Annotated in this window: 51 protein-coding genes and 1 pseudogene (2 of these 52 running past the window's edge); 25 read left to right on the top strand and 27 right to left on the bottom strand. The window is 68.2% G+C overall.

Translation table 11 applies throughout. From position 1 onward, the window contains the following. From rpoD to U4Z64_RS25270, 3 genes are all read right to left on the bottom strand, one after another. Positions 1–645, bottom strand: partial view of an RNA polymerase sigma factor RpoD gene (gene rpoD / locus U4Z64_RS25280; protein ID WP_321821415.1) — the start only. Its footprint begins 1383 nt before the window's first position; the window shows 645 of its 2028 coding nt (coding positions 1–645); it begins with the start codon at positions 643–645; its stop codon lies off the left edge, out of view. Positions 646–1200: 555 nt separating this feature from the next. Further along, positions 1201–1674 (bottom strand): RES family NAD+ phosphorylase, encoded by a 474-nt coding sequence (locus tag U4Z64_RS25275; protein ID WP_124487253.1) that lies wholly within the window; start codon positions 1672–1674, stop codon positions 1201–1203. Next, complete coding sequence (locus tag U4Z64_RS25270; RefSeq protein WP_124487254.1) at positions 1671–2099, bottom strand: antitoxin Xre/MbcA/ParS toxin-binding domain-containing protein; 429 nt, start codon at positions 2097–2099, stop codon at positions 1671–1673. Before U4Z64_RS25270 ends, U4Z64_RS25275 begins: the two co-directional genes overlap by 4 nt. 179 nt (positions 2100–2278) lie before the next feature. Between U4Z64_RS25270 and U4Z64_RS25265 the strand changes: the two genes are divergently transcribed. Together U4Z64_RS25265 and U4Z64_RS25260 are read left to right on the top strand one after the other, a co-directional pair. After that, positions 2279–2593, top strand: a complete 315-nt coding sequence (locus U4Z64_RS25265; protein WP_124487255.1) for a helicase — start codon at positions 2279–2281, stop codon at positions 2591–2593. Positions 2594–2611: 18 nt separating this feature from the next. Then, positions 2612–2821: pseudogene (locus tag U4Z64_RS25260) on the top strand (ISNCY family transposase); the annotation flags it as partial. A gap of 232 nt (positions 2822–3053) precedes the next feature. On the opposite strand, the gene U4Z64_RS25255 reads toward U4Z64_RS25260, so the two are convergent. Continuing rightward, positions 3054–3359, bottom strand: coding sequence for a DUF4148 domain-containing protein (locus U4Z64_RS25255; RefSeq protein WP_321821414.1), 306 nt, complete (start codon positions 3357–3359; stop codon positions 3054–3056). A 322-nt stretch (positions 3360–3681) separates the two neighbouring features. On the opposite strand from U4Z64_RS25255, the gene U4Z64_RS25250 reads away from it, so the two are divergent. Genes U4Z64_RS25250 through U4Z64_RS25240 form a run of 3 tightly spaced genes read left to right on the top strand, consistent with a single transcriptional unit; the run spans position 3682 to position 9969 of the window. Continuing rightward, complete coding sequence (locus U4Z64_RS25250) at positions 3682–6930, top strand: efflux RND transporter permease subunit (RefSeq protein WP_321821413.1); 3249 nt, start codon at positions 3682–3684, stop codon at positions 6928–6930. Between the two features lie 56 nt (positions 6931–6986). Then, positions 6987–8396, top strand: coding sequence for an efflux RND transporter periplasmic adaptor subunit (locus U4Z64_RS25245; protein WP_321821412.1), 1410 nt, complete (start codon positions 6987–6989; stop codon positions 8394–8396). A 31-nt stretch (positions 8397–8427) separates the two neighbouring features. Beyond that, entirely contained in the window at positions 8428–9969 is a 1542-nt protein-coding gene (locus U4Z64_RS25240) for an efflux transporter outer membrane subunit (protein WP_321821411.1), read from the top strand. Here the strand turns inward: U4Z64_RS25240 and U4Z64_RS25235 are convergent. After that, a complete protein-coding gene (locus U4Z64_RS25235; RefSeq protein ID WP_321821410.1) occupies positions 9947–11407 on the bottom strand; it encodes a heavy metal sensor histidine kinase in 1461 nt (486 codons plus the stop codon). The genes U4Z64_RS25240 and U4Z64_RS25235 overlap by 23 nt on opposite strands. Then, complete coding sequence (locus U4Z64_RS25230) at positions 11404–12081, bottom strand: heavy metal response regulator transcription factor (protein ID WP_027786146.1); 678 nt, start codon at positions 12079–12081, stop codon at positions 11404–11406. The genes U4Z64_RS25235 and U4Z64_RS25230 overlap by 4 nt, the downstream gene beginning before the upstream one ends. 354 nt (positions 12082–12435) lie before the next feature. On the opposite strand from U4Z64_RS25230, the gene U4Z64_RS25225 reads away from it, so the two are divergent. The 4 genes from U4Z64_RS25225 to U4Z64_RS25210 are packed head-to-tail and all read left to right on the top strand — an operon-like array spanning position 12436 to position 15610. Next, a complete protein-coding gene (locus U4Z64_RS25225; protein WP_415750594.1) occupies positions 12436–13278 on the top strand; it encodes a transporter substrate-binding domain-containing protein in 843 nt (280 codons plus the stop codon). Next, positions 13275–14009, top strand: a complete 735-nt coding sequence (locus tag U4Z64_RS25220) for an amino acid ABC transporter permease (protein WP_321821408.1) — start codon at positions 13275–13277, stop codon at positions 14007–14009. Before U4Z64_RS25225 ends, U4Z64_RS25220 begins: the two co-directional genes overlap by 4 nt. Next, complete coding sequence (locus U4Z64_RS25215) at positions 13999–14784, top strand: amino acid ABC transporter permease (RefSeq protein ID WP_124487261.1); 786 nt, start codon at positions 13999–14001, stop codon at positions 14782–14784. The genes U4Z64_RS25220 and U4Z64_RS25215 overlap by 11 nt, the downstream gene beginning before the upstream one ends. Next, entirely contained in the window at positions 14771–15610 is an 840-nt protein-coding gene (locus U4Z64_RS25210; RefSeq protein ID WP_321821407.1) for an amino acid ABC transporter ATP-binding protein, read from the top strand. The genes U4Z64_RS25215 and U4Z64_RS25210 overlap by 14 nt, the downstream gene beginning before the upstream one ends. 1 nt (position 15611) lies before the next feature. Here U4Z64_RS25210 and U4Z64_RS25205 read toward each other — a convergent pair whose 3' ends face one another. Both U4Z64_RS25205 and U4Z64_RS25200 read right to left on the bottom strand, forming a co-directional pair. Continuing rightward, a complete protein-coding gene (locus U4Z64_RS25205; protein WP_321821406.1) occupies positions 15612–16943 on the bottom strand; it encodes an LLM class flavin-dependent oxidoreductase in 1332 nt (443 codons plus the stop codon). After that, the gene (locus U4Z64_RS25200) at positions 16940–18595 is read right to left on the bottom strand and encodes an MmgE/PrpD family protein (protein ID WP_321821405.1); all 1656 of its coding nucleotides are present in this window, start codon (positions 18593–18595) and stop codon (positions 16940–16942) included. The genes U4Z64_RS25205 and U4Z64_RS25200 overlap by 4 nt, the downstream gene beginning before the upstream one ends. A 75-nt stretch (positions 18596–18670) precedes the next feature. Between U4Z64_RS25200 and U4Z64_RS25195 the strand changes: the two genes are divergently transcribed. Both U4Z64_RS25195 and U4Z64_RS25190 read left to right on the top strand, forming a co-directional pair. Then, on the top strand, positions 18671–18877 hold the full coding sequence (locus tag U4Z64_RS25195) for a type II toxin-antitoxin system VapB family antitoxin (protein ID WP_321821404.1): 207 nt from the start codon (positions 18671–18673) through the stop codon (positions 18875–18877). After that, on the top strand, positions 18874–19257 hold the full coding sequence (locus tag U4Z64_RS25190; protein WP_321821403.1) for a type II toxin-antitoxin system VapC family toxin: 384 nt from the start codon (positions 18874–18876) through the stop codon (positions 19255–19257). Before U4Z64_RS25195 ends, U4Z64_RS25190 begins: the two co-directional genes overlap by 4 nt. 49 nt (positions 19258–19306) lie before the next feature. Here the strand turns inward: U4Z64_RS25190 and U4Z64_RS25185 are convergent, their stop codons facing one another. After that, positions 19307–19483, bottom strand: coding sequence for a CsbD family protein (locus tag U4Z64_RS25185; RefSeq protein WP_044844262.1), 177 nt, complete (start codon positions 19481–19483; stop codon positions 19307–19309). 235 nt (positions 19484–19718) lie between these two features. Between U4Z64_RS25185 and U4Z64_RS25180 the strand changes: the two genes are divergently transcribed. Beyond that, complete coding sequence (locus tag U4Z64_RS25180; protein WP_082088472.1) at positions 19719–19865, top strand: DUF3096 domain-containing protein; 147 nt, start codon at positions 19719–19721, stop codon at positions 19863–19865. Positions 19866–20503: 638 nt separating this feature from the next. Beyond that, on the top strand, positions 20504–20803 hold the full coding sequence (locus tag U4Z64_RS25175) for a hypothetical protein (protein ID WP_044844263.1): 300 nt from the start codon (positions 20504–20506) through the stop codon (positions 20801–20803). Between the two features lie 317 nt (positions 20804–21120). On the opposite strand, the gene U4Z64_RS25165 is transcribed toward U4Z64_RS25175, so the two are convergent. The 13 genes from U4Z64_RS25165 to U4Z64_RS25105 all read right to left on the bottom strand — a co-directional run bounded on the left by U4Z64_RS25165 (position 21121) and on the right by U4Z64_RS25105 (position 36968). Continuing rightward, positions 21121–22341 carry a M20 aminoacylase family protein gene (locus U4Z64_RS25165; RefSeq protein WP_415750593.1) on the bottom strand — a complete coding sequence of 407 codons (1221 nt, stop codon included), beginning with the start codon at positions 22339–22341 and terminating at the stop codon, positions 21121–21123. A gap of 36 nt (positions 22342–22377) precedes the next feature. Further along, positions 22378–23847 (bottom strand): aldehyde dehydrogenase family protein, encoded by a 1470-nt coding sequence (locus tag U4Z64_RS25160; protein WP_321821402.1) that lies wholly within the window; start codon positions 23845–23847, stop codon positions 22378–22380. An 86-nt stretch (positions 23848–23933) separates the two neighbouring features. Next, on the bottom strand, positions 23934–25259 hold the full coding sequence (locus U4Z64_RS25155; RefSeq protein WP_321801973.1) for an FAD-binding oxidoreductase: 1326 nt from the start codon (positions 25257–25259) through the stop codon (positions 23934–23936). A gap of 2 nt (positions 25260–25261) precedes the next feature. Then, positions 25262–25996 carry a cupin domain-containing protein gene (locus U4Z64_RS25150; RefSeq protein ID WP_321821401.1) on the bottom strand — a complete coding sequence of 245 codons (735 nt, stop codon included), beginning with the start codon at positions 25994–25996 and terminating at the stop codon, positions 25262–25264. Between the two features lie 116 nt (positions 25997–26112). Then, positions 26113–26565 (bottom strand): helix-turn-helix domain-containing protein, encoded by a 453-nt coding sequence (locus U4Z64_RS25145; protein WP_044844267.1) that lies wholly within the window; start codon positions 26563–26565, stop codon positions 26113–26115. 11 nt (positions 26566–26576) lie between these two features. Beyond that, positions 26577–26705, bottom strand: a complete 129-nt coding sequence (locus tag U4Z64_RS25140; RefSeq protein ID WP_260444565.1) for a hypothetical protein — start codon at positions 26703–26705, stop codon at positions 26577–26579. 25 nt (positions 26706–26730) lie between these two features. Further along, the gene (locus U4Z64_RS25135; RefSeq protein WP_321821400.1) at positions 26731–28065 is read right to left on the bottom strand and encodes an FAD-binding oxidoreductase; all 1335 of its coding nucleotides are present in this window, start codon (positions 28063–28065) and stop codon (positions 26731–26733) included. Positions 28066–28218: 153 nt separating this feature from the next. After that, on the bottom strand, positions 28219–30093 hold the full coding sequence (locus U4Z64_RS25130) for an ABC transporter ATP-binding protein (RefSeq protein ID WP_321821399.1): 1875 nt from the start codon (positions 30091–30093) through the stop codon (positions 28219–28221). Further along, positions 30093–31052: an ABC transporter permease gene (locus tag U4Z64_RS25125; RefSeq protein WP_321821398.1), complete on the bottom strand. Its 960-nt coding sequence runs from the start codon at positions 31050–31052 to the stop codon at positions 30093–30095. Before U4Z64_RS25125 ends, U4Z64_RS25130 begins: the two co-directional genes overlap by 1 nt. Positions 31053–31082: 30 nt before the next feature. Next, positions 31083–32036 (bottom strand): ABC transporter permease, encoded by a 954-nt coding sequence (locus tag U4Z64_RS25120; RefSeq protein WP_044844269.1) that lies wholly within the window; start codon positions 32034–32036, stop codon positions 31083–31085. Positions 32037–32115: 79 nt separating this feature from the next. Then, positions 32116–33699, bottom strand: coding sequence for an ABC transporter substrate-binding protein (locus U4Z64_RS25115; RefSeq protein WP_044844270.1), 1584 nt, complete (start codon positions 33697–33699; stop codon positions 32116–32118). A gap of 848 nt (positions 33700–34547) precedes the next feature. Then, on the bottom strand, positions 34548–36086 hold the full coding sequence (locus U4Z64_RS25110) for a methyl-accepting chemotaxis protein (protein WP_321821397.1): 1539 nt from the start codon (positions 36084–36086) through the stop codon (positions 34548–34550). Between the two features lie 213 nt (positions 36087–36299). Next, positions 36300–36968: a haloacid dehalogenase type II gene (locus tag U4Z64_RS25105; protein WP_044844272.1), complete on the bottom strand. Its 669-nt coding sequence runs from the start codon at positions 36966–36968 to the stop codon at positions 36300–36302. Between the two features lie 470 nt (positions 36969–37438). On the opposite strand from U4Z64_RS25105, the gene U4Z64_RS25100 reads away from it, so the two are divergent. The 11 genes from U4Z64_RS25100 (at position 37439) to U4Z64_RS25050 (ending at position 49062) form a co-directional block, all read left to right on the top strand. Next, positions 37439–38299: a GNAT family N-acetyltransferase gene (locus U4Z64_RS25100; protein WP_044844273.1), complete on the top strand. Its 861-nt coding sequence runs from the start codon at positions 37439–37441 to the stop codon at positions 38297–38299. Positions 38300–38311: 12 nt separating this feature from the next. Next, a complete protein-coding gene (locus tag U4Z64_RS25095) occupies positions 38312–39238 on the top strand; it encodes a glyoxylate/hydroxypyruvate reductase A (protein WP_321821396.1) in 927 nt (308 codons plus the stop codon). A gap of 160 nt (positions 39239–39398) precedes the next feature. Next, positions 39399–40799 (top strand): aspartate aminotransferase family protein, encoded by a 1401-nt coding sequence (locus U4Z64_RS25090; protein ID WP_321821395.1) that lies wholly within the window; start codon positions 39399–39401, stop codon positions 40797–40799. Positions 40800–40885: 86 nt separating this feature from the next. Further along, positions 40886–41377, top strand: a complete 492-nt coding sequence (locus U4Z64_RS25085; RefSeq protein ID WP_006749694.1) for an Lrp/AsnC family transcriptional regulator — start codon at positions 40886–40888, stop codon at positions 41375–41377. Between the two features lie 98 nt (positions 41378–41475). Beyond that, on the top strand, positions 41476–42948 hold the full coding sequence (locus tag U4Z64_RS25080; protein ID WP_321821394.1) for an NAD-dependent succinate-semialdehyde dehydrogenase: 1473 nt from the start codon (positions 41476–41478) through the stop codon (positions 42946–42948). 201 nt (positions 42949–43149) lie between these two features. Then, positions 43150–44670, top strand: coding sequence for a GGDEF domain-containing protein (locus U4Z64_RS25075; protein ID WP_321821393.1), 1521 nt, complete (start codon positions 43150–43152; stop codon positions 44668–44670). A 239-nt stretch (positions 44671–44909) separates the two neighbouring features. Further along, positions 44910–46868 carry a phosphatase PAP2 family protein gene (locus U4Z64_RS25070; RefSeq protein WP_321821392.1) on the top strand — a complete coding sequence of 653 codons (1959 nt, stop codon included), beginning with the start codon at positions 44910–44912 and terminating at the stop codon, positions 46866–46868. A gap of 37 nt (positions 46869–46905) precedes the next feature. Next, entirely contained in the window at positions 46906–47064 is a 159-nt protein-coding gene (locus tag U4Z64_RS25065; RefSeq protein ID WP_321821391.1) for a hypothetical protein, read from the top strand. 318 nt (positions 47065–47382) lie between these two features. Further along, positions 47383–47673 carry a hypothetical protein gene (locus U4Z64_RS25060; protein WP_321821390.1) on the top strand — a complete coding sequence of 97 codons (291 nt, stop codon included), beginning with the start codon at positions 47383–47385 and terminating at the stop codon, positions 47671–47673. 193 nt (positions 47674–47866) lie between these two features. Then, positions 47867–48724 (top strand): alpha/beta fold hydrolase, encoded by an 858-nt coding sequence (locus tag U4Z64_RS25055; RefSeq protein ID WP_321821389.1) that lies wholly within the window; start codon positions 47867–47869, stop codon positions 48722–48724. Next, on the top strand, positions 48724–49062 hold the full coding sequence (locus tag U4Z64_RS25050) for a hypothetical protein (RefSeq protein WP_321821425.1): 339 nt from the start codon (positions 48724–48726) through the stop codon (positions 49060–49062). Before U4Z64_RS25055 ends, U4Z64_RS25050 begins: the two co-directional genes overlap by 1 nt. A gap of 167 nt (positions 49063–49229) precedes the next feature. Here the strand turns inward: U4Z64_RS25050 and U4Z64_RS25045 are convergent, their stop codons facing one another. From U4Z64_RS25045 to xylA, 5 genes are all read right to left on the bottom strand, one after another. Next, complete coding sequence (locus U4Z64_RS25045) at positions 49230–50429, bottom strand: sugar ABC transporter permease (protein ID WP_044844279.1); 1200 nt, start codon at positions 50427–50429, stop codon at positions 49230–49232. After that, positions 50426–51985, bottom strand: coding sequence for a D-xylose ABC transporter ATP-binding protein (xylG, locus tag U4Z64_RS25040; RefSeq protein WP_321811507.1), 1560 nt, complete (start codon positions 51983–51985; stop codon positions 50426–50428). Before xylG ends, U4Z64_RS25045 begins: the two co-directional genes overlap by 4 nt. Before the next feature lie 83 nt (positions 51986–52068). Then, positions 52069–53097 (bottom strand): D-xylose ABC transporter substrate-binding protein, encoded by a 1029-nt coding sequence (gene xylF / locus U4Z64_RS25035; protein ID WP_044844281.1) that lies wholly within the window; start codon positions 53095–53097, stop codon positions 52069–52071. A 133-nt stretch (positions 53098–53230) separates the two neighbouring features. After that, positions 53231–54709 (bottom strand): xylulokinase, encoded by a 1479-nt coding sequence (gene xylB / locus U4Z64_RS25030; RefSeq protein WP_321821388.1) that lies wholly within the window; start codon positions 54707–54709, stop codon positions 53231–53233. Positions 54710–54713: 4 nt separating this feature from the next. Continuing rightward, the gene (gene xylA / locus U4Z64_RS25025; RefSeq protein ID WP_321821387.1) at positions 54714–56036 is read right to left on the bottom strand and encodes a xylose isomerase; all 1323 of its coding nucleotides are present in this window, start codon (positions 56034–56036) and stop codon (positions 54714–54716) included. Positions 56037–56302: 266 nt separating this feature from the next. On the opposite strand from xylA, the gene U4Z64_RS25020 reads away from it, so the two are divergent. Further along, positions 56303–56898, top strand: partial view of a DNA-binding transcriptional regulator gene (locus U4Z64_RS25020; protein WP_321821386.1) — the beginning only. The gene runs 598 nt beyond the window's last position; only the first 596 of its 1194 coding nucleotides appear in the window; it begins with the start codon at positions 56303–56305; its stop codon lies off the right edge, out of view.

The following is a 56898-nucleotide window of genomic DNA, read 5'->3' as shown; positions in this document are numbered from 1 at the left end:
TTCGCCTGCCACGATGCGGTCGACATCGGCAAGAATCGTGGACACGATCGACGGACACGCGGCAATCGCTTGAATCATGTCCTGTAGACCATCTTCGATCCGTTTCGCGACCTCGATTTCACCGGCGCGGGTCAGCAGTTCGCTGGCCCCCATCTCACGCATGTACATCCGAACCGGATCCGTGGTGCGGCCGAATTCGGAATCGACGGTCGATAGCGCAGCTTCCGCCTCCTCGTCCGCCTGATCGTCGGATGCCACGGCCGGCGCAGCGTCGTTGAGCAGGAGCGCTTCGGCGTCCGGCGCTTGTTCGTACACGGCCACGCCCATGTCGCTGAACGTGCTGACGATGGTGTCCATCGCCGCCGTTTGAGCAAAGTTGTCGGGCAGGTGATCGTTGATGTCCGCGTGGGTGAGATAGCCGCGCTCGCGACCGAGCGCGATCAACGCGCGCATCTGGTGCTGGCGCTCCTCATTCTGGCGTGCCAGTGACGCGATGTCCGTCGGCGTCAGGGCCTGGGGCTTTCCCTTTGACACACGGCGGCCGGCTTTTGCCGTGGCTGTGATTTCAGGGGATGTGGAATCGTTCCGATCAGAAATTGCCAATACATGCTCCTCGACAGATGAGCCGACGATCGTCGCGAGCATGACGCCAGAACGGGTTGCCTGCCGGGATGCGAACGGAATCGTGATACGCAAAGATGGTCGAGGCCGGGACGCCTCGCTCGAAATCCGTATGCGCAGCTTGTGGGGGGCGTGAATGATACCGGAAAGTATTGTGCGGCACAACACGGGGCCCTTGGATTTCCATGCACTTTACCGGTGTAGCCCGCTCTAGCTGCGATTAAGGGGGTAGCAGTCGCCCCCCAACCGCCCCTGCACAGGAACGAGTTCGGCCACCTTGCCCCTGCAAGGATAAGCGGCCATACGTCGACGGCGAGGTTGAAATTGACGTTTAGAGAAAACTCATCTGCCGAGGATCCCGCTCCGGCATCTTGACCGACAGCACATCTTTCGCGGCTCTACGCATTCGTGCAATAAGCGGTACGCCGACACCGTCAATCGTGAGCCCGAAGCCATACGCTTCGATGTCGACTCGCTTAAGCTTCGGAATGGGTTCCCACATCGGCTTCCAACCGTGCGTCGCGGTACGAGCGAGCAACCGACGCTTCGAAGGTTGGTTAGCAGACCACCATCAAGCATTTATGATCGGCCAACTGGCGGTATGGCAAAAAGTCGCTCGTCCCACACGACCGGTTGTGGATCCGTCACGATGATCCGCGCGGTGTCAGGATGCGCCAGATTCACGAGCACGTTGAACTCTGCACGGACGACGACGGAAGGGACGATCAGGAGTGCTGTACGCGATTCTGCCATCCATTCGTCGCCGAACTGCCGTGCTGCCTGCAGTGCCGCCGCACCCCATCCTCTCGGCAACGTTTCTGCCGTATGGCGTTCGACGCTGACGTCGTCGGGAACGGTTGCTTCGACCCATCCGTGGGTTTTCGGCACCTTGCCGATGCGTGCATGCACGAGCACCTCGAGCATCGCACCCGCGAAGGTCGACGCCGCGTAGATGACAGGCCGGCCCGGACTATTAAAGCGGCCACCGACCAGCATCGCGCCGGTGCCGCTCCAGATCGTGTGTCGCGTGTCACCGATGCGAAACAACTTCATGCCGGTAGCCCGTAGAACAGTTTCCAGAGCAACTCTTCAACCCTGCGCGCACCGAGCTCGGTCAGCGCGACGTCGAGCGGCGCCCGTCCCTCAAGTTCAGGATGTGGCGTCGACAAAAATTCCCGCGCGTCCTCTTCGTCGTTCCAGACGTAGGTGGTCGTTGCAACGATCCGGGCCAGACGCTCCGTCTTCTCCGATTCGTCTTGCGTTAGTCGATCGCGGCGGCGCTTGTAGGTCGCTTCGGGGATGATGCGGGCGAGGAGCGCGCGCCGAGCATCGGCGCCTTGCGTCGCGTGTTCGACGCCCGCGCGCAGCGCGGACTTCGGCAGACCGCCGCGCACAAGCGCTTCCAGCTCCGCCAGCGTATGCGGGAGCGGCCGCAGCCCCATGACCGCAGCCACGGCTTCAGGGGTAACGAGTGACATGGCGACTCCCGTTCAGTATCATTTGATACCTCATTTTAGCGCAAATGATACCGCCCGCAAGGCGTTCTTGAAAGTTGAGACGCGGAGACGCCTCGCAAGCCGACTGTCGCACAACGTGGCCGATTTTGGTGGATCCTTGCGCAGCGTTAGAATAGCGCCCCTTCTCATGGGAGACGACAATGTCCTGGTTCGTTTATGAAGTGCCCGAATACCACGAAGACGCTGCGCGCATCGAACCCTTCAGCGAGCTGCGTAGCCGTGTGCTGAAAGCCGGTGGCCCGGCCATGGCTGACGACCTGGAAAGCGTTCGCGAGAACGCCGCAGCGACAGCGGACACGCCAGAGCGGCCCCTGCGGACGCCGGAGAATCCGCAGGTCTTTCCGATTCCCTACGCCGACTCCATGATCCTGGTCGGGTTCATCTTCGATCTGAAGCGAGAATTCCGGCAACTGGTCGTGTCGCCCGTGGAAATGCCCTGGTTGAACGACGCGTAAACGGTGGTGCGACCGGAAGCGCCCTCCTTCACCGCTGCTTACCACACAGGCTTCGCGAAGCCACCGAAAAGCGATTTCAATGCGCATCGGCCGCTGCGGGATGACCAGCATCTGGACACAGTGTTGACCTGGCGTGAAACACGTCGGGTATCGAAATCGCCGGCAGTGCTCCACGAGCGAGTGCTTTACTTGCTGGATGACACACCGGTAAACCGGAAGCTGATTCACCCCACCGGCTGCCGTCGCTCTTCCTTGCGCGCGTCGGATGCATGATGAAACTCCCGGGAAAGACTCGATGAGGGCGCACCGAAGATGCGCCGCCGGCACGACCGGGCGTGCGACGTGCTGCCCGACACGTTCATTCTCACGATTGCGGCGCGCACGGCGCTGACCGGTAGACGACGCATTCGAAATCCGCGGCCGCTTCCTTCGGGCCGCGGATGGCAGTTGAAAATCGGGCTCAGTGATGCTCGTACGGCTGCTCCGTATCGAGCGACGCGAGCGATTGCGCGGTCGTCTCTGCGGCGCCGCTCGGCCGTGCAGCCACCGATTGCGATGGCTGCGCGGCGATCTTCGCTTCCGCGGCCTGGATGTCGGCGGGATAGTAAGGATCGCTACCGACCGGCTTATAGCCGGCCTTCTCGACCCGCACGAGATCGGCGCGCACGTCGGCCCGCGTGACCGCATGGTCGGTGGTTTGCGCAAATGCGAAGATCGGTGCGCTCAGCGCACAGGACAGCAGGACCGCACGAATCGGGTTGTTCATGATGTTCACCTCTCAAGATGGCATGTTCGCGTCCGCAGATCAGGCCGGACATCCGCTCCGCATCGATGTGATGAAGAGTTGTGTCCATTCTGCGATTCGCGCGCTTTCCGGAAGGTGAGGCTTCGATTACGGTCTTGTCATCTGATCGCGGCCGCATGTCGGTCACGGGCCGGCCCGTCCGGTCGGACACTGCGCACCTGCGCGCCAGCACAGATAACGGTTTCGTAATCCTCGGGTCAGGGTCGGGTCAACGCCGCGCCGGCAGACTGCACGCTCGCCGCATCGCACGCGGCATCCATGCCCTGCTTCGAGGAGCACCATCATGTGGATCGTCCGGCTGGCGTTACGCAGGCCCTACACGTTCGTCGTACTCGCACTGCTGATCTTCATCGCGGGACCGCTTGCGCTGCTGCGCACGCCGACCGACATCTTCCCGAGCATCGACATTCCGGTCGTCAGCATCGTCTGGTCATACAACGGCTTCTCCGCGGAGGACATGGCCAAGCGGATCACGTCGAACTACGAGCGCGCGCTCACGTCCGACGTCGACGACATCGAGCACATCGAGTCGCAGTCGCTGAACGGCGTGTCGGTCGTGAAGATCTTCTTCCACCCGGGCGCCGACATCAATCGCGCGATCGCGGAAGCCGCGAGCAATGCCGCGTCGATCCTGCGCATCCTGCCGCCCGGCACGTTGCCGCCGAACATCATCACGTACAACGCGTCGACGGTGCCGATCCTGCAGCTCGGGCTGTCGAGCGACACGCTCGCCGAGCAGCAGCTGTACGACCTCGGCAACAGTTTCATCCGCACGCAGCTCGCGACCGTCCAGGGCGCGGCGGTGCCGCTGCCGTTCGGCGGCAAGATCCGCCAGATCGTCGTCGACCTCGATACGCGCGCGCTGCAGGCGAAGGGGCTCGCGCCGATCGACGTCGTGAACGCGATCAACGCACAGAACCTGATCCTGCCCGGCGGCACCGCGAAGATCGGCACGCACGAATACAACGTGCAGATGAACGGCAGCACGCAGACGGTCGCCGCGCTGAACGATCTGCCGGTGAAGACGATCGGCGGCAATGTCGTGTACGTGCGCGACGTCGCGCACGTTCGCGACGGCTACGCACCGCAGACCAACATCGTGCGGGTGGACGGCAAGCGCGCGGCGCTGCTGACGGTCGAGAAGACCGGCAGCGCGTCGACGCTGACGATCATCGATCAGGTGAAGGCGATGCTGCCGAAGATCGCGGCCGGGCTGCCGAAGGCGCTGCACATTTCGCCGCTCGACGATCAGTCGGTGTTCGTGAAGGCGGCGGTCCAGGGCGTCGTGCGCGAGGCGCTGATCGCCGCGTGCCTGACCGCGCTGATGATCCTGCTGTTCCTCGGCAGCTGGCGCGCGACGCTGATCATCGCGATCACGATCCCGCTCGCGGTGCTCACGTCGCTGCTCGCGTTGTCCGCGCTCGGCCAGACCATCAACATCATGACGCTCGGCGGACTCGCGCTCGCGGTCGGGATCCTCGTCGACGACGCGACCGTCGCGATCGAGAACATCACGCATCATCTCGAGCTCGGCGCGCCGCTCGAGGACGCGATCCTGACCGGCTCGGGAGAAATCGCGGTGCCGACCTTCGTGTCGACGCTGTCGATCTGCATCGTGTTCGTGCCGATGTTCCTGCTCACGGGCGTCGCGCGCTATCTGTTCGTGCCGCTGGCCGAGGCCGTGATCTTCGCGATGATCGCGTCGTACTTCTTCTCGCGCACGCTGGTGCCGACTCTCGCGATGGCGCTGATGCGCGCAAAAGGAAACGGCCGGCCGCCGCGCGGCGTATTCGCGCCGCTCGTGCATTTGGCGCGTTTCCAGGCTGCGTTCGAGCATCGCTTCGAGGCCGTGCGGCTGCGCTATCGCGCGCTGCTCTCGGCGGCGATCGCGCGGCGTCGCCGCTTCGCGGCCGCGTTCCTGCTCGCATGCGTCGCGTCGACGGGCCTCTACGCGTTCGCCGGGCAGGACTTCTTCCCGTCGGTCGACACCGGCGAGATCCGCCTGCATCTGCGCGCACCGACCGGCACGCGGATCGAGGAAACCGCGCAGCTGACCGACGAGGTCGAAGCGAAGATCCGCAGCGTGATTCCGGCGGGCGAACTCGCTGGCGTGCTCGACAACATCGGCGTGCCGGTGAGCGGGATCAACCTCACGTACGATTCATCGGATCCGATCGGCACCGAGGACGCCGACGTGCTGGTGACGCTGAAGCCGAACCACGCGTCGACCGCCGCATACGTCGCCAGGCTGCGCAACGTGCTCGCGCAGTCGTTCCCCGGCGTGACGTTCGCGTTCCTGCCGGCCGACATCGTCAGCCAGATCCTCAATTTCGGGCTGCCCGCGCCGATCGACATCCAGATCGTCGGCAACAAGCTCGACCAGAACCGCGCAGTCGCGAATACGCTGCTCGCGAAGCTGCGCGGCGTGCGCGGGCTCGTCGACGCGCGCATCCAGCAACCCGGCGACGAACCGGCAATCGACGTGAACGTCGACCGCACGAAGGCGATCCAGGCCGGCCTCGAACAGCGCGACGTCGCGCAAAATCTGCTGATCGCGCTGTCCGGCAGTTCGCAGACGACGCCGAACTTTTGGCTCGATCCGCGCAACGGCGTCAGCTACCCGGTGCTCGTGCAGACGCCGCAATACACGGTGAATTCGCTGCAGTCGCTCGCGAACGTGCCGCTGCCGGCCGGCACCGCGCGCCCGCCGCAGACGCCGGCTGGCGGCCCGGCCGCGGGTGCGCCCGCGCAGAACCTGCTCGGCGCGCTCGGCACGTTCTCGCGCTCGACGCAGCAGGCCGTGGTGTCGCACTACAACGTGCAGCCGGTGCTCGATATCTTCGCGTCGGTGCAGGGGCGCGATCTCGGCGGCGTCACGGCCGACGTGACGAAGCTCGTCGACGCCGCGCGCGCGCAGCTGCCGCCCGGCTCGTCGATCGTGCTGCGCGGCCAGGTGCAGGCGATGCACGAGTCGTTTGCGGGCCTGCTCGGCGGCCTCGCACTCGCGATCTCGCTGGTCTACCTGCTGATGGTCGTGAACTTCCAGTCGTGGCTCGATCCGCTCGTGATCGTAGGCGGCCTGCCGGCATCGCTCGCCGGGATCGCGTGGATGCTGTTCGTCACGCGCACCACGCTGTCGGTGCCCGCGCTGACCGGCACGATCCTGTGCATCGGCATCGCGACCGCGAACAGCATTCTCGTCGTGAACGCGGCGCGCGAGCTGCTCGCGGGCGGCGCGTCGCCGTGGCAGGCGGCGCTCGACGCCGGCTTCAGCCGCTTCCGGCCCGTCGTGATGACCGCGCTCGCGATGCTGATCGGCATGTTGCCGATGGCGCTCGGCCTCGGCGACGGCGGCGAGCAGAACGCGCCGCTCGGCCGCGCGGTGATCGGCGGCCTCGCGTTCGGCACGTTCTCGACGCTGCTGTTCGTCCCGGTGCTGTTCGGCTTCGTCCACGCATGGCTCGCGCGGCGCCGCGACGCCTCGGCCGCGCGGCGCACGCAGCACGCGCCCGACACGCCGGCGCTGCGCTGAGCTCGGACGGCCGCCCCTTCTCATCATCCTTCGATTCGCCCGACCCCGGACCCATCATGAACGACTCGATCGAACCCGTCGCCCCGCCGCCCGCCGCCGAAGCGGCCACCGCGGCCACCGCCGTGCCGTCCGCCGCGCGCGGCGCCGCGCCCGACACCCCGCCGGCCCGTCACGGCCGCAAGCTGGCCGTGCCGCTCGCGGCCGTCGCGCTCGCCGCCGCCCTGCTCGCGCTCGGCATCGTGCCGCGTATCGACGCACGCGCCGCACAGCGTGCACAGGTGGCCGAGCAACAGGCGCTACCGGTGTCGGTCATCGTGCCCGGCGCGGCGCCGGCCGACCAGACGCTGACGTTGCCCGGTTCGGTGGCGCCCTATGCAGACGCGTCGATCTACGCGCGCACGAGCGGCTACATCGCGCACTGGAGCGTCGATCTCGGCACGCACGTGAAGGCCGGCCAGACGCTCGCGCAGATCTCGGCGCCCGATCTCGACGCGCAGTTGCGCCAGGCGCGCGCCGACGAAGCGAGCGCGCAGGCGAACTACGACTATGCGAAATCGACCGCGCAGCGCTGGCAGGACATGCTGAAAACGCAATCGGTGTCGCAGCAGGACACCGACACGAAGGTCGCCGACATGAACGCGAAACGCGCGATGCTCGCGTCCGCGCAGGCGAACGTCGCGCACCTTGCCGAACTCGTGTCGTACGAGTCCGTCACCGCGCCGTTCGACGGCGTGATCACCGCGCGCAGCGTCGACGTCGGCACGCTGGTCACCGCGGGCGGCACGCCGGGCAGCCCGGGCCTGTCCGGGGAACTGTTCCATCTCGAACAGACGGACACGCTGCGCGTGTTCGTCGACGTGCCGCAGGACAGCGCGACCGGCGTATCGACCGGCACGCCGGTCTACCTGACGACACCGCAGTATCCGGGGCGGCGCTTTGCCGCGCGTGTCGCGCGCAGCGCGGGCGCGATCGATCCCGTCACGCGCACGCTGCGCGTCGAGATCGACGTCGACAACCGCGACGGCGCGCTGATGCCCGGTGCGTACGCGCAGGCGCATCTCGTCGTGGCGAGCGCGGCGCCGGCGCTCGACCTGCCGGTCAGTGCGCTGTTGTTCCGCCCGAACGGCGTGACGGTCGCCACCGTCGGTACGAACGGGCGAACCGCGCTGAAGACCGTGCAGATCGGGCGCGATTTCGGCACGCGCGTGGAGATCGTCGCGGGGCTCGCGGCGACCGATCGCGTGATCGACAACCCGGGCGATGCGATCACGGCCGGCGAAGCCGTGAAGATCGTGTCGACCGTGCGCGCCGCGGCTCCGGTGGCCGCTTCGTCCGCGCAGGCCGCGCAGGCCGCGCAGGCCGCGCAAACAGGGGCGGCGGCCATTGCCAGCGACGTGCCGCCGCTGCGCGCGGCCGGCACCGCGCCGGCCGCGTCGACGCCCGCTCCTGCGCCCGCCCGCGGCTGACCCATCGACGACGACTCACGAGATACCTGCCATGCGCCTTCCTCACCCGCTCCCGTTCGCCCGCCACGCCGTCGCGCTCGGCGCCGCCGCGGCATTGGCCACGTTGACCGCGTGCTCGACGTTGCCACCCTATTCACCGCCCGCCGTCGCGGTACCCGCGCACTACGCGGGCGCACCGGCCGCGCAGGCCGGCTGGCACGTCGCGATGCCGGCCGATGCGGCCGCGCGCGGTGCATGGTGGACCGTGTTCGGCGACGCCGACCTGAACGCGCTCGAAGCGCGCGTCGACGTGTCGAACCAGACGGTGAAAAAAGCCGTCGCCGATCTGCAACAGGCACGCGCGATGGTCGACTACCAGCACGCCGGGTTCCTGCCGACGATCACGGCGGGTGTCGCGCAGAGCCGCGCGCGCGTGTCGCAGAACCGGCTCGGCTCGTCGCTCGCCGGCAAGACGACGCCCGACTACCAGGCCGGCGTCGCCGCGAGCTGGGAACCCGACGTGTTCGGCCGCGTGCGCGACGCGGTGACGGGCGCGCAGGCGAACGCCGCGGCGAGCACGGCCGACCTGCAGGCCGTGAAGCTGTCGGTCACGGCGGAACTCGCGACCGATTATTTCGCGCTACGCTCGCTCGACACGCAAAAGCAGTTGCTCGATGACACGGTGCGTGCATACGCGGACGCGCTGACGCTGCTCAAGCAGCAGCTCGCGGCCGGTGCGATCGATGCGTCGGCGGTCGCGCAAGCCGAGACGCAACTCGAATCGACGCGCACGCAGGACACCGACATCGACGCGTCGCGTGCGCAGTTGCAGCACGCGATCGCGACGCTCGTCGGCGAAAGCGCGTCGACGTTCGCGCTGCCGCCGCGCGTGCAGGCGTTCCACGTGCCGGCCATTCCGGCCGGCGTGCCGTCGGAACTGCTCGAACGGCGGCCCGACATCGCGGCCGCCGAGCGCCGTGTGGCGGCCGCGAACGCACAGATCGGCGAGGCGCGCGCCGCGTTCTTTCCCGATCTCGTGCTGTCGGCAAGCGCCGGCCTCGAGAGTTCGTTCTTCGCGCCGTGGCTTGCCGCGCCGAGCCTGTTCTGGTCGCTCGGCCCGCAACTGGCCGGCACGCTGTTCGACGGCGGTCGCCGCAGCGCATCGCTGCGCGGCGCGCATGCGCAGTACGACGGCGCGGTCGCAGATTACCGGCAGACCGTACTCGTCGCGTTCCAGCAGGTCGAGGATCAGTTGTCGACGATCGATGCGCTCGCGTCCGAAGCCGGCAGCCAGCAGCGCGCGACCGACGCGGCCGACCTGTCGCTGCGGCTGACGACGAATCGCTTCAACGCGGGCGCCGTCAGCTATCTGGACGTGGTGACCGCGCAGACGATCGCGCTGACGAACCAGCGCACGGCCGATCAGATCGACGCGCGCCGGATGGAGGCCGCGGTCGGGTTGTTGAAGGCGCTGGGCGGCGGCTGGCAGGCGAGCCCGGGCGCGGACGCGGACGCGGAATCGAAAACCGGCACGCACGAACGCCCGGTCGCCGCGTTACCCGATCCCGTCGTCACGCAGCCGACGGCCGGTTGAACGTGAGCACGAAGCGCGTGCCGCGCGCGTCGCTTTCGACCTGCGCGGTGCCGCCGTGCAGTTCCATCACCGAGCGCACGATCGCCAGGCCCAGCCCGGCCGTGCCGCCCGGCACCCCGCCGCTGCGGGCGGGATCGCCGCGCACGAACCGGTCGAAGATCCGCGGCAGCAGCGCGGAATCGATCGGCTCGCCCGGATTCGCGACGACGACGCGCACCGCGTCGGCGGCGTCATCGACACTCAGCGTAATGACGCCGCCGGCGGGCGTGTAACGCAGCGCGTTCGCGAGCAGGTTGCCGACGGCGCGACGAAACAGCTCGACGTCGGCGGTCAGTTGCCCCCGCCCTTCGACGCGCAACGTCGAGCCCGCTTCGTCCGCGAGCCCCTCGAAATACTCCGCGATGCGCTCGAGTTCGTCGTGCACGTCGAACGCGCGCTGCCGCGTGACGAAGCTCGGATGCTCGGCGCGCGCGAGAAACAGCACGTTCTCGATCATCCGCGCGAGACGATCGTATTCCTCGAGATTCGATTCGAGCAGCGCCTGGTACTCGTCGGCCGCACGCGGCCGCGCGAGCGCGACTTCAGTGGCGCCGCGCATGTTGTTCAATGGCGTGCGCAGGTCGTGCGCGAGATCGGCGCTGAATTGCGACAGATGCGCGAACGCCTGCTGCAGGCGGCCGAGCATCGCATTCTGGGCATCGACGAGCGCGCGCAGCTCGCTCGGTGCACGCGACGCGTCGAGCCGTGTATCGAGCTTGTCGACGGTGATCCGGCCGGTGTTGTCGACGATCTCGCGCAGCGGCGCGAGCGCCGTGCGGATCAGCCAGTAACCGAGCAGCAGCGCGAACAGCGCGCCGAGCCCGCCGGCGATCTCGAGCCGGTCGCGGTAGCCGTCGAGCAGGTCGGCGCGGTCGTGCATGTTGCGCGCGATCGCGATGCGGATCGGCGTGCGGTCGCCGAGCGCGGCCTCGATCACGACGCCACGCATCGGCGTGCCGTTGTCGGCCGTCCGCGTGACCAGCCGGTCGGCCGTGATCCGCTCGTCCGCCGGAACCGGCGCCGCATGCGGCACGAACAACTGCGCGTCGGCCAGCGGAATCGACGCGGCGGCAGGCGCATCGTCGAGCGCGGCGAGCCGCACGTTGTGGCGCGCGAGCACGTCGCCGCGCGCATCGACGGCGGCCATCGACAGCGCCTCGTTGCCGAGCACCTGGCTCGTCAACCGCTCGGCATGCGTGCGGACTGCATCGAGCGACTCGAGCTCGCCCGCGAGCCGGCGCGTGTGGCGCGCAGCCAGCACGATGTCGAGGTCGTCCTGCGTGTTCACCTGCCGTTCGAGTCCCGCATATACGTATGCGCCGACCAGCGCGAACGCGGCGAGCGTGGTCGCGGCGAACGCGAGCGCGAGCGTCGCGGCGAGCGAGCGCGGCCGCGTCATGCGTCGTCCTTCGGTTCGAGCACATAGCCGACGCCGCGCACGGTATGGATCAGCTTGACCGGAAACGCGTCGTCGATCTTCGCGCGCAGGCGCCGGATCGCGACCTCGACGACGTTGGTGTCGCTGTCGAAATTCATGTCCCATACGTACGATGCGATCTGCGTGCGGCTCAGCACCTCGCCCTGCCGGCGCGCGAGCAGCTGCAGCAGCGAGAATTCGCGCGGCGTGAGGTCGATGCGCGTGGCGCCGCGCTTCACGCGGCGGCGCACCACGTCGATTTCCAGATCGCCGACCGCCAGGTGTTCGGTCTCGCGCGGCGGCCCGCGACGCGCGAGCGTGCGGATGCGGGCAAGCAGCTCGACGAACGCGAACGGCTTCACGAGGTAGTCGTCGGCGCCGAGTTCGAGGCCGTGCACACGATCCTGCACGTCGTCGCGCGCGGTCAGGAACAGCACCGGCGTCGTATGCGTGTCGCGCAGCCGCTTGAGCACGCCCCAGCCGTCGAGCACGGGCAGCATCACGTCGAGCACGATCACGTCGTAACGCTCTTCCTGCGCGAGCGTCAGCCCTTCGCCGCCGTCCTTCGCGAGATCGACGCTGAAGCCCGATTCCTCGAGCCCCTTCTTCAGGTATGCGCCGGTCTTCGGTTCGTCTTCGACTATCAGGATACGCATGGCCGGCTCCGTCGCTTTCGTGATGACATCCGGCGATGTTACCGGCAAACGGCGACAAGGGATCGCTGCGTGCGGGCGCAAACGCCTTTGATTACAAAACGGTAATCGGGCGGTCAGCGTAGCGTGCGGTTGCGAAGCCGTGCACGGCGGAGTGGGTAACCTGCATAAACCCTCCGCCACATCGCCATTCCAGCCGCTAGAGCGTCGCCTTCCTCTGCGTAAATCCAAGGACCAGATAACGGTATGAGAATTTCTTGGTTCTTGGATGCGTTCCACATCCCGAAAATACGAGCTCCCGACAACCGGGCGCGCGATGCGCCGCCCCGCGTCGCTCAAACAACGTTCCTCTTTCCCATGTTCAGCAGATCGTTTCGCACCACGTCGGGCCACGCGCTGTGCGTCGCCGCCCTCCTTTCCGTTTTTTCCGGCGTCGCCCGCGCGGACAGCACGCTCGATCGCATCCATCAACGTCACACGATCACGATCGGCGTGATCCTGTCGGGCCCGCCGTTCGGCTCGCTCGATCCCGCGACGCAAAAGCCGGTCGGCTTCAACGTCGATCTGGCGAACGACGTCGCGAAACGACTCGGCGTCGACGTCGAGCTGACACCGGTTCAGCCGTCGAACCGCGTGCAGTTCCTGCAGCAGGGCAAGGTCGACGCGCTGATCGCCAACATGGAGCTGACGACGGAACGCGCGGAGATACTGTCGTATGCGCCGACGCCGTTCGAATCCATCGGCGGCGCGCTGATCGCGCGCAAGGACAGCGGCATCAAGTCCTGGGCCGACTTGCGCGGCAAGCCGGTCTGCGTGTCGCAAGGCAGCAACTACACGAAGCCGCTCGCGACGGAATACGGCGCGCAGGTGAAGGCCTTCCGCGGCCAGCCGGAATCGCTGCTCGCACTTCGCGGCAACAACTGCGTGGCCGCCGTGCACGTCGCGCCGACGTTGCGCATGCTCGTCGCGCGCAACCCCGACTGGAAGGACTATACGACGCCGCTGTCGACCGACCTGATTCCGTCGCCGGCGGTGATCTGGGTCCGCAAGGGCGAGACCGACACGCAGGGCGCGCTCGACCGGATCGTTCAGGATTGGCACCGCAGCGGCTGGCTGCTCGACGTCGAGCGCAAGAACGGCATGAAGCCGTCGCAAGCCGTGCTCGACCTGCACGCGAAGCTCAAGGCGCAGCGCACATGACGGTGGCCGCCGCCGTCGATGCGCTCCGCAAGTTCGGCCTCGATTACAGCTTCGTGCTCGCCCCGGACGAACGCGCGTCGTTCGTGCACGGGATGGGCGTGACGCTCGAACTGTCGATCGCGACCGCGGTCGGCAGCCTCGCCTGCGGCGTCGTGCTCGCCGCGTTGCTGGTGTCGCAGAGCGCGACGCTCGCGCGCCCCGCGCGCGCATTCGTCGAGGTCACCCGCAACACGCCGACGCTCGTGCAATTGTTCTGCGCGTTCCTCGTCGTCAACATGCTGATCAGCGCCGCACTGCGCAATTTGGGCGGCAATCCGCTGACGCCGTTCATCTGGAGCGTGATCGTGATCTCGCTGCACAAGGGCGCGTTCCATGCGGAAGCGCTGCGCGCCGGCCTCGAAGCGGTACCGCGCGCAACGCTCGAGGCCGCACAGTCGCTCGGCTACAGCCGCCGCCAGCGGCTCTGGCACGTGCAGCTGCCGCTCGCGATACGCTTCGCGCTGCCCGCGCTCGTCAACAACCTGGTCGATCTCGTGAAGATGACGACGGTCGCCTCGGCGATCGCCGTCGGCGACGTCACCTATGCGTCGATCATGATCTGGACGCAGCGCGACAACGTGCTCGAGTTGATGATCCTGATCCTGCTCTTCTTCGGCGCGCTCACGTTCACGGTCAACCTCGCGGGACGTTGGCTGGAACACCGCCTGAGGATACCCGGCTATGGCCATTGACATGCACGCGCAGCCCGCGCGCCTCGTGCGATGGCGCGCCGTCGCGGCAACCCTGGCCGCGCTGGCCGTCGTCGCGCTGGCCGTCGCGGGCCGCCGTCACCCGACCCTCGTCGCGCTCGCCACATGGCTGCCGGCGCTCGGCAAGGCGATGCTGGTCAACATCGGCATCAGCGCGATCGCGATCGCGATCGGCACGCTCGCCGGCCTCGTACTCGGCCCGCTGACGCTGTCGCGGCTCGGCATCGCGCGCGTGCTGGCGCGCGCGTACGTGCAGTTGTTCCGCAACGCGCCGCTGCTCGTGCTGATCTATTTTTCGACCTACGTGTTCCCGTTCGAAATCAGGTTCGGCCATGCGTCGCTGCCGTTTCCGGACTGGTTCAAGGTAACGCTCGGCCTCGCGCTGCCCGCGAGCGCGAACTTCGCGGAAATCTTCCGCGGCGCGATCCAGTCGATTCCGCACGCGCAGTGGGACGCCGCGCGCTCGCTCGCGTTCAGCCGCGCGCAAGTGTTCCGCTGGATCATCCTGCCGCAATGCGTACGCCGCATGCTGCCGCCGTGGATGAACCTGTATGCGAGCATCGCGATGGCCACCGCGCTCGCGTCGCTGGTCGGCGTGCACGACCTGCTCGACACCGCGCAGGTCGCGAGCAACACCGTCGCGCGAGCCGACTTCACCGTCGTCGTCTATTTCACGGTACTCGGCCTGTTTTTCGCGTACTGCTACCCGATCGCCCGTTTCACCCGCCTTCTCGAAAGACGTCATGCATTCCACTGAAACTCCGCGCGGCGCGGACGAGCCGCTCGTCCGCCTGCGCGACGTGCACCTGTCCTACGGCTCGACGCCCGTGCTGCGCGGCATCGATCTCGACGTGCACCGCGGCCAGGCCGTGTCCATCATAGGCCCGTCAGGCTCCGGCAAATCGACGATCCTGCGTTGCATCACCGGGCTGTTGCGGCCGCAGCGCGGCCTGATCGAGGTCGACGGCACGCGCGTCGACCTGCTCGCATCGGAGCGCGACGAAATCGCGCTGCGCAAGCGGGTCGGCTTCGTGTTCCAGCAATACAACCTGTTTCCGCACCTGAGCGTGCTCGACAACCTCGTCGTCGCCCCGGTCCGGATTCTCGGCCGCGATCGCAACGATGCGGTGCGCACCGCACACGCGCTGCTCGAACGCGTGCGTCTCGCGGACAAGGCGCACGCCTACCCCGGCGAGTTGTCGGGCGGCCAGCAGCAGCGCGTCGCGATCGCCCGCGCGCTCGCGATGCAGCCCGACCTGATCCTGTTCGACGAAGTGACGTCCGCGCTCGATCCGGAAACCGTCGGCGACGTGCTGTCGGTGATTCGCGATCTCGTGCGCGACGGCATGACCTGCGTGCTCGTCACGCACGAGATGCGCTTCGCAGAGGAAATCAGCGACGTCGTCTATTTCACCGAGGCGGGCGTGATCGTCGAGCACGGGTCGGCCGCGCAGCTGTTCCGCGCGCCGCAAAGCACGCGCACGCGGGCCTTCCTCGCGCATGCGCTCGGCCCAGCCGGCAGCCCGCACGCAAGCCGCGACAGCGCGCCGGTCGCACTCGACCTGACGCGCTTCGCGGTCTGATTCAGCGCGCTGCGTAGCGGCTCGGCGGGCGCGCGAGCCCGAGATGGTCGCGCAGCGTCGTGCCCTCGTATTCGGTGCGGAACAGGCCGCGCCGTTGCAGTTCCGGCACGACCTGCCCGACGAATTCGTCGAGTCCGCCCGGGAAATACGGCGGCATGATGTTGAAGCCGTCCGCGGCGCCGCCGTCGAACCATTCCTCGAGCGCGTCGGCGACCTGCGTCGGCGTGCCCCACACGATCCGGTGCCCGCGCGCGCCGGCGACGAGATAGTAGAGTTCGCGCAGCGTGAGGTTCTCGCGGCGCGCGAGATCGGTAAGCAGCTTCGCGCGGCTCTTCAGCTGATCGGATTCGGGCAGGTCGGGCAGCGGGCCGTCGAGCGGATACTTCGACACGTCGTGGCCGAGACGGTCGGACAGCAGCGTCAGCGCGCCCGACGTATCCGTCCATTGCTGGAGCTGCGCATACTTGTCCTTGGCCTCCTGCTCGGTGCGGCCGATCACCGGAAATACGCCCGGCATCACGGCAAGCGCGTCCTCGGCGCGGCCGTATGCCGCGAGCCGACCCTTCAGGTCGCGATAGAAGGCCTGCGCTTCCTCGAGCGTCTGCTGCGCGGTGAACACGACTTCCGCGGTGCGCGCGGCAAGCTCCTGGCCGGGGCCCGACGAGCCGGCCTGAATCACGACCGGATGGCCCTGCGGCGGGCGCGACGCGTTGAGCGGCCCCTTCACGTTGAAGAAGCGCCCGGCGTGATCGAGCGTGTGCACCTTCGCCGGGTCGAAATACACGCCGCGCGCCTTGTCCCTGACGAGCGCGTCGTCGTCCCAGCTGTCCCACAGCCCCTTCACGACATCGACGAATTCGCCGGCCATCTCGTAGCGCTGCGCGTGATCCGGATGATTGCCGCGCGTGAAATTCGCGGCGGTACGGTCATACGAAGTCGTCACGACGTTCCATGCCGCGCGCCCGCCGCTCAGGTGGTCGAGCGATGCGAACACGCGCGCGATATGGTAAGGCTCGCTGTACGTCGTCGACGCGGTCGCCGCAAGGCCGATGTGCCGCGTATGCATCGCGAGCGCCGACAGCAGGCTCAGCGGCTCGAAGCGCATCGCCATCGACGGATGCGCGTCGGGGCCGCTCGTCAAGCCGTCGGCCAGGAAGACCATGTCGAACTTCGCGCGCTCGGCGGTCTGCACGACGCGGCGCAGCAGATCGAAGTTCTCGCTGCCGGATTCGGCATCGGGGTGGCGCCAGCCGGCGACGTGGTGTCCTGCGCCCTGGAGGAACAACCCGAGGCGCATCTGGCGGCGGGAAGGGGTGCTGCGTTCGGTGCTCATGATTGAAGCGACGTAAAGGTGTGGAAAAGTCGGGCAAGATCGGCCGTGCTGCGCATCGTATCGATCAGTTCCGGGACGAACGCGAGTGCGGGATCGTGGGCGGTCGCGTCCGCGAACTTCGCGGCAAGGTCGTCGGCGCCGACGAGGCGTTCGGTGCGTTGCCGCAGCGTGTCGCCGTTGCGCAGCGCAATCTCGACGACCGAGAAACGCGTCGCGGGATCGGTCGACGCGCGCGGCGCCGCGGCATCGTGGCGCCGCGTCACGCGTGCGGCGAGCGCGCTCAGGTCGTCACGCACGGGCACGTCGGCGAACGTCGCGACGCCGGGCGGCCCGTCCGTCAGTGCGGCCGCCACCGCGTATTCCACGCTGAAGCGCGCTTCGAGGCCGGTGGCCGGCAGTCGGTCCGACAGCGGCGTGTCGCCGCCCGGCGGGAACGTGACCACGATGCCCTCGATGTCCGCCGGCGCGATGCGGTGGCGCTCGCGCAGATCGAGCGCGGCCTGCACGGCGTAATGGGTTGCCGTGCAGCACGGCCACGGCTTGAAGTACAGGCCGGGCGACACGATCTGCCACGGCGCGCCCCAGTCGGCCAGCACGCGCGCCGGCTGCGACGCGCCGCCGCCGAACACGGCGAAGAATCCTTCCGGGCCGTCGAGTGCGCCCGGTGCGCCGGCCAGTCCGGCCTCGGCGAGCGCCACGGCGAACAGCCCGGCGCGCGCGGCAAGGCCCGCGTGCAACGGCTTGATCTCGCTGCCGAACTGCAGGCGCAGCCCGGCCGATTGCGTCGCGGCGATGCCGAGCGCGTTTTCGGTGGCCGCCGCATCGAGCCCGGCCAGACGCGCCGCGGCGGCGGCCGCGCCGAGCGTGCCGAGCGTCGCGGTGTTGTGGAAACCGAGTTCGTAGTGGCGGCTGCCGAGCGCGAGACCGATCCGCGCCATCGTCTCGACGCCGACGACGTAGGCGTCGAGCAGTTCGAGCGCGCTGCGTGCGCGCACCTGCGCGAGCGCGAGCAACGCCGGCAGCAGCACGGTGCCGGGATGGCCGCGCACGCTGCTGTGCACGTCGTCGTAATCGAGCGCATGGCCTGCATAGCCGTTGAGCAGCGCGGCATGTTGCGGCGACGCCGGCATCGCGCTGCCGATCACCGCTGCGGCGCCGGTCGAATCCCGACCGCACGCCGCCAGCAGCTTGCGGTAACCGTTGTCGCGAGCGCCGGCGAACGCGGCGGCAAGGAAGTCGAGCAGGCCGCGCCGCGCGGCAACGATGGCGGGCGGATTACGCGCGGGCTCGGCGCACGCGATCGCTGCGGCCAGCCGGCGCGTGACGTCGCCGGCCGTGCCGTCGGGATTCAAGTGGGGAGACATGTCAGCCGTTGGAAAATCGCGAAATGCCGCAACGGGCGGCGCAACCGGGAACCTTCCGGTTCCTGCTCGCATGGGAGCGTTGGATACTAGCGAAGCATCCTTGCGTGCCCAACCAAGTATTCGAGCTTTCGATATCGCGTATTCAGCGTTGCTTGAACGGAGATCGGTGAGTTCGCTGCCATGTGCGGCTCCCGGTAAACAGTGCCGTCGTGTGAGCGAGTTTTCGGCGGACTGACCCGGGCCCGGGCCCACAAAACTGCCGCGGTTGAAAGTGAAAAATTCTGGCATGGCGTTTTTATCAACGACTGGACCGCTGCCGAATTGATGCTAAAATTGATGCATAAAGGCATCAACGGAGTCATCATGCGTACTACTGTTACCGTCGACGACGCGCTCTATGCGCGCGCACTCGAACTCGCCGAGCCGGGCACGTCGCCGGCCGAGCTGTTCCGGGCTGCACTCGAAACGTTCGTGCGTGTCCAGGCCGGACAACGCCTAGCCGCGCTTGGCGGTCGCGCGCCGGACATGCCGGATGTGCCACGCCGTAACCCGGAGGCGGCTACCCGATGAGCGTTCTGATCGACACATCGGTCTGGGTCGAGCATTTCCGGCGACCGCTACCAGCGCTTACCCAGCTGCTGCGTGTCGATGACGTCTTGACGCATCCATTGGTGATACTCGAGCTGACGTGCGGGACGCCCCCCGAACCGCGGGCCCGAACGCTGGGAGATCTCGCGTTATTGCGCCAAACGCGGCTCGCGACGCCAGCCGAAGTAGCGGACTGGATCGAGCGGGAACGGCTGTATGGGCGCGGATGCGGCGCAGTGGATTGCACGCTGCTGGCGTCGGTGCTGTTGACCCCGAGCACTTGGCTCTGGACGCGCGATCGGCGGCTCGCCCAACTGGCGGAGCAATTCGGGGTTCATTACTTACCGCCTCACCTGCGTTGAGCGAAGCCAGTGCCTATGGCTTCCAGTTCGGTGTCTCCCACGTCAGGCTCTATTGCCGCTTCTTGAGTCGCTCCTTCGCATCGCCGAATGATGCCTGTGTCTTGCCGACGATCTGTTCGGCCTTGCCCGTCAATCTGTCTGTTGGACTTCCCACGACCTTGCCAACCAGCTCCTTCAGTTTGCCCTTTGCTTCCCTGAGGCGGCCCTTTACCTGATCTTTGTTCATGAGTTTCTCCTTGAGGCTGACGGGTGCGCGAACTGCGAATGCCGATCCGGCACGCTGAGCGAATCGCGATGAAAACGTCGGTGCAGGCACGGCGCTTGCGACGGCTGAAGCGTTCGCGCTTGTGACCAGCGAGTTGACGGTCGAAGGCTGGACGCTCGCCAGGCTCGCGCGTCTGTAACGGGTGCCGGAGGCAAGGCAGGCTGTGGCCACTCGTTGCCAATCTTGTGGAGGAAGCATGAATATCGTCACTAGCGCCGGCCCGCTGGTTTCGCTGATCGCCGGCATTCTCATCCTCGTGGTACCGCGCCTGCTGAATTACATCGTTGCGCTCTACCTGATCATCATCGGGCTGCTCGGTCTGTTCGGCGGACGTATCCATTGAATTGACATGAGCACGAGATAGCCGGTTATGGACGCGCATCAGTTCCAGTGAGCGCAACGAGCAACGCCTGTGCCGTCTGCATATGGATGAGTGAGCGGGAGAACGACGACCTCGCGCGTCCTTCCTCGATGCAATCACTCGCCGCCTCTGCGCGGAGAACCTTGATGCCGACAAGTGCGCACGCCCTCTCGCAAGGCCGCGCAGGGGCGGACCCTTCGGATCGAAGCGATATTCGACCCGACATCGGCATGGCGAGAACCGGGTGATTTTCAGCCCCTCGATCGCAAATTCGATTCCCCCTGGTCAGACTTTTCCCCGTTTCCCTCCATTTCGTTTCAATCCGATGTAAGTGTTCCTTTGTCGGATCGGAACCGAAATGACGAGTGCGCCGTACACCTTGTCCGCGTGTGCGTACGCATCGCGTCATCATGCTCTGCACTCCTTCCCTTTAAGTGTCGCACTGTGCCTCGAAGCGATTGCATGCCAAATCCGCAGCGACGATGACGTCGTGCGTGCCGCCGGATGGGTGCTGGCTGCGAAGCGACGCGGGTGGCGTGGTTGAAATGGCAACGAAGCGCTACCGCCCCGTTTGGGAACGAATCGTGCGCGTTCTCGGGTATTGAATGGAGGACAGCGCTATGAAGCCCATGACCATTGCAAACCGCCGAATTCTGGCGACACTCGTGGCAGGCGGCGCGCTCGTCGCGGCCGGCACGGCCTTCGCGCAAACCTACGTCGTACCGCCACCGAGGTACGAGGAGCCCGCCCCGGCGCCGGGTGTGTCGGTCACGATTGGCATGCACGGCGACCGCTACTGGGACGGCCATCGTTACTGGGAGCACGAGGCGTGGATGCATCGTCATCCGCGTGAACGTGATCCGTGGCGCGAACACGAACACGAGCATGAACACATGCACGAACACGAGTATCGTGAATAGCGAAGTGCGGCCACCAGAAACGGCAGAGGCCTCTCCGGCTTGACACGCTCGTTGCTTGCGCACGGACTTGCCTGATCGCTTCGGACCATTTCAGTCCTGGTTCGTGCGCACGGCGACTCGTCATCCGTCGCGTTCGCTGAACGATCCACCGCAGGTCGAGCAACCGGCGCGCGGTCGGCATGCACGAAAGCGCCTGTCTCGCGCGTTTCGCGGCAACCTCGGACCGACGATATTCGAGTCTCCGCGGTACGAGCGCCTGCGAATCGCGCGGTATCAGCTGGATTGGATTCGACGTCGCCCGCCATTGCGGCACGCACTCACGGCGATTGCGTGAAGTAACGCTGTGCCAGGGCGACCCAGTAGCGAACGCCGGCCGGAATGATGTCGTCGTTGAAATCGTACGTCGGGTGATGCAGCGCCGGCGCGGCCGCTCCCGCCGGCGCGTTGCCGATCAGCACGTACGCGCCCGGGCGCTCCTCCAGCATGAAGCCGAAGTCTTCGGACGTCATGTTCGGCGGCACGTCGGGGTGAAGCCGCTCGTCGCCGAACGTGTCGCGAATCACAGCTTCGCAGAGTGCGGTCTCGGCCGGCGTGTTGACCGTCGCCGGATAGTACTGAAAGAACTCGACGTCGACGTGTGCGCCATAAGCCGCGGCCAGCCCTTCGCACACGAGCCGGACGTCGCGCTGCAGTTGTTGCTGCAATGCCGACGACAGCGTGCGGATCGTCCCGCGCAACTCGGCGCTGTCCGGAATGACGTTGTCCGTCGTGCCCGCATGGAACATGCAGACGGAAATGACGGCGGGATCCACCGGATCCTTGTGCCGCGCGGCAATGGTCTGACACTGCAGCACTATCGAACAGGCGAGCGGTACGGGGTCGATGCCCAGGTGCGGCTGCGCCGCATGCGCGCCCTTGCCCGTCACCGTGATCCTGAAGCGGCATCCGGCCGCCATGATGGCGCCGGTGCGCAACCCGAACTGCCCGGCCGGCAAACCGGGCCAGTTGTGCATGCCGAACACGGCTTCCGTCGGACATTGCGCGAACAGCCCGTCGTCGATCATCTTGCGCGCGCCCGCGCCGCCCTCTTCCCCGGGCTGAAACACGAAATGCACGGTGCCCGGCAACTGCGGCAGGTCTTTCAGGATGCGCGCGGCGCCGAGCAACATGACGGTATGCCCGTCATGCCCGCACGCATGCATGACGCCTTGCGCGCCCGATGCGTGCGCGAAGTCGTTGGCCTCCTGGATCGGCAACGCATCCAGGTCCGCGCGGAGCACGATTCCGCGGCCCGGGTCCGCACCCAGCAGGCTCGCGACGACGCCCGTGCCGCCCAGCCCGCGCGACACCGCATAGCCGAGATCTTCAAGCTCGCGGGCAACGACGTCGGCCGTCCTGTATTCCTCGAACCGCAACTCGGGATGCGCATGCAGGTCGCGACGCAAGGTCGCCCAGTGTGCGCAATGGGCTTTCAGGGACGTCTCGGGGAAATCGGGATTATCCAATGTCGGCACCTTCGGAAAGTAGACGGCTTCCATTCTGTACTGCCTCTGCACTCGCGCGCAGCTGCTGCGTCAATCGCCAAAACCCACGATCGACTTGACCTCCATGTACTCCTCCATCCCTTCGATCCCGTACTCGCGGCCGTTGCCCGACTGCTTGTACCCGCCGAACGGCGCCTGAGGATCCCACGCCGGGTAGTTCAGATGGACCTGACCCGAGCGCAAGCGCGCGGCCACCGCGCGCACGCGTTCCTTGTCGGTGCCCTGCACATGTGCGCCGAGCCCATAGACCGTGTCGTTTGCGATGGCGACGGCCTCGTCGACGGTATCGTAAGGCAGGATCGCGAGGACCGGACCGAAGATCTCCTGCTGCGCGATCGCCATGTCGGTGCGGACGTCGGAAAACACGGTCGGCCGCGCATAAAAGCCGCGGTCGAATCCCGCCGGCCGCCCGGGGCCGCCAGCGATCAGCTTCGCCCGTTCGTCGAGGCCCGCGTCGATCATCTGCGCGACCCGGCCGAACTGCGCGCGATTGGCCAGCGGACCATGCGTCGTCGTGTCGGCGAACGGATCGCCGACGACCAGCTGCTGCGTCGCCGCGACGGCCAGCGCCTCGACGCGGCCCAGCACGCTGCGCGGCACGATCATCCGGGTCGGCGCGCTGCACGACTGGCCCATGTTGCGGAACGCGGCGGCGACGCCCGGCGCGATGGCGCGCGACAGGTCCGCATCGGGCAATACGATGTTCGGCGACTTGCCGCCAAGCTCCTGCGCGACGCGCTTGACGGTCGGCGCCGCGGCCTGCGCGACCAGCACGCCGGCACGCGTCGACCCGGTGATCGACACCATGTCGACCTCCGGGTGCGACGCGAGCGCCGCGCCCACTTCGGTTCCGCTGCCGCTCACCAGGTTGAACACGCCCGCGGGCACGCCCGCATCGGCGATCACTTCGGCAAACAGCAACGCGCTGAGCGGCGACAGCTCGCTGGGTTTCAACACCACCGTGCAGCCTGCCGCGAGCGCCGGGCCGACCTTCGCCGTGATTTGATAGATCGGCCAGTTCCACGGTGTGATCAGCGCGCAGACGCCAATCGGCTCGCGCACGATCGCGGTCGTCCCGCGCAGTGTCCGGAACGGATAACTGGCCAGATTGTCGCGCGCGACCCGGATATGTTCGGCCGCGAGCGGCACATGGGCGCCGCGTGCGTAATTGATCGGCGCGCCCATTTCCATCGCGAGCGCGAGCGCGAACCGTTCGGCACGCTCCAGCATCAACGCGTGAACGCGGTCGAGCAGTGCGGCGCGTTGCTGCGGCGATGTCGCGGCCCAGCGCTCGAAAGCATTGCGCGCAGCCTGCACCGCGCGGTCGGCGTCGCGTGCATTGCCGAGCGGGATCTCGCACAGCGTGTCTTCGGTGGACGGGCTGACGACCGCGAACCGGTCGCCGCCGTCAGGCAAGACCCAGTCGCCGTCGATGAAGAAGCGCTCCAGCCTGCCGGCTTCCATCAGGTGACGAACCGGTGAATCGATGGGTGAATGCATTGCGGGGTGTCCTTGAATCGATACCATGCGCCGGCGAACGGCGGAAGCCCGGAGGCCGCCATCGTCGTCCGCGAGACGGCCTCACACTAGAAATCGGCAACCTTGCCCCAGGCGGAATCGGCGAACCGGCCCGGCTGATACGGTACCGGGTCCACGATCGGCGGCGCGCCGGTGGCGAGATCCGCGATCAGGTGACCGGCGCCGGGGCCGATGCCGAAACCGTGTCCGGAAAAGCCTGCCGCCAGGATCAATCCCGGCACGCCCGGCACTTCGCCGATACCCGGGACGCCGTCCGGCGTGCTGTCGACGTACCCGGCCCATGCGTGCGTGATCGTGGCTTCGCGCAGTTCGGGCAGCAATTCGACGGCACGACGATAGGTTTCGGTGACGGTCGGCATGTCGGGCTTCGGATCGAGGATGCGCACCGCCTCCATCGGGGTCGGCGCATCGAGCCGCCACCGCTTGAGCGTTTCGTGGCCGCCGCGCATGCCCTCGAGGCCGCCCGGCAGCAGATTGCGCCAGCGCTTCGCGAACATCGGCACGAACTGCGGGGCGAACCGCAGGAACTGCGGCGTCACGTCCACGCGCGCGCGGCCACTGATGGCGAGTGCATAGCGTCCGTCGTCGCGGCGCGTGACGGACACGCCGGAGGTGTACAGCGCATCCGGCAAGCGCTGTTCGACGGGCGACACGCTCAGGATCGACTGACGGATCGACGCCTGCGGAAAGCGGATGCCGAGCTGGCGGCAGAACGACGACGCCCACGCGCCGCCGGCGAGCACGACCGTCTTCGTCCTGATGACGCCGGCCTCGGTGACCACGCCGCCGACGCGCCCGCCCTCGAGTTCGATCCCGCGCGCAGCACACTGCTGGTGGACGCTGCCGCCCAGCTTCATCAGTGCAGCCGCCACGGCCGGCGCGGCCTTGCCCGGGTCGGCCGTGCCGTCGGTCGGCGAGAACACGCCGCCCTTCCACTGCCGGCCCGTCACGCGCCCGCGCTCGCCGGCCTGCTTGCTGTCGAGCATGTACGTCGTCACGCCCGCGGTCTTCGCGAAGTCGCCCCAGCTGGCCCAGCGGGACAGCTCGGCCTCGTCATTGCTCAGATACAGCAGCCCGCAGCGATGAAAGCCCGTGTCTTCGCCGGATTCGGCGGCAAATCGTTCCCACAGGTCGATGCTCTTGCTCGCCATCGGCAATTCGCGCGCGTCGCGGTTCTGCTGCCGGCACCAGCCCCAGTTGCGGCTCGACTGCTCGGCGCCGATGCGGCCCTTCTCGACCAGCGCGACCGACATGCCGCGCCGGGCGAGGTAGTACGCGGTAAAGACGCCGATGATGCCGCCGCCGATCACGACGACGTCGGCCGAGGCCGGCAGCGTGGGCGAGGTTTCGATAAGGCGCAGCGGAGGGGACATGGTCAGTCTCGTTCGGTGGATACGTGGACGTTCTGCACGACGTAGAATTTCGCCACGCGCTCGCTGCTTTCCCACCCGATCGACGCGCCGCGCGGCACGAACAGCGCGTCGCCGGCGCCGAGCGACAGCACGCTGCCGTCGGGCGCCGCGAACCGGACGCTGCCGGCCAGCAGGAGCATGAACTCGTTCACGCGATGCGGGCGAACGATCCGGTGATACGGCGTCGAATCCCACGTGCCCGCGCAGTACGCGGCGCCGTCGTCGACGAACACGTTGTCGCTGCGGCATTGCGGCGCGGGGCCGAGCAGGACCTCCGGCGGCAGCGTCGCGGACGGCTTGAAGTCGGCGTCGGCACGCAGCGCGAACACGCCGCGCTGCGTCGGTGTCGCGCACGCGGCCGCGCAGAACGTGAACAGCACGCGCGCTGCCGCGGTGACGCGCAGCGCCGTGCCGCCGCCGATCACGGCCCCTTCTCCCGGGCCCAGCACGAGCGGTGCGGCGCCGGCCGCTTCGAGCGTCAGCTCGCCTTCGATGATCGCGATGGTTTCGATGTGCGGAAAGCTCGCCACGTCGAGTTCGCCGGCGAAGGCGATACGTCCGGCGGCCATCGCGTCGGGCCCTTCCCAGGCGATCTCCCGATGGCGCGCGAACGGATCGTTCGCGCCGAACGCCTGCTGGCGAAACGCGGTTGACGAAGGTGCGCCGTCGGCACGGTGCAACACGAAAGCTGCGGTCATTTCTGCTCCTGTGCAGTGCGCGGCGGCCGGGTTGAAAACCGTCGCGCGATATCGGAAATGGTCGTTCGCCGGCGCGCTCGCCGGCCATCCGTCAGGCGTGCCCGTCGCCGTTGCGCCTACGCGGCGTGACACGACGCTGCGCGGCGCTCGGTGTGCGGGCGCATCGAAGACGGCCGCGCAGGCGTGCCCGGCCGCGCGACCACGTAATCGCGCGGCGTGATCCCGAGCACCCGCCGGAAATGCCGGCACAGGTGGCTCTGATCGAAGAAGCCGACCTCGGTCGCGACGACCGAAGGCGCGAGGCCGGCGCGCAGCAAGTCCTGCGCACGCCGCACGCGCACGAGGCACAGATACCGGTGCGGCGACAACCCGACTTCGCCGCGAAAGCGTGCGGTGAAACGCGACACGCTCAATCCGGCCACCGCCGCGAGCGTGTCGAGGTTCAGCGGCTGCGCGAATGACGCATCGATCGTGCGCAGCACGTCGCCGATCGCCGGCGATACAGGCTGCGGAACACGCGGTGCGCGAGGCGTCGCGCCTTCGTCCGCGTCGTGGAACAGGGTGACCATGCTCGCCGTCCTCATGCGGCCGCCTGCGCGGCAGCGCGCGGCGCGGCGCCGGGCGCGCCCGGCCCGGCCATCGTGTCGCCGCCGGTCCCGTCGCGGCGGCCGTTGCCGGCGGCGAGCGGGCAAACGAATCGTGCGGTCATATCCAATCCTCCGGGGGCAGTCGCTTCAGTGCAGGAAATCCTGGATCCGGTAATACGCGCCGACGATCGGCAGAAACCACGCGTGCCCGAAATGGCCGGGCATCGCCGGCCATTCGAGGTCGCGCCACGGATTCGACGCGGCGGCGCCGTACAGCACGTCGGCCATCACGCGGCCCATGTGCACCGACATCTGCACGCCGTGGCCGCTGTAGCCCATCGAGTAATAGAGCCCGTCGTGCTGGCCCGCGCGCGGCAGCCGGTCGGCGGTGATGTCCACCAGCCCGCCCCAGCAGTAATCGAGCCGCACCTTGGCCAGTTCCGGGAAATACCCGGCCATGCCGGCGCGCAGGATGTCGCCGCTTTTCGCGTCGGAGCGCGGGCTCGACATCGCGAAGCGCGCGCGGCCGCCGAACAGCAGCCGGTTGTCGGGCGTCACGCGGAAGTAGTTGCCGATCTGGCGCGACGTCACGTAGGCGCGGCGCTGCGGGAACAGCCGGTTCAACTGCGCGTCGGACAGCGGCTCGGTCACGACGATGAAGCTGCCGACCGGCGCGATGCGCCGCCGGAACCAGCCGAACGGGCCGTGCTGCGATGCGCCGGTCGCGACCAGCACGCGATCGGCGACGATCCTGCCGCGCGTGCAGGTGATCGCGTGGCGCTCGCCGTCGAGCCGCTCGAGCTGCGTGACGGCCGCATGCTCGTACACGCGCGCGCCGGCGCGCACGGCTGCCTGCGCAAGCCCGACGCCGAACTTGCCCATGTGCATCTGCGCGCCGTTGCGCTGCAGGAGTCCGCCGTAGAAACCGTCGGAAGCGACTTCGTCGCGAATCCGCGCCGGCTCGATCAGTTCGATGTCCGGATCGACATCGCGGCGCAACGCGTCGAAGGTCTTTTCGAGCCCCGCGAAATGCTGCGGCTTCGCGGCGAGCTTCAGCTTGCCCGCCCGCCGGAAATCGCAGTCGATCGCGTGCTCGGCGACGATCGTCTCGACGCTCTTCACCGCGCTTTCGTACGCGCGATAGAACTGCTTCGCGGGCTCCGCGCCGATGCGCGCGGCCAGCGACGCGTAATCCTGTGCGACGCCCGTGTTGCACTGGCCGCCGTTGCGGCCGGACGCTTCGCCCGCGACCTGCGCGGCTTCGAGCACGACCACCGATACGCCGCGCTGCGCGAGCGCCAGCGCCGCCGACAGGCCGGTGAAGCCGCCGCCGATCACGACCACGTCGGCGCGCCCTTCGACGGGCCCTTCGCAGCCGGCGCGAAACGCGGGGCGGGTATCCAGCCAGTACGATTCGAATTTCATCGGATTCTTCTCGAGCATGTCGGCGACGACGATCGGCGGCCGTTCATGGGAAATCATTTAATCACCATCAAAAACCGCAGTTGCCGCGTATTCGCGCGCGGCACGCGCACAAAGCGCCGTTTTGCGCGACCGCCGCAGCAGACTATGCGGTGCGCCGTTCGCCGCTTCACTTGCCACGTCGCGCGCGGTGAACTTCCGGCGTGTCGCGCGCTACAGCTGCACCGGCTGCTCGGGCGCGGCACCCACCGGCGCCGGCTCCGCCTGGAAGCGCGCGAGGTCTTCCTCGCTGCGATGGCACAGCACCTGCGCGCCGTTGCCGAGCGTGCGCAGCGCCGGTGCCGTCCGGTTGCAGACGCCGTCCACGCGCATCGCGCAGCGCGACAGAAACGGACACAGCTCGGCGTCGTTCTCGCGCTCGCCGATCGGCACCAGCGGCCGGTGGCAACGCTCGGCCGCATCGTCGAGCCAGCCCGCCCGCAGCTCCGGCGCGGACGACACCAGCAGATGCGAATACGGGTGATAAGGCGGCGCGCACAGCGCGTCGCGGCTACCGGTTTCGACACGGCGGCCCGCGTACAGCACGACGATGTCGTCGCTGATCGCGCGCACCTTCGCGATGTCGTGCGTGATGAACACGTACGACACGCCGAGCTTCCCCTGCAGGTCGCGCAGCAGATCCATGATCGCGGCGCCGACGACCGTATCGAGCGCCGACGTGACTTCGTCGCACAGGATCAGGTCGGGCTCGGCCGCGAGCGCGCGTGCGAGGTTCACGCGCTGCTTCTGCCCGCCGGACAGCTCGCCGGTACGCCGCGAGGCCACCGCGGGCGGCAACCGCACGAGTTCGAGCAGCTCGGCGACGCGCTGCCGCGCCCGCGCGCCCTTGATCCCGTGGTAGAACGCGAGCGGCCGCGCGAGCGTGCGCTCGACGGTATGCACCGGGTTGAGCGCGGTATCGGCGTTCTGGAACACGATCTGCACGCGGCGGTGCTGTTCCTTCGTGCGCTTGGCGATATCGAGCGCGAGCGGCTCGCCGTCGAGCAGGATCTTCCCGGCCGCCGCCGGGACCAGGCCCGCGATCACCTTGGCGAGCGTCGTCTTGCCCGAGCCCGATTCGCCGATCACGCCGACCGTCTGCCCGCGCCCGATGCGCAGGTCGACTTCGTGCAGGATCAGCTTCGCGGGCCAGCCCTTTGCCGTCCGGCCGCCGTAACCGGCGACCGCACCGCGCACGTCGAGCAGCGGCGCCGGTTCGGCCGGCGCCGGTTTCTCGTCGCGTTGCGCATCGTTCGGCGTGACGGCCGCGATCAGGCTCTGCGTGTACGGGTGCGCCGGCGCATGCAGGATCTGCCCGGTCGCGCCGGCTTCGCGGATCACGCCGTCGCTCAGCACGACGATCCGGTCGGCCATCTGCGCGACCACCGCCAGATCGTGCGACACGTACACCGCGCTCATCCCGTAGCGCCGGATCACGCTCTTGAACGCCTGCAGCACGTCGATCTGCGTGGTCACGTCGAGCGCGGTGGTCGGCTCGTCGAGGATCACGAGCTCCGGATCGGTGATCAGCGCCATCGCGGCCATCAGCCGCTGCAGCTGGCCGCCCGACACCTGGTGCGGATAACGCTTGCCGATCGTCTCGGGCTCCGGCAGCGCGAGCGCGCGGAACAGCTCGACCGCCTTCGCCTGCGCGTCGCGCTTCGTCATCGTCTTGTGGATCAGCGCACTCTCGATCACCTGGTCGAGAATCGTGCGCGACGGGTTGAACGCGGCGGCCGCGCTCTGTGCGATGTACGCGACCTTGCGACCGCGCAGCGCGGTCAGGCCTTGCGCGGACAGCGTGCAGACGTCCGTGCCGCCGATCTTCACCGAGCCGCCGGCGATCCGGCAGCCGGTGCGCGCATGGCCCATCAGCGACAGCGCGATCGTCGTCTTGCCGGAGCCCGATTCGCCGATCAGCGCGAGCACCTCGCCGCGCCCGATCTCGAAGTCGACGCCGTGGACGATCGTCGTTTCCTCGCCGCCCGGCCGGCCGCCGACCACGCGCAGCCCGCGCACCTCGACGAGCGGAGTCGATTCATCTCGCATCAGTGTTCTCCCGCGGCCGCGGCCGCGCCCTTGCGGCGGCCGCGATGCGGCAGGCCGTCGATCAACAGGTTGACGCCCACCGTCAGGATCGCGATCGCGACCGCGGGCATGATCGCGACGGCCGAGCCGTCGCCGAGGCTCGCGATGTTCTCGCGCACGAGCGAGCCGAGGTCCGCGTACGGCGGCTGCACGCCGAGCCCGAGAAAGCTCAGGCCGCTCAGCAGCAGCACGACGAACGTGAAGCGCAGCCCGGTATCGGCGAGCATCGGATGGATCATGTTCGGCAGCATCTCGACACAGGCGATGTACAGCGCGCTCTCGCCGCGCGCCCGCGCCACCTGCACGAATTCGAGCGTGCTGATGTTGACCGCCAGCGCGCGGGCGATCCGGTACGAGCCCGGCATGTAGCTGACCGCGGCGGTGAGGACCAGCAGCGGCAGCGACGAGCCGAAGGCCGCGACGAACATCAGCGCGAACATCTTCGACGGAATCGACGTGAGCGCGTCGAGCAGCCGGCTCATCGTCTCGTCGACCGCGCGGCCCGACACGGTCGCGAGCAGCCCGAGCGTCGTGCCGGTCAGCGCGGCGAGCAGCACGGCCGCGAGCGCGAGCAGCACGGTCAGCCGGGTGCCGTACAGGATCCGGCTCAGCATGTCGCGGCCGAGGAAGTCGGCGCCGAACGGCAGCTTCGCGCTGAACGGCGCGAACACGTCCGGCGTGACGATCGCGCCGACGTCGTGCGGCGCGAGCAGCGGCGCGAACACCGCGATGAACAGCATCAGGCCGACCATCGACAGGCCGATGCGGCCGCCGGTCGTCAGTCTGATGCGCGCGGCGCGGCGCTTGCGCGGCTGGTCGGGGGACGGCGCGGCGGGCGGCGTCGCGCCTCCCGACGGCGAGCGCGGTTCGCCTGACGGCGGCAGCGCGCTGCTGCGTTGAACGGGTTCGGTCGGGTGCATGATCGGCATCTCGGAAGGTGGGCGGGACGCTCAGGTCCGCAGTCTCGGGTTCGACACGATCGAGCAGAGGTCGGCGAACAGCACGAGCGTCAGGTAGGCGACGCAGAAGATCAGCGTGCAGGCCTGGACCAGCGGGAAATCGCGATTGCCGACCGCATCGACCATCAGGCTCGCAAGGCCCGGATAGTTGAAGATCGTCTCGACGACGATCACGCCGCCGAGCAGGTACGACAGGCTCAGCGCGATCGCATTGGCGATCGGCCCGATCGCGTTCGGCAGCGCATGGCGCAGCACGACGCGCGCGGGGCTCGCGCCCTTGAGCACGGCCATCTCGACATACGACGCGCTCAACTGCTCGATCACCGCGGCGCGCGTCATCCGCGCCATCTGTGCGATCACGACCGCGCACAGCGTCAGCACCGGCATCGCGTACGCGCGCAGGAAATCGTGCAGGCTCTCGATCGGGCCGCTGTACGACAGCGCGGACAGCCAGTGCAACTTCACGGCGAGCACGAGCACGGCGACGGTCGCGATCAGGAACTCAGGCGTCGCGACGAGCGCCAGCGTGCCGAGGCTGATCACGCGGTCGACCACCGACTCGCGCTTGACCGCCGCGAGGATGCCGAGCAGCAGCGCGATCGGCACCGACACGGCGGTCGTGATCGCCGCGAGCGCGAGCGACTTCGGCAGGCGCCCGCCGATCATCGCCGACACCGGCATGTCGCCGGACAGCGAACGGCCGAAATCGCCGTGCAGCAGCCCGGTGAGCCAGTTCAGGTAGCGCACGTGGGCCGGCATGTCGAGGCCGAACTGCTGGCGCAGCGCGGCGACCGTCTCGGGCGTCGCCGACTGGCCGAGCGCGGCCTGCGCGGCATCGCCCGGCAGCAGGTTCGTGATCGTGAAGATGATCGCGGACACGATCAGCAGCGTCAGCGCGGTGACCGCGATGCGCCGGCCGATCAGTCCAAGCAGGATTCGATTCATGAAACTTCACTCCCGTAAAGGCCGCGTGCGGCCGGCGCGGCAATCCGCACCGGCCGCACGGCGGCGGCACGCGCCGGCGTCAGGCGTTCCACCACACGTGCTCGGCGAACATGAAGCCCATCATCCCGCCGGTCGGGATCGAGCCGAGGCCCGCGATCCGCTTGTCGTAGCCGTCGAGGAAGCTGATGAAGGCCGGGATGCCGACCCTGCACTGCTGCGCGACGAGCACCTGCATGTCGCCGTACATCTGCTTGCGCTTCGCGTCGTCGGTTTCCGAGCGCGCGGCGAGCAGCAGCTGGTCGAACTTCGGGTTCTTCCAGCCCGACTCGTTCCACGGCGCGTCCGACTTGAAGAACTGCGTGAACAGCACGTCGGCGCTCGAACGCGGGTTGATGTTGCCGAAGCCGAGCGGATGCTTCATCCAGTGATTCGACCAGTAGCCGTCCGCCGACACGCGGTTCACCTGCAGGTTCAGCCCGATCTTCTGGCCGGCCTGCTGCAGCAGCACGGCCATCTCGATCGACCCGTTCGCGTCGGAGGTCGCATAGATCGGCGGCAGCGCGGCGCCCAGCGCGCCCGCCTTCTGGAACAGGAACTTCGCCTTGTCCGGATCGTACGGCCGCTGCGGCAGCGACGCGTTGAAGTAGCGATGCCCCGGCGGGATCGGCTGGTCGTTGCCGATCACCGCGTAGCCGCGGAACACCGCCGAGCGGATCTGCTCGCGATTGAAAAGGTACTTCATCCCTTCGACGAAATCGGGGTTCGCGACGATCGGGTTGTCGCTGCGCATGATCAGGTCGGTATAGAGCCCCGACTTGGTTTCCTGCAGCGCATAGCCCGGCGTCGACGCGACCCGCTGCGTCGAGCGCGGATCGATCGCGTTGATCAGGTGCACGTCGCCCGACAGCAGCGCGTTCAGGCGCGCGGCGCTGTCGCTGATGCCGATCAGCTCGATCTCGTCGAGGTACGGCATCCCCGGCTTGAAGTAGCTGTCGTTGCGCACGCCGACGGTCGACACGCCCGGCTTGAACGACTTCAGCTTGTACGGGCCGCAACCGATGCCGGTGCTGAAATCGGTCGTGCCGTCCTTGACGATCACGAGTTGCGGCGTCGCGAGGATCACCGGCAGATCGGCATTCGCGCTCGCGAGCACGAGCGTGACCTCGTCCGGGCCGCTCGCCTTCGCGTCGGCGAACTGATCGGCGAGCGGCTTGACCTTCGACGCGGTGGCCGCGTTCTTGTGGCGCATCAGCGAGTACACCACGTCGGCCGGCGTGACCGGTTTCCCGTCGTGGAACGTGACGCCCTTGCGCAGCTTGATGATCCACGTCTTCGCGTCGGTCGTCTGCAACGACTGGGCGAGATTCATCTGCGGCGTCAGGCTCGCATCGAGCTGCGTGAGGCCGCTGTAGAACATGAAGAAACGAATGTAGTCGGCGCCCGTCGAACCCTTGGCCGGGTCGAGCGTATCGGCCGTCGAGCCCGATTCGTTCGCAACCCGAATCTTGCCGCCGCGCTTGGGCGCGGGTGCCGCAAAGGCAGTCCCGGGTTGCATCAGCAGCCCGCCGGCGCCGGCGGCCATCATGCCGCTCGCCGCCATGACCCGCATCATGTCGCGGCGCGTGAAGCCGCCCTTGCTGCCGTTGTCGATATCGTCGCTCATCCGAACTGCTCCTGACTGTGGAAAGTGGGTCCTGGGGTCCAGCGTGGTTCGAGAATCCCGTCGTGCCCGTGTGCTGGTCGCGGGCGCGACGTCGTGCGCATTGAGTTCATTTAAGCATCGCCAAAATGCGGGTTATCGCGATTCGGGGCGGCTGCACGATACGATTCGACCGTTTTGGACCGCCCGCGCAGCATGATTTGCTGCGTGACCACGCGTACCGCCGTCGGCTCGATGCCGCGTCGCGACCACTGCGCGATACGGGCGCGACGAAGGAAATCGTAAAGTGATACGCGCGGCAGATTGCGCCGACAAAATTGGCCGCGCGGCATCCGAAACGCGTTCGACGCACGCAAACCGCATGTTTGTGTGGAATGCGCGCTCGCGGCCCGCGGCGCCCGGTGCGACCGGAACGTCGCGCGCGCACCGGACGGCGGGCGCCGGCCGCGAGGACGCCCGGCGCATGAAAGGTCAGGAGATTTCCGCGACGTCGAAGCGGCTTTGCCGGACGACGGGCGGACAACAGGGATGCGGCCGGATGATCCGACGCCGGGCGCGAACCCGTGACGGGCCGTCAAGCCGCGACTCCCCGCTGCGACGCGGTCGGCGCCGGCAGGTTGGTGAGCACCACGCCGAACACTTGCCGGCGTGGCGTCAGGAAAACGAGGTGATGGCGTTGCCGGCGGGTGCGCACGCGGCGGCCAGCAGTCGGGCGGTCAGGCGGTCAGGCAGTCAGACGTCGAGCAATCAGGCAGTCGGGCAGTCGGGCGGTCACGCAGTCACGCAGTCACGCAGTCACGCAGTCACGCAGTCACGCAGTCAGACAGTCAGACAGTCAGACAGTCGAGCAATCAAGCCGTCAGCCTGAACACCGATACGGCGGCCCTCAACCGTGCCGCCTGTTCATCCAGCGAGGACGCGGCCGCGGCGGCCTGCTCCACCAGCGCGGCATTCTGCTGGGTCACTTCATCCATCTGCGCGACCGCCAGGCCGATCTGTTCGATGCCGGTGCTTTGCTCGGCGGATGCCGCGGTAATCTCGCCCATGATGTCGGCGACCCGGTCGATCGACCGGACGATCTCCGTCATGCGCGCGCCCGCCGTCTCGACGAGCCGGCTGCCGCTGCCGACCCGCTCGACCGACGCCTCGATCAATCCCTTGATGTCTTTCGCGGCCGCCGCGCTGCGTTGCGCGAGCGAGCGGACCTCCGCGGCCACGACCGCGAACCCGCGCCCTTCTTCACCGGCCCGCGCGGCTTCGACCGCGGCATTGAGCGCGAGAATGTTGGTCTGGAACGCGATGCTCTCGATCACGACGGTAATGTCGGCGATCCGCACCGATCCGTCCGAAATCTGCCGCATCGTTTCGACGACTTCCCGCACGGCCGCGCCGCCGAGTTCGGTCGCCTCCTTCGCGTGGGTCACGAGCGCATTTGCCTGACGCGCATTGTCGGCATTCTGTTTGACCGTCGACGTGATCTGTTCCATGCTGGCGGCCGTTTGCTGCAGCGACGCGGCCTGTTCCTCCGTGCGCTGGGACAGGTCCAGGTTGCCTTGCGCGATCTCGCCGGTGCCGACGGCAATCGAGCGGGTCGTAGTCTGGATGTCGGCGATGGTTTCGGTGAGTCGCGCCTTCATGTCGCCGAGCGCGACGAGCAGGCTGCCCGGCGCGGCGTGCGCCGTATCGAACTGCACGTCCAGTTCGCCGGCGGCGATGCGGGCCGCGATCCCGGCCGCCTGCGCGGGCTCGCCGCCCAGCGTGCGCCGGACGCTGCGCAACACACTCCACGCGATCGCCGCGAGCGCCGCGGCGATGACGAGCGTGATGGCGCCGAGCACCTGCGCGAGCCGCGCAAACGCCGCGTTGATGTCGTCGTAGAAGAATCCGGTGCCGATCCACCAGTCCCAGTCCGGAACGGCGACCACGCCCTGGAGTTTCGGCTCCACGTCCGCGTCCGGACTGCGCTTGATCAGCACGTCGACGAGCGCGAAATGCGCCTGGGCCATTCCGGCGCGGTACGCCTCGCTGTCGGTCAGGCCGCTGGTCGTGCGGTTGCCCTTCGCGCGGGTGCCGATGAACTTCGCGTTCGGATGCACGAGGTTGACGCCGTCGGACGTCGTCACCCAGTAGTAGCTCTTCGAATTCGCATTGAGCGCGGACAACGCGGCCTTGGCCTGCTGCTGGGCCTGCTCCCGGGTGAGCGTTCCGCTCGCCTGCATCGCGCGATACGAGTCGACCAGATGCTCGGCTTTGGTCAGCAGAATGACGATCTCGTCACGACGGCTGTCGATCAGCGCGTCGCGCAGCGTGTGCAGCGACATCGCGGCGAGCAATGCAACGCCGAGCAGCGCCGCGACGACGAGCATCAGCAGTTTCGTGGACAACTTCATGCGGGGGGCCTCGCGATATTAACCGTTCGGTACATATATCGGCTCGGACGGCCCCGCCTTGAATGGCGCCGTATCGGTAATTACCCTCGGTTCGTGCGGTGAGCGGACGCGTGAAGGGGCAAGGCCGTCGCGCCCCCTCATGGCCGATCTCGACGGGCATGCCGGCACGGCCGCGCACGCAGCGCACGCCGCCGCCCGCCGGCGCGGCGACGCTTACAGCCCGAGCTGCGTCGCGAGGTGACCGATGTCCGACACCTCGTAATAGTTGTAGAACGGCGTGCCCGGCTCATGCCCGCGATTGACGAACGCCTTGTGCTTGATGCCGAGATCCTCGGCCGTCATCAGGTCGTAGCGCAGGCTCGACGACACGTGCAGCACGTCCTCGGGCTTGCAGCCGAGCTTGCCGAACATGTATTCGAAGCCCTGCATGCGCGGCTTGTACGACTGCGCCTGCTGCGCGGTGAACACCGCATGGAACGGCGCGCCGAGCTTGTCGACGTTGCTCATGATCTGCTCGTCCATGGCGTTCGACAGGATCACGAGCTTGTACTTCTGCGCGAGCCGCGACAGGCCGGCCGGCACGTCCGGATGCGGGCCCCACGTCGGCACCGCATGATAGAAGCGCTCGGCCTCGGCTTCGTCGAACGGCGTGCCGATGCGCGCGCAGGTGCGCCGGATCGCGTTGACGACGACGTCGCGGTACGGCTTCCACGCCCCGAGCACCTCGTCGAGCCGATAGGCGGCGAACGCGCGCACGAAATCCTCCATCGCGACCGGCGACAGCCGGTCCGCGTAGATCTCGCGCGCCAGGTCCGCCATCTGGAAGCGGGTCAGCGTGCCGTAGCAGTCGAACGTGATGAACTTCGGTTCAAATTGGATCATGGTGAGGTCCTGTCGGTATGAAACCCCGGCAGGGCCGGGGACGGGCTGGGTTCAATGCAATTGAATCAGGGCAAAAAATCCGTCGCGCATCGTTCGACGCCGGTCGAAACGCAGATTCGCCGCGTGTTGCAGGCCGCGGGCAGCACGATCTGCGGCACGGCCGCGCGCGGCGCCGCGGGCCGCCCGGCATGCTTCGCGCAACCGCGGCGCGCCAACTACCCGGCGGCCCCGGCGCGGCTCGCCCGGGCGGCGCCGCTGCAGTTCCATCGTAGTGTCATTCCCACAGCAGAAGCTGTCGGATTGGCGTGCCGCGCCGGCATGAAGCGCGCGTTCGCGCGCGCCGATCGCGCCGGTTTGCGTCGATCTCGCCCGGCCGCCCGCCGTCGCCGGAAAACAGGCGAATCGTCCTATCCGCGCCGCGGTGTCGCTGGCAGAGTCGATATGTCATTCCTACCCATCCGGAGTCCGGCGTGTCCGATCTCAACCCTTCCAGCACGCTCATCTATCGTCCGTTCACCGACACCGACCTGCCCGCCGCGCATCGTCTGTCGGAAGCGGTCAAGTGGCCGCACCGTCTCGACGACTGGCGCTTCGCGCTCCAGCTCGGCCACGGCTTCGTCGCCGAAGACGAAGGCGGCATCGTCGGCACCGCGCTCGGCTGGCGCTTCGGCGACGCGCACGCATCGCTCGGCATGGTGATCGTGTCGCCCGAGCGCCAGAGCCGCGGCATCGGCCGCGAACTGCTCGCGCGCGTCGTCGACAGCCTCGGCGCGCGCACGATCTTCCTGCATGCGACGCCGTCCGGCGAACCGCTCTACGTGAAATTCGGCTTCGAGGCGATCGGCACGATCGACCAGCACCAGGGCGCCGCGTTCCAGCCGCCGCTGATCTCGCTGCCGCCGGGCGAGCGCCTGCGCCCGCTCGGCACCAACGACGGCCCGCGCCTCGCGGCGCTCGCCTCGCGCGCGGCCGGTTATCCGCGCGACGCGGTGATCGATGCGCTGCTCGGCGTCGCGAACGGGATCGCGCTCGATCGCGACGGCGAACTGCTCGGCTTCGCGCTGTTCCGCCGCTTCGGCCGCGGCCATGTGATCGGCCCGGTGGTCGCGCCCGACGCGCTGCGCGCGCAGGCGCTGATCAGCCACTGGCTCGCGCTGCACGAAGGGATGTTCGTGCGGCTCGACGTGCCGGGCGACAGCGGGCTGTCGGACTGGCTGCAGGGGCTCGGGCTGCCGCGCGTCGACACGGTCGTCGCGATGGCGCGCGGCGCGGCGCCCGCGCGCGACCCGGCGCTGCGCACGTTCGCGATCGTGAACCAGGCGCTCGGCTGAGCGGCACGCGCGATGAGCTTTCTCTACAAGGCCGACCCGGTGCGCGGCGCGCAATGGGCGCAGCGCTTCGCGCAACAGGCGCCCGACCTCCCGTTCCGGATCTGGCCGGACCTCGGCGATCCTGAGACCGTCCGCTATCTCGCCGCCTGGCAGCCGCCCGACGATCCGGCCGCGCTGCTGCCGAATCTCGAGGTCGTGTTCTCCGTCGGCGCCGGCATCGACCAGTTCGACCTGTCGCGCGTGCCCGCGCACATCCCGGTCGTGCGGATGATCGAGCCGGGCATCGTCGAAGGGATGGTCGAGTACGTGACGCAGGCGGTGCTGACGATCCACCGCGACCTGTTCGACTACGCGGCGCAGCAGCGCGCGCAGGTGTGGCGCGAGCGGCCGGTGCGCGCGGCCGCGTCGCGGCGCGTCGGCGTGCTCGGGCTCGGCACGCTCGGCCAGGCCGTGCTCGACACGCTGCGGCGCTTCGGCTTCCCGTGCGCCGGCTGGAGCCGCACGCCGCGCACGCTCGACGGCATCGACTGCTACGCGGGCGACGCGGCACTCGACGCGTTCCTCGCGCGCACCGACATCCTGATCTGCCTGCTCCCGCTCACCGACGGCACGCGCGGGCTGCTCGGCGCGCGCGTGTTCGACGCGCTGCCGGCCGGCGCGTCGCTCGTGCAGGTCGGGCGCGGCCCGCAGCTCGACGAGGCCGCGTTGCTCGCGGCGCTCGCGAGCGGCCGGCTCGACAACGCGATCCTCGACGTGACGGACCCAGAGCCGTTGCCGGCCGGCCACCCGTTCTGGACGCACGCGCGTATCCGGATCACGCCGCACATCGCGAGCGCGACGCGGCCCGATACCGCGGTCGACGCCGTGCTCGCGAACCTCGCGCGCCACCGCGCGGGCCAGCCGATGATCGGCGTCGTCGATCGCGCGCGCGGCTACTGACGCGCGCGCCCGGCCCGGCGGGGCGCGCAGCAGAAAATGCCGAAGCGCCCCGTGCAAACACCGTTTTCATACGTTTCAGGGCGCAAATTGAAGACACGTGCGGATTTCTCGCCCGGTAGCATGAACTCACGCTGACACCCGACGAGAGTCCCTCCCCGCCATGAACCAAGCCGCGCTGATCGAAGCCGATCGTCAACACCTGATCCACCCCGTCGTCAATTACCGCGTGCACGAGGCGCGCGGCGTCACCGTGCTCGACTCGGCGAGCGGCGTGTTCCTGCGCGACGCCGACGGCCATACGCTGCTCGATGCGTTCTCGGGCCTGTGGTGCGTGAACGTCGGCTACGGCCGCGACAGCATCGTGAAGGCCGCCGCCGACCAGATGGCGAAGCTGCCCTATGCGACCGGCTATTTCCATTTCGGCTCGCAACCGGCGATCGAGCTGGCGGAGCGGCTCGCCGCGCTCGCGCCGCCTTCGCTGAACCGCGTGTACTTCACGCTCGGCGGCTCGGACGCGGTCGACTCCGCGGTGCGCTTCATCACGCACTATTTCAACGCGACCGGGCGCCCGTCGAAGAAGCACATGATCGCGCTCGAGCGCGGCTATCACGGCTCGTCGTCGATCGGCGCCGGCCTGACCGCGCTGCCGGCGTTCCACCGTCATTTCGACCTGCCGCGCGCGGACCAGCACCACATCCCGTCGCCCTACCCGTACCGCCATCCGCTCGGCGACGATCCGCAGGCGCTGATCGCCGCGTCGGTCGCCGCGCTGGAAGCGAAAGTCGCCGAACTCGGCGCGGACAACGTCGCCGCGTTCTTCTGCGAACCGGTGCAGGGTTCCGGCGGCGTGATCGTGCCGCCGGCCGGCTGGCTGAAGGCAATGCGCGACGCGTGCCGGCGCCTCGGCATCCTGTTCGTCGCCGACGAGGTGATCACCGGCTTCGGCCGCACGGGCCCGCTGTTCGCGTGCGAGACCGAACAGGTCGACCCGGACCTGATGACCGTCGCGAAGGGTCTGACCGCCGGCTACGCGCCGATGGGCGCGGTGCTGATGTCCGACGAAATCTACGAAGGCATCGCGGGCAGCCGCGCGGAGTCGGCCGCGGTCGGTCACGGGCATACGTATTCCGCGCATCCGGTCAGCGCGGCGATCGGCCTCGAGGTGCTGAAGCTCTATCACGAAGGCGGGCTGCTCGCGAACGGCCAGGCGCTGGCGCCGCGCTTCGCGGCGGGGCTCGATGCGCTGCGCGCGCATCCGCTCGTCGGCGATGCGCGTTCGGCCGGCCTGCTCGGCGCGCTCGAGCTGGTAGCCGACAAGGCGCACAAGACGCGCTTCGACCCGGCGCTGAACGTGCCGGACAAGGTCGCGGCGGCCGCGTACGCGAACGGCGTGGTGTTTCGCGCGTTCGGCGACGGCGTGCTCGGTTTCGCGCCGGCGCTGAGCTTCACCGCGGGCGAGTTCGACCTGATGTTCGAACGCGTGCGCAACACGCTCGACGACGTGCTGGCCGACCCGGGCGTGCAGCGCGCGCTCGACATCGCGCACGCGCAGCCGGCCTGACGGGCCGAGGGAAAGCCGGGCTTGTGGCGGCCATCGTTCGACTCTAAAGTAACCGGACATTCCATTTTTTCCCCTCTCACGTAACCATGACGGACAGCAAGCTGGATCGCATCGACCTGCGCATCCTCTCCCAGTTGCAGAAGCGCGGCCGCATGACCAACGTCGAGCTGGCCGATGCGGTCGGGCTGTCGCCGAGCCCGTGCCTGATTCGCGTGAAGCGGCTCGAGAAGGCCGGCTACATCGGCGGCTACGGCGCGCACATCCAGCTCGAGAAGCTCGGCGACGTGCAGGTCGTGTTCACCGAGGTCACGCTGGCCGACCACCGGCGCGAGGACTTCGACCGCTTCGTCGCGGCGATCCGCAACGTCGACGAGATCGTCGAATGCCACCTCGCGAGCGGCGGCTACGACTATCTGCTGAAGTTCATCACGCGCAGCGTGAGCCATTACCAGACGATCGTCGAAGGGCTGCTCGAGCAGAACATCGGCATCGAGAAGTATTTCAGTTACGTGATCATCAAGTCGCCGTTCGTCAAACGGCACTATCCGCTCGAATCGCTGTTCGGCGAACGGCACTGACCGCAGCACGCGGCACCCTTGAACGCGGCAGCCCGCTGTCCGCGCGGGGTCGTCGCGCGCCGGCGTCGCCGCCGAACCGCCTCACCCAAGGACCTGTCATGCCGCTTACGCTGTCCCGCACCGAACTCGTTCGCACCGCCAACCTGATCGACGGCACGTGGCGCGACGCGCTCGACGGCCGTCGCTTCGATGTCACCGATCCGGCGACGCTCGACCTCGTTGCCCACGCACCCGACAGCGGCGCCGCCGACGCGCGCGCCGCGACCGACGCGGCCGCACGCGCGCTGCCCGGCTGGCGCGCGACGCCCGCCCGCGAACGCGCCGCGATCCTGCGTGCGTGGCACGCGGCGATCGTCGCGCACACCGACGATCTCGCGAAGCTGATGTCGCGCGAACAGGGCAAGCCGCTCGCCGAAGCGCGCGGCGAAGTCGCCTATGGCGCGTCGTACGTGCTGTGGTTCGCCGAGGAAGCGACGCGCACGTATGGCGACCTGATTCCGCAGCAGCAGCGCGGCAAGGGGTTGAGTGCGGTGAAGGAGCCGATCGGCATCGTCGCCGCGATCACGCCGTGGAATTTCCCGCTCGCGATGATCGCGCGCAAGATCGCGCCCGCGCTCGCGGCCGGCTGCACGGTTGTCGCGAAGCCGGCGGAGGACACGCCGCTCACCGCGCTCGCGCTGGCCTTCCTCGCGCAGGAAGCCGGCGTGCCGCCCGGCGTGCTGAACCTGATCGCCGCGTCGCGCGAACGCGGCATCGACGCGGTGGCCGACTGGCTCGCCGACAGCCGCGTGCGCAAGATCACGTTCACCGGCTCGACGCCCGTCGGCAAGCTGCTCGCGCGCGAGTCGGCCGCGACGCTGAAGAAGCTGTCGCTGGAGCTCGGCGGCAATGCGCCGTTCATCGTGTTCGACGATGCCGAGCTCGACGCCGCGGTCGACGGGCTGATGGCCGCCAAGTTCCGCAACGGCGGCCAGACCTGCGTGTCGCCGAACCGCGTGTACGTGCAGGCCGGCGTCTACGAGGCTTTCGCCGCGAAGCTCGCCGCGCGCGTTGCCGCGCTGAAGGTTGCGCCTGCAACCGACCCGGCCGCGCAGATCGGCCCGATGATCAACGCTCGCGCGGTCGACAAGATCGCGCGCCACGTCGGCGACGCGATCGAGCGCGGCGCGCGCGTGCTGACGGGCGGCACGCGCCTGACCGAACTCGGGCCGCACTACTACGCGCCGACGGTGCTCGCCGACGCCACCGCCGACATGCAGCTGACCTGCGAGGAAACCTTCGGCCCGATCGCCGCGCTGTTCCGGTTCGATACCGAGGACGAAGCCGTCGATGCCGCGAACGACACGCCGTTCGGGCTTGCCGCGTATTTCTACACGCAGGACGTGCGGCGCATCGCGCGCGTGTCGGCGCGGCTCGAAACCGGCATCGTCGGGATCAACGAAGGCGCGCTCGCGAGCGAGGCCGCACCGTTCGGCGGCGTGAAGGAATCGGGCTACGGCCGCGAAGGCTCGCGCTACGGCCTCGACGACTACCTGTCGATCAAGTACCTGTGCCAGGGCGGGCTCGACTGATCCCGCGTCGGCGCATGCAGCCGCCCGGCGCTGCCGCGGCTGCATGCCCGTTGCGCGGTGCGCCGCTGCCGCACACGTTTGCGGCGCCGGGTGCCGCGATCTCGGCGCGAATCGGCCTCGATTTCCGGGCATACTTGCCGTTAACCCGGATTTGACCCGCGCCGCTGCAGACGCAGCGAGCTTCCCGCACGAGCGCCAGCCATGCCTGCACCCTCTTCGATCGAGAAAATTGCCGACTGGGCCGGCCGCAATTACTTGATCGTCGGCGTGCTGGGCACGCTGATGTCGCTCGCGGCGCTCGGCATCAGCGCGGCGACGCTGTGGGCCGCACGCAGCGAAGTGGTCGAACATGCGCACGAGACGTCGCGCAACGTCGCCGCCGTCCTGGTCAGCGAGATCGGGCGCACCGTCGAAACGTCCAACAATGCGCTCGTCGCACTCGCCGCCAACCTCCGCAACCCCGCGGTCGCGCGCATCGACACCGGGCTGCGTCACGACGTGCTGTTCGAGCGCACGACCGCGCAATACATGACCGGCATGGGCGTGACGAACCGCGACGGCCGGCAGATCGACGGATGCTGCGGCCCGCACCACAACTGGGATTTCAGCGATCGCGACTACTTCAAGGTTCATCGCGATGCGCACAACGTCGGCCTCTACGTTTCCGAGGCGTATAGCGCGCGTTCGCGCGGCGGCACGAGATCCATCGCGCTGTCGCGGCGCATCGAACGGCCGGATCACTCGTTCGACGGCATCGTGGTGGTCGCGATCGACCTGGCCTACTTCGATCACCTGCTGTCGCGCCTGAACGTCGGACCGCACGGCGTCAGCGCGATCCTGCGCGCGGACGGCACGATCCTCGCGAGAAACCCGCCGTTGAGCGATCAGCAGATCAGCCGGCTGCGCCGCACGAAGTCGTTCGTGCAGATGCTGAGCCGCGACTCGGGCTTCTATGCTGCGCGCTCGAGCATCGACGGCGTCGCGCGGCTTTATACGTACCAGCACGTGCCCGGCACGCCGTTGATCGCGGTCGTCGCCCCGGCCGAGGGCGACGTGCTGGCCGGCATCACGCGCCTGACGTGGACGGTCGGCGTGTCGGCGTCCGTCATCGGCGCGCTGTTCTGCGCGGTCGTGTGGCTGCTCGCGTTCGCGCTGCGCGACAACCTGCGCAAGCAGACGCTGCTCACGGACCAGACGCGCACCGATCCGCTGACGAGCCTGCACAACCGCCGCGCGCTCGATGCGGCGCTCGCCGACGAATGGGAGCGGCTGCAGCGCGGCAGCGGCGGCAGCCTGTCGGTGCTGTTCATCGACGCCGACCACTTCAAGCAGTACAACGACCGCTACGGCCATGCGCAAGGCGACACGGCGCTGCGCTTTCTCGCCGAATGCATCCGCGCGAACGTGCGGCGGCGCGGCGACATCGCGGCACGCTACGGCGGCGAGGAATTCGTCGCGGTGCTGCCCGATACGGACGAAAGCGGCGCCGCGGAAGTCGCGGAAGCGATCCGGCGCGCCGTCGAACACAGCCGGCTCGACGGCTTCGATGCAACGATTCCGCCGTTCACGGTCAGCATCGGCTGCGCGACCGGCCATCGCGCGCACCCGCGGACCGTGCATGCGCTGTCGCATCAGGCCGACCTCGCGCTCTATGCGGCCAAGCGGCACGGCAGAAACCGCGTGTGCCGCGCCGACGCGGATTCGGCCGCCGAGGCGGCGTGATCGCGCCGGTTATCGTCGTCGTTCCGGGGAACACCAGTCCGGCCGGACGCACGCATGGCCGGCGCGTTGCGATGCGCTGCCGATGGCCGGCTCGCCTCGTCCATCACGTTCAGTATCACGAATTCACCAAATAGTGAGCATTCGCGCGCTTCGACCGCGCCCCGCAACAAATCCTTAACGGCTGCGTCACGATCGCCCACGACAATCCGCCATCTTCAACACACCGGATGGAGTTTTGCATGTTTGCGTCACGAAGCCGTTTCCCGCTGCACGTCGCAGCGCTGTCGAGCGCGATCGTTCTCGCCGCGTGCGGCGGCGGCGACGATGTCGCGTCGACCACCCCGACCAGCGCGGCCATGCCGGCGCCGCCGGCCGACCCCGGCTTCGTCGACAGCGCGCCCGTGCCGAGCGTGCCGGCCTTCGTCGACAACATCGCGACCAACCAGCGCGGCGACGCGCGCTATGCGACGCTGTCGACCAACGCCGCGGTACGCGTGGTGAGCCGCTTCCTCGACCTGTGGCAGCCGTCGACGATGCTCGTCGACGCGGGCGTGACCGCGGCCGCGAACGGCGCGTTTCCGGCGATCTCGCCGTCGACCTGCTCGGGCCTGCCCGGCAGCGGCACGCCGTGCGGCACGATCCTGAACGACACGGTGCTGGCAGCCAATGTTCAATACGTGGTCAACGCAACGACCGCGCGCACGCAACAGCAGGCCGATGCCGCCTACTTCGACGACCGGCGCGGCAAGGGCTACAGCGTGACCGACGGCATGGGCCCGCTCACCGACGCGTGGCGCACGGCCGCGCAGCAGACGACCAGCATCACCAGCGTGCCCGCCGACGCCACCACGGTGCTGTACAACGACAGCGGCAACAACGTCGGCGTCGGCAGCAGCGCCAACGCGAACTTCGGGAAAGTCGTCGACCTGCTCAACGAAATGGGCAACAACGCGTCGACCGAACCGTCGAAGCGCTTCTACAAGTACGCACGGCCGTACCGCTGGAGCGCGAGCGTGGTCGTCGCGCCGACGCTCGTGCCGGCGGAAAGCACGACGCCCGCGACCGACGGCGGCTTCATCAGCGGCCACACGGCCGAAGCGATGCGCGACGCGATGACGATGGCGTGGCTCGTGCCGGAGCGCTTCCAGGAAATGGTCAGCCGCGGCCTCGAACTGGGCGAGAACCGGATCCTCGCCGGCATGCACTCGCCGCTCGACGTGATCGGCGGCCGCATGCTCGCGCTGGCCATCAGCGCGGCGAACCTCACCGCGTACGCGAGCGACGCGCAGGCCGCGTACGGTCAGGCTCACCAGGCGCTTCAGCAACTCACGGGGACGACCGGCGCAACCTTCGCCGCGTTCGCGCATTCGGGCACGACGGCCACCGACCGCTTCGCCGATTACGCGACCAACAAGGCCGCTTTCACGCGCCGCATGACGTTCGGCTTCGGCGCGATCGAATCGACCGATGCACCGGCCGTCGTGCCGAAGGGCGCGGAGGTGCTGCTGCAGACGCGCTTTCCGTACCTGAGCGCCGACCAGCGGCGCGTCGTGCTGAAGACCACCGAAGTGCAGTCCGGCTATCCGGTGATGGACGATGCGGAAGGCTGGGGCCGCCTGAACCTGTTCGCCGCGGGCGACGGCTACGGCGCGTTCAACGGCAACGTGATCGTGTCGATGGATGCGTCGCAGGGCGGGCTCAATGCGGCCGACCAGTGGCGCAACGACATCGCGGGCGCGGGCAAGCTGACGCTGCAAGGCACCGGCACGCTGACGCTGGCGGGCGACAACCGCTATACGGGCGGCACGCAGGTCAGCGGCGGCACGCTCGCCGCGGTATCGGCAAGCGCGTTCGGCACCGGCGACGTGTACGTCGGCGCCGGCGGCAGCGTGAAGATCGCGGCAAGCTCACCCGTCACGATCGCGACGCGCTACACGCAGCTCGACAACACGACGCTCGAACTCGACATCGACGGCAACGGCGGCGGACGCCTGCGCGTGGGCGGCCCGCTCACCGTCGCCGGCGGCACGCTGCACGTGAAGTTCGTGAACGGCTATGCGCCGAAGGTCGGCGACACGATCGCGCTGATCGACGGCGCGGCGGCCTCCGCGAAGTTCTCGACGGTGACGGTCGACGGGTTCAAGGCGACGCCGGTTTATACGGCGACGGGGGTATCGGTCAGGTTGTCGGCATCGTAACCGGCAGCGGCCATCGATCCTTGCGACGGCGCCGCCCGTGGGCGGCGTCGGCGGGTACCGCTTCGTCGCGATGACCGGGAACAACGGCAGCGTCCGCGATACGGTGCCGGGCAAACGCGATCCGTTCGCACCGTCATTCACGTCGGACATCGGTGCGGACGCGACGCTTCATTACCCATTCGAGAGCACGCGCTGAACGACCTGTTCGATCGCGCCACCTCCGTCAGCGCCTGCAACAGCCCTTGAGTTACGCCGGGCGCATCACGTAGCCTGTTTGCGTCGCTCGCCTACGCGTTCCAGTTCGATTCGGTTTCCCGTCGGCGGCCAATCGCCATTCTGCTTCGAAGGTCTCGTTTCTCGGTCGTCATGGTCCGAGTGCATGTGTCCACCCGGACACTCAGCATGAGCTTTCGCACAGATAATGACAAATTTCACATACTTTTCGCGCAGCAGATTCGCTAGGATCATTTCCCTGCTTTTCCGATTCATATTTTCTCGCAGGGAATGGCGAAAAATGAATAAACCTATCCGACACGCAATCATGGCATTTGCGCTTTTGATAAGCGCACAGCTTTCGAACGCGCAAGCCATTGCGGCTGACACGCCTCAATCCAATGCCGCTCTGCCAGTGACGCTACCTCAACCGGATTACGCTTCGCAGCGCGTGAAAGTCGGTTTGTCGAGCGCAGAAACGACGCTCGTCCTTCCGTGGTTCGTGGAGGAACTGATCGCGACAATCAACACCAGCCATTCACTGAATGAAGCAGCCAGTGATTATGCAGGGCGTTTAAAGCGTGGTCTTTAATCAATAGTCCGTTACCAAACCTGACTGTAACCAGACGCCAGAACGCCCGCTGCGCCGCATCGGGCATTTTCTGTTTCAGCGCGTACGACGGACATCCGTCATATTTTGAATTGCCGACGGAGCCTATAAGCCATTAACCGTCGGCATGCTTGCCCGGCGTTGATGCCGGCACCTTTTCATCAGGAGGTAGCGCATGAACCGCATACCGGACGAATCGACCGCGTTCCGGATCGGTGCTCGTCGCGTTCGAACGATGCAGCTGGACGGCGGCATCCTGGCCGCACAGGTGGGTAGCGAATCACCCGCGGTCATCGTACTGAACGGCGGACAAGCCTTCGTCTCGAAGACGACCAAGCGCCGGCTGCGGCGCGACCTGCTCCGCGTCGCCGGTATCTTGCCGCCCGACACGCCATTCGTCCTGCTCGGGTATCCTGACAAGCCCGGTGCGCAATACCGAATCGCCGACATCGTCGAGCATCTCGCGCGCGGCATCGCAGCGCATTGGCAGTGCACGACGCTCATCGGCATCTCGTTCGGCGGCGTCGTGGCGGCGCGCCTCGCCGCCGCCCACCCGGAACGCGTCTCGCGACTCGGGCTGGTGTCGAGTGCGCATCGCCTCGCCCCGAAAGGCTACCGGCTCATCGAGCAGCAAATCGTGCATACGACCCGCTCCGATTTCGTCCGTTTGCTCGAAACGATGTCGGGATGCTTCCGCGCCAGCTGGCGCAACATGCTCCTGCGCGCGGCGCTGTTCAGTCGACGCCGCCACGTCGCGTCATCGGTCAACGAACGACACGTCATCGTCCGCACGCTGCGCGCATTGCGTGACGATGCACGCGACGATTCGCCGTGGCCGCGGCGTATCCGCGCGGATACGTTGATCGTCGGCGGCGCCGACGACCCGATCTTCGCCGACGCGGCGCTCGAAACTTCCGCGTGGGTGCCGTCGGTGACCCATCATGCGCTGCCAGGCGAAGGACACATGGTGATGATCGAGCGCAGGAAGCAGGTTGCGCGACTCGTTCGGAACTGGCTCGCCGCGCGATCCTGATGTTCGTGTCCGACGTAGACGGCTGCGCACGATCGATCCCTGAGATCTGGCGCACGACGCGGCCGCACCGGGTACGAAATATGCGCACATCCCGGATTGCCGGTTGCCCGGCAGATATTGCAACGCAGGCAACCGGCGTCATGACCCACAATTACAGGAGAAAAGTGATGACCCTGCTTATCTACCTGCTCGGATGGATCGTTTTCATCGCCGGCGTGGCATGGGGCCTGATGACGCTGCATGTGTCGCAGCACATCATCGAGATCGTCGCCGTCATTCTGTTCGGCATCGCGGTAATCACGGGCGCGACGCGCGCGCGCCATCGCGACCGCACGTAGTCGCGGAACGGGCGCCGGATTTCGCTGCATTCAGGCGTCGCGCAGGTCAACGGCCCGTGCCGGACACCCGCGCGGGTTATCCGTACCACCCGCGGCGGCGCTTCGTGCCGGCGCCGCCGCGGGCGTGCGTCGATTTCATCGAGGCGCAGGCGCCGTAGAACGCCGCCTCAGCGCCGGTTCGAGCGCGACACCACGTCGATCCACACGGCCAGCACCAGCACCGCGCCCTTGACGATCATCTGCCAGTACGCGTCGACGTCGAGCATCGACATCCCGTTGTCGAGGCTCGCCATCACGAGCGCGCCGATCAGCGCGCCGTAGACGGTGCCCGACCCGCCGCGCATCGACGTGCCGCCGATGAAGCACGCGGCGATCGCGTCGAGTTCGCCCATCGTGCCGGCCGACGGCGAGCCGGCCGCGAGCCGCGCGGTGTTGACGATGCCCGCGAACGCGCACATCAGCCCCATCAGCGCGAAGATCGCGAGCTTCACGCGATCGGTGTCGACGCCCGACAGCCGCGTCGCCTCCAGGTTCGAACCCACTGCATAGATGCGCCGGCCGAACACGGTCTGCGTCGCGATCCACGAGAACGCGCCGAGCAGCGCGAGCAGCAGCAGCACGGGCACCGGAATGCCGCCGTAGCGGTCGAGCGTCGCGACGAACGCGAACAGCACGGCCCCGGCGCCGACGACCTTCGCGACGTCCTGCCACAGCGGCGCGACGGCGAGCCGGTAGCGGTGCCGCGTGGCGCGCTGCCGCAGCACCAGCAGCGCGACGAGCGCGAACAGCAGCACCGCGAGGCCGTCGCCGGCCGCGCGCGGCAGATAGCCCTGGCCGATGAACACGAAGCCGTCGGACACCGGCGCGATCGTCGAGCCGCCCGTCACGCCGAGCAGGATCCCGCGGAACGCGAGCATCCCGCCCAGCCCGACGATGAACGACGGCACGCGCCGGTAGGTCGACCACCAGCCGTTGAACAGCCCGACCAGCACGCCGAGCGCGAGCACCGCCGGCACCGTCACGGCGACCGGCCAGTGCCGATTGACGTCGAGGATCGCCGCGACACCGCCGAGCAGCCCGAGCAGCGAGCCGACCGACAGGTCGATCTCGCCCGCGATGATCACGAACACCATGCCGCACGCGAGCATCCCGGTGATCGACATCTGCCGCAGCAGGTTCGACACGTTGCGCGGCGTGACGAACGCGCCGTCGGTCAGCACCGAGAAGAACACCCAGATCGCCGCGACCGCGAACAGCAGCGCGAGGACCTTGTAGCGCACGAACACCTGGCGCAGCGGATGGCCGTGCGTGCGACGCGCGTCGGCGCCCGGCGGCACGGCGGGAGAAGAAGACAGTTCGGTATTCATGGCGCACTCGCTGCAATGGGTTCGGACGGCTGCCGCGCGGGTTTCAGCGCGGCGCCGAGGATCTGTTCCTGCGTGAGACCGTCGTTGACGAAATCGCCGCGCAGCTCGCCTTCGCCGATCACCAGTACACGATCGGCGAGCCCGAGCACTTCCGGCAGCTCCGACGACACGACGATCAGCGCGACGCCTCGTTTCGCGAGCGCGAAGATCAGCCGGTAGATCTCGGCCTTCGCGCCGACGTCGACGCCGCGCGTCGGTTCGTCGAGGATCAGCACCTGCGGGTCGGCCAGCAGCATCCGCGCGAGCACGGCCTTCTGCTGGTTGCCGCCGGACAGGCTCGCGATCGGCAGGAACGGGTGGGCCGCGCGCACCGACAGCCGCTGCATCTCGGTGCGGATCGCATCGAGTTCGGCGGCCGCGTCGATCCGCCCGCGCGCGGCGAACCGGCGCAGCACCGACAGCGTGATGTTGTGGCCGACTCCGAGTTGCGGCACGATCCCGTGGCGCTTGCGGTCCTCCGGCACCATCGCGATGCCCGCGCGGATCGCATCGGCCGGCGAGCGGATCGCGAGCGGCTGGCCGTTCATCCGCACGGTCGCCGTGCTCGCGCCCGGATACGCGCCGAAGATCGCCTGCATCAACTCGGTGCGGCCCGCGCCGACGAGCCCGGCGACGCCGAGGATCTCGCCGCGCCGCACACTGAACGACACGTCGTCCACGCGCTTGCGGCGCGGGTTCGCCACGTCGTGACAGGTCACGTTGCGCGCCTCCAGCACGACGTCGCCGATCTCGTGCGGCTCGCGCGGATACAGGTTGCGGATCTCGCGGCCGACCATCATCGCGATGATCCGGTCAGTGGTCAGCGCACGCATCGGCTCGGTCGCGACATGGCGGCCGTCGCGGATCACGGTCACCGTGTCGCACACTGCGTCGACTTCGTCGAGCTTGTGCGAGATGTATACGCACGCGACGCCGCGGCGCTTCAGGTCGCGCACGATGTCGAGCAGGATGCGCGTCTCGGCGGCACTCAGCGACGACGACGGCTCGTCGAGGATCAGCAGCTTCGCGCGCTTGTTCAGCGCCTTCGCGATCTCGATCAGCTGCTGATGGCCGCCGCCGTAGTTCATCACCGGCTGCGCGACGTTGATCGCGTCGATCCGCAGCTCGCGCAGCAGCGCTTCCGAACGCCGCACCATCTCCGCATAGTGCATGCGCCCGCCGGGCAGCGTGATCTCGTTGCCGAGGAAGATGTTCTCGGCGACCGACAGCTCGGGCACCAGCATCAGTTCCTGGTGGATGATCACGATGCCCGCGCGTTCGGTGTCGCGCACGCCGGACGCCGCGAGCGGCGCGCCTTCCCAGCGGATCTCGCCGTCCCACGTGCCGTGCGGGTAGACGCCCGACAGCACTTTCATCAGCGTCGACTTGCCGGCGCCGTTCTCGCCGCACAGGCCGACGCACTCGCCGGGGCGCACGGTCAGGTCGATGCCGTCGAGCGCCTTCACGCCGTCGAATGCCTTGACGATGCCGCGCATCGTCAGCAAGGGTTCGGTCATACGTTCATTGCCTCGCAGTGCGCACGCGGCCGGACCATGTGCGGCCGCACCTCGCCGCCGCGTGCATCATGCCCATCGAGCGGTTACTGGCTCGCGAGCTGGGCCTGGGTGTAGAAGCCGTCCTTCACGACGACGTCGACGTTGCGCTTGGTCAGGAGCGTCGGCTGCAGCAGCACCGTGTCGACCTTCATCTTGCCGTTGTCGTATTGCGCGTTGAACGCGGGCTTCGTACCCTTCGCGAGATCGACCGCGAGCTTCGCGGCTTCGCTCGCGATCAGCTTCAGCGGCTTGTAGACGGTCATCGTCTGCGTGCCGGCGATCACGCGCTTGACGGCCGCGAGGTCCGCATCCTGCCCGGACACGGGCACCTTGCCGGCCAGATGCTGCGCGGCGAGCGCCTGGATCGCGCCACCCGCGGTGCCGTCGTTCGACGCGACGATCGCATCGATCTTGTTGTTGTTCGCGGTCAGCGCGTCCTCGACGATCCGCAGCGCGGTCGATGCGCTCCACTCCGGCACCCATTGCTGGCCGACGACCTTGATGTCGCCGCGCTCGATCGCCGGCTTCAGCACCTTCAGCTGGCCCTCGCGCAGCATCTTCGCGTTGTTGTCGGTCGGCGCGCCGCCGAGCAGGAAATAATTGCCCTTCGGCTTCGCGTCGAACACGCCCTGCGCCTGCAGTTCGCCGACCTTCTGGTTGTCGAACGAGATGTACGCGTCGACATCCGCGTCGAGGATCAGGCGGTCGTACGACACGACCTTGATGCCGGCCTTGCGCGCTTCGGCGACGACGTTGCCGAGCGTCTTCGAATTGAACGGCACGATCACGATCACGTCGACGCCGCGCGAGATCAGGTTCTCGATCTGCGAGATCTGCCGCGCCTCGCTCGCGTCGGCCGACTGTACGGATACCTTGGCGCCGAGCTTCGTCGCGGCCGCGACGAAATAGTCGCGATCGCGCGACCAGCGCTCGACGCGCAGGTCGTCGATGCAGAAGCCGATCTCGGGCTTGTCCTTGCTCGCATGCGCGAGCGGCGCGCCCAGCGCGAACATCGCCAGCGCAGCGGCGCCGGCAAGCGAACTCAATACGGTACGACGCGTCACGGATTTCATTGTCTCCACTCCTTGTTATCGAACTTGTCGAACTACCTCACGAACATCGGGCGGGCGCATGAGTGCGCCGCCCGCATCGAGTCCTCGCAACGCGCGGCATCGTGCGATGCGAACCGCGCGCGCCATCCGCGCGTCACGCGCCCGTCGCGAACACCGGTTCGAGCGCGCGATAAAGCGCACGAAACGTCGGCCGCCGCATGTCGCGATACCACGCGTGCCGCGCGAGATCGGGCTCGCGCACCGCGACGACCGGCGGTTGCGGGCACACGTCGCCGAGCGGCGTATCCGGTTCGAGCGCGAGGCGCGCAAGGCGCGCGGCACCGAGCGCCGGACCGACCTCGCCACCCGCGCGCAACGTCAGCGCGCGTCCGCTCAGGTCGGCGAGCATCTGCGTCCAGTAAGCGCTGCGCGAGCCGCCGCCGATCACCGTGATGCCGGCGGGCTCGAGCCCGGCCGCATGCAGCGCGTCGATGCCGTCGAGCAGCGCGAAGCCGACGCCTTCGAGCGTCGCGTTCGCGAGATCCGCGCGCCGGGTATCGGGTGTCAGCCCGTAAAAGACGCCCTTCGCATTCACGTCGTTGTGCGGCGTGCGCTCGCCGCTCAGGTAAGGCAGGAACCACGGGCGGCTCGCGCGTGCGTTCGCCTCGGCATCGGCGAGCAGCGCCGCGACGCCGTCGTAACCGGTCAGTTGCGCGGTGAAGTCGACGCAGCCGGCCGCGTTCAGCATCACCGACATCAGGTGCCATGTATCGGGCAACGCGTGACAGAAGCTGTGCACCGCCGATTCGGGCTTGGCGCGAAACCCGTCCGACACCGCGAAATACACGCCCGACGTGCCGAGCGACAGCAGTGCATCGCCGGGCCGCACGATCCCCACGCCGACCGCGCCGGCCGCGTTGTCGCCGCCGCCGGCCACCACCGGGATCTCGCGCAGCCCGAGTGCGCGCGCGACGGCCGGCAGCAGCGTGCCCGTCACGCGGTTGCCCTCGAACACCGCCGGCATCTGCGCGCGCGACAGCCCGCACGCGCCGAGCAGCGTGTCGTCGTAGTCGCGCTTCGCGACGTCGAGCCACAGCGTGCCGGCGGCATCCGACGGATCGGTTGCGAACGCACCGGTCAGCCGGTAGCGCAGATAATCCTTCGGCAGCAGCACGTGCGCGATGCGTGCGAACACATCGGGCTCGTGCCGGCGCACCCACAGCAGCTTCGGCGCGGTGAAGCCCGGCATCGCGACGTTGCCTGCCACCGTGCGCAGCGCGGGCGCGAGCCGCTCGAGTTCCGCGCACTCCGCATCCGCGCGGCCGTCGTTCCACAGGATCGCGGGGCGCAATACCTCGCCATGCGCGTCGAGCAGCGTCGCGCCGTGCATCTGGCCGGTGAGCCCGAGTGCGGCGATGTCGCGCGGATCGATGCCGCCCGCGCGGGCGTCGGCGACGACCGCGGCGAGCGCGCCGCAGGCGGCGTCCCACCAGTCGTGCGGCGCCTGTTCCGACCAGCGCGGCCACGGCCGGCTCACCGCCAACGGGTGGCTCGCGCTCGCCCGCACCGCGCCGTCGCGGTCGAGCAGCACCGCCTTCACGCCCGACGTGCCGAGATCGAGTCCGAGATACATGGCGTCAGCGCAGCCCGTAGATGGCCTGGTTCACGATGTTCTCGAGCCGCTCCTGCGCGCCGCTCGCGTGCCGCGGGTCCACGCCGCGCGCGAGCGCGTCGTCCGCGAGCGACTGCAGCGTGTAACCGCCCGACAGGATCTTGCGGCCGAACGCGTCGTCCCACTGCGCGTAGCGCTGCCGGCGCAGCGCGTCGAGCCGGTCGTTCTCGACCAGCACCGCCGCGCGTTCGAGCGCGAGCGCGAGCACGTCGATCGCGCCGACATGGCCGTAGAACAGGTCTTCCGGATCGACGCTCTGGCGCCGCACCTTCGCGTCGAAGTTCATCCCGCCGGTCGTGAAGCCGCCGTGGCGCAGGATCTCGTAGAACGCGAGCGTCAGCTCCTCGACGCTGTTCGGGAACTGGTCGGTGTCCCAGCCGTTCTGCGGATCGCCGCGGTTCGCGTCGACGCTGCCGAACACGCCGAGCGCGAACGCGTTCGCGATCTCGTGATGGAACGAATGACCGGCGAGCGTCGCGTGGTTCGCCTCGATGTTCACGCGGATCTCGTTCTGCAGTCCGTATTGCACGAGAAAACCGTGCACGGTCGCGACGTCGTAGTCGTACTGGTGCTTGGTCGGCTCCTGCGGCTTCGGCTCGATCAGCAGCGCGCCCGTGAAGCCGATCCGGTGCTTGTGCTCGACCACCATCGACAGGAAGCGCGCGAACTGCTCGCGCTCGCGCTTCAGGTCGGTATTGAGCAGCGTCTCGTAGCCTTCCCGGCCGCCCCACAGCACGTAGTTCTCGCCGCCGAGCCGGTGCGTCGCGTCGAGCGCATGGCACACCTGGGTCGCGGCCCACGCGAATACGTCCGGGTTCGGGTTCGTCGCGGCGCCCGCCGCGAAGCGCGGGTGCGAGAACAGGTTCGCGGTGCCCCACAGCAGCCGCACGCCGCTCGCCTGCTGGCGCTCGCCGAGATAGTCGACCATCCGCGCGAAGTTGGCCGCGTAATCGCGCAGGGTGTCGCCTTCCGGCGCGACGTCGGTGTCGTGGAACGTATAGAAAGGCGTGCCGAGCTTCGTGAAGAACTCGAACGCCGCGTCCGCCTTCATGCGCGCACGTTCGAGCGCGTCGCCAGGCTGCTGCCACGGCCGCCGGAACGCGCCCTGCCCGAAGATGTCGTGCCCCGGCCACACGAACGTATGCCAGTAGCAGACGGCAATCCGCAGATGCTCGGCGAGCGTCTTGCCGAGCACGCGCTTCTCGGCGTCGTAATGGTGGTAAGCCAGCGGGTTGTCCGACTGCGGACCTTCGTAGCGAATCGCGGGAATGTGTTCGAAATACGACATGGCGTCTCCGTGCAGGGTCTTGTTGCGGCGCAACGCGCGTCGCGACGACGACGCACGCGGCCGAATCCGGTTGGCTGGATCGTGCCCGCGCGCCTGCCGGCCGGCAATTGCGAAATTGCGCAGCATGCTTAACGTTTCTTGCCAGCCGCTGCGCGCGGTGCGCGTTCCGGCCTACAATCGCCGGTCACCAGAGCATCGCGCGGCACCGTCCGCGCGCCCCGGAGACAACGGCAAGACGCCCGAGCGGCGCCCGCCCCGAGACCGACATGACCCGCGCCTCTTCCGCCCAGACACCGCACCGCATCGCGCTGCTGTTCAACGCGAACAAGGTCTACGACCGCGAGCTCATCAGCGGCATCGGCCAGTACCTGCACACGACGCGTGTCGTGTGGGACCTGTTCCTCGAGGACGACTTCCGCTGCCGGCTCGCCGGCATCGAACGCTTCGACGGCGACGGCATCATCGCGGACTTCGACGATCCGGCCGTCGCCGACGCGCTCGCCGGCTCGCCGCTGCCGATCGTCGCGGTCGGCTCGTCGTACGAGGATCCCGCGCAGTATCCGCACGGCGTCCCATATATTGCGACCGACAACCCGAAGCTCGTGTCGCTCGCCTATACGCACCTGATCGGCGCGGGGCTCGCGCATTTCGCGATGTACAGCCTGCCGGTCGCGCAGGAGAACCGCTGGGCGCAGCAGCGCGAGCTCGCGTTCGATCGCCTCGCGCGCGCCGACGGGCTCGACGCGCCGATCTACCGCGGCCTGTCGACGAGCGCGTCGGGCTGGAATCACGCGATCGAGCAGCTGATCGGCTGGCTGCATGCGCTGCCGAAGCCCGTCGGCGTGATCGCGGTCACCGATGC

It is taken from the genome of Burkholderia sp. BCC1996 (genome assembly GCF_905339955.1).
Classification (GTDB): Bacteria; Pseudomonadota; Gammaproteobacteria; order Burkholderiales; family Burkholderiaceae; genus Burkholderia.
Note: the sequence above shows the minus strand (reverse complement) of the source record. Positions and strands in the feature narration are given on the sequence as shown.

Coding starts and splice junctions, on each gene's coding strand:
- U4Z64_RS25275 (WP_124487253.1), bottom strand. CDS start 1,674: ATGAAGTTGTTTCGCATCGGTGACACGCGACACACGATCTGGAGCGGC.
- U4Z64_RS25270 (WP_124487254.1), bottom strand. CDS start 2,099: ATGTCACTCGTTACCCCTGAAGCCGTGGCTGCGGTCATGGGGCTGCGG.
- U4Z64_RS25265 (WP_124487255.1), top strand. CDS start 2,279: ATGTCCTGGTTCGTTTATGAAGTGCCCGAATACCACGAAGACGCTGCG.
- U4Z64_RS25255 (WP_321821414.1), bottom strand. CDS start 3,359: ATGAACAACCCGATTCGTGCGGTCCTGCTGTCCTGTGCGCTGAGCGCA.
- U4Z64_RS25250 (WP_321821413.1), top strand. CDS start 3,682: ATGTGGATCGTCCGGCTGGCGTTACGCAGGCCCTACACGTTCGTCGTA.
- U4Z64_RS25245 (WP_321821412.1), top strand. CDS start 6,987: ATGAACGACTCGATCGAACCCGTCGCCCCGCCGCCCGCCGCCGAAGCG.
- U4Z64_RS25240 (WP_321821411.1), top strand. CDS start 8,428: ATGCGCCTTCCTCACCCGCTCCCGTTCGCCCGCCACGCCGTCGCGCTC.
- U4Z64_RS25235 (WP_321821410.1), bottom strand. CDS start 11,407: ATGACGCGGCCGCGCTCGCTCGCCGCGACGCTCGCGCTCGCGTTCGCC.
- U4Z64_RS25230 (WP_027786146.1), bottom strand. CDS start 12,081: ATGCGTATCCTGATAGTCGAAGACGAACCGAAGACCGGCGCATACCTG.
- U4Z64_RS25225 (WP_415750594.1), top strand. CDS start 12,436: ATGTTCAGCAGATCGTTTCGCACCACGTCGGGCCACGCGCTGTGCGTC.
- U4Z64_RS25220 (WP_321821408.1), top strand. CDS start 13,275: ATGACGGTGGCCGCCGCCGTCGATGCGCTCCGCAAGTTCGGCCTCGAT.
- U4Z64_RS25215 (WP_124487261.1), top strand. CDS start 13,999: ATGGCCATTGACATGCACGCGCAGCCCGCGCGCCTCGTGCGATGGCGC.
- U4Z64_RS25210 (WP_321821407.1), top strand. CDS start 14,771: ATGCATTCCACTGAAACTCCGCGCGGCGCGGACGAGCCGCTCGTCCGC.
- U4Z64_RS25205 (WP_321821406.1), bottom strand. CDS start 16,943: ATGAGCACCGAACGCAGCACCCCTTCCCGCCGCCAGATGCGCCTCGGG.
- U4Z64_RS25200 (WP_321821405.1), bottom strand. CDS start 18,595: ATGCCAGAATTTTTCACTTTCAACCGCGGCAGTTTTGTGGGCCCGGGC.
- U4Z64_RS25195 (WP_321821404.1), top strand. CDS start 18,671: ATGCGTACTACTGTTACCGTCGACGACGCGCTCTATGCGCGCGCACTC.
- U4Z64_RS25190 (WP_321821403.1), top strand. CDS start 18,874: ATGAGCGTTCTGATCGACACATCGGTCTGGGTCGAGCATTTCCGGCGA.
- U4Z64_RS25185 (WP_044844262.1), bottom strand. CDS start 19,483: ATGAACAAAGATCAGGTAAAGGGCCGCCTCAGGGAAGCAAAGGGCAAA.
- U4Z64_RS25180 (WP_082088472.1), top strand. CDS start 19,719: ATGAATATCGTCACTAGCGCCGGCCCGCTGGTTTCGCTGATCGCCGGC.
- U4Z64_RS25175 (WP_044844263.1), top strand. CDS start 20,504: ATGAAGCCCATGACCATTGCAAACCGCCGAATTCTGGCGACACTCGTG.
- U4Z64_RS25165 (WP_415750593.1), bottom strand. CDS start 22,341: ATGGAAGCCGTCTACTTTCCGAAGGTGCCGACATTGGATAATCCCGAT.
- U4Z64_RS25160 (WP_321821402.1), bottom strand. CDS start 23,847: ATGCATTCACCCATCGATTCACCGGTTCGTCACCTGATGGAAGCCGGC.
- U4Z64_RS25155 (WP_321801973.1), bottom strand. CDS start 25,259: ATGTCCCCTCCGCTGCGCCTTATCGAAACCTCGCCCACGCTGCCGGCC.
- U4Z64_RS25150 (WP_321821401.1), bottom strand. CDS start 25,996: ATGACCGCAGCTTTCGTGTTGCACCGTGCCGACGGCGCACCTTCGTCA.
- U4Z64_RS25145 (WP_044844267.1), bottom strand. CDS start 26,565: ATGGTCACCCTGTTCCACGACGCGGACGAAGGCGCGACGCCTCGCGCA.
- U4Z64_RS25140 (WP_260444565.1), bottom strand. CDS start 26,705: ATGACCGCACGATTCGTTTGCCCGCTCGCCGCCGGCAACGGCCGCCGC.
- U4Z64_RS25135 (WP_321821400.1), bottom strand. CDS start 28,065: ATGATTTCCCATGAACGGCCGCCGATCGTCGTCGCCGACATGCTCGAG.
- U4Z64_RS25130 (WP_321821399.1), bottom strand. CDS start 30,093: ATGCGAGATGAATCGACTCCGCTCGTCGAGGTGCGCGGGCTGCGCGTG.
- U4Z64_RS25125 (WP_321821398.1), bottom strand. CDS start 31,052: ATGCACCCGACCGAACCCGTTCAACGCAGCAGCGCGCTGCCGCCGTCA.
- U4Z64_RS25120 (WP_044844269.1), bottom strand. CDS start 32,036: ATGAATCGAATCCTGCTTGGACTGATCGGCCGGCGCATCGCGGTCACC.
- U4Z64_RS25115 (WP_044844270.1), bottom strand. CDS start 33,699: ATGAGCGACGATATCGACAACGGCAGCAAGGGCGGCTTCACGCGCCGC.
- U4Z64_RS25110 (WP_321821397.1), bottom strand. CDS start 36,086: ATGAAGTTGTCCACGAAACTGCTGATGCTCGTCGTCGCGGCGCTGCTC.
- U4Z64_RS25105 (WP_044844272.1), bottom strand. CDS start 36,968: ATGATCCAATTTGAACCGAAGTTCATCACGTTCGACTGCTACGGCACG.
- U4Z64_RS25095 (WP_321821396.1), top strand. CDS start 38,312: ATGAGCTTTCTCTACAAGGCCGACCCGGTGCGCGGCGCGCAATGGGCG.
- U4Z64_RS25090 (WP_321821395.1), top strand. CDS start 39,399: ATGAACCAAGCCGCGCTGATCGAAGCCGATCGTCAACACCTGATCCAC.
- U4Z64_RS25085 (WP_006749694.1), top strand. CDS start 40,886: ATGACGGACAGCAAGCTGGATCGCATCGACCTGCGCATCCTCTCCCAG.
- U4Z64_RS25080 (WP_321821394.1), top strand. CDS start 41,476: ATGCCGCTTACGCTGTCCCGCACCGAACTCGTTCGCACCGCCAACCTG.
- U4Z64_RS25075 (WP_321821393.1), top strand. CDS start 43,150: ATGCCTGCACCCTCTTCGATCGAGAAAATTGCCGACTGGGCCGGCCGC.
- U4Z64_RS25070 (WP_321821392.1), top strand. CDS start 44,910: ATGTTTGCGTCACGAAGCCGTTTCCCGCTGCACGTCGCAGCGCTGTCG.
- U4Z64_RS25060 (WP_321821390.1), top strand. CDS start 47,383: ATGAATAAACCTATCCGACACGCAATCATGGCATTTGCGCTTTTGATA.
- U4Z64_RS25055 (WP_321821389.1), top strand. CDS start 47,867: ATGAACCGCATACCGGACGAATCGACCGCGTTCCGGATCGGTGCTCGT.
- U4Z64_RS25050 (WP_321821425.1), top strand. CDS start 48,724: ATGTTCGTGTCCGACGTAGACGGCTGCGCACGATCGATCCCTGAGATC.
- U4Z64_RS25045 (WP_044844279.1), bottom strand. CDS start 50,429: ATGAATACCGAACTGTCTTCTTCTCCCGCCGTGCCGCCGGGCGCCGAC.
- xylG (WP_321811507.1), bottom strand. CDS start 51,985: ATGACCGAACCCTTGCTGACGATGCGCGGCATCGTCAAGGCATTCGAC.
- xylF (WP_044844281.1), bottom strand. CDS start 53,097: ATGAAATCCGTGACGCGTCGTACCGTATTGAGTTCGCTTGCCGGCGCC.
- xylB (WP_321821388.1), bottom strand. CDS start 54,709: ATGTATCTCGGACTCGATCTCGGCACGTCGGGCGTGAAGGCGGTGCTG.
- xylA (WP_321821387.1), bottom strand. CDS start 56,036: ATGTCGTATTTCGAACACATTCCCGCGATTCGCTACGAAGGTCCGCAG.